We start from the raw sequence: 57671 nt of genomic DNA on the forward strand, positions 1-57671 counted from the left end.
CGCGGATTGGTGCTGTGTGGTTGCCGCACCAGCCGCATCGCTGCCCTCGGACTTCGCAATCTACCTGCTCGCCACGGACTGGCGCAATGCCCATGAAGAATTTTCCGCTCAGGAACAGCACTGGCGCAACCGTCTTCGCTCCGAAGCGCGCGACTACGTCGTGCTGCATGGCAGCACGACCCGGCAATGGCAACAGCTGGCCGAGTCGCTCAGGCTCAAGGCTCCGCAAATGGACTGGTCCTGGCTACCCGCAAGCCCCGCGCAACGCGGCGCCCGCCTTCGCCCCTACGGCTGCGAGCAATGCAGCGACCCGGACTGCGAGCGGCGATTGTTCGACGCGCTGCGCAGCGGGCGGGACTGACTCCGAGCGTATTTACTGCACGTTCTTCGAGGTCGGCGGCTGCTTGCCGGCCTCGGTGAACAGCTGGGCTGCGTCGATGGGATCGAATTCGTACTGCTTGCCGCAGAAGTCGCAGCCCACCTCGATGCTGCCGCGCTCCTCCAGGATGCTCTCCACCTCTTCGGAGCCCAGCGACACCAGCATGGACGCCACACGGTCACGGCTGCAGGTGCACGCAAAGCGCGGATGCTCCTCGTCCTGCTGGGGCACGAAGCGCATCAGCTTCTCTTCCCAGAACAGGCGGCGCAGTATGGTCTCCACATCCAGCGTGAGCAGCTCGTCGCGCGTGAGGCTGGAGGCCAGCGTGGCGATACGGTTGTAGTCCTCGTTCAGCCCGATGGCATCCTGGCCCGACTGCTCGCTTTCGGTGGCAGCGGCCAGGTTGGCCTCACCCTTGACCGGCATGCGCTGGATCAGCAGGCCGGCGGCCACCTGGTCGTCGGCCGCCAGCACCAGCACGGTGTCCAGCTGTTCCGACTGCAGCATGTAGTGCTGCAGCGCATCGGACACCTTGGTGAAGCGCCGGCCCTGCGCATCCTGCAGCGGCACCACGCCCTGGTAGGGCTGCTGGCCCGGCTGGCGCCCCTTGGGGTCCAGCGTGATGGCGCAGCGGCCGCCGCCGTGCACATTGAGCAGTTGTTCCAGCGTGGCGCCTTCGGGAGGGTCGCCGATCAGGGTGGCGGTGGCGCGCAGGCCGAAATCGGACTGCACCTCGGCCACAGCCAGCTTGACCGGGCCATCGCCCATGACCTGGAAGACCAGGGCGCCGTTGAACTTGATATTGGACTGCATGAGCACGCCCGCAGCCGCCATTTCTCCCAGCAGTTCGCTCACGGCAACGGGGTAGGCGCCGGTCTCGCCGTTGCCCGCGCGGCGCTGCAGGATTTCCTGCCAGGCATCGGTGAGGCGAACGATGGAGCCGCGCACGGGCAGGCCTTCGAAGATGAATTTATGCAGTTCAGACACGCTGATGGATTCCGTAAAAAAGTGCCGGGCCTCGCTCAGCCCAGCTTGCGCAGCCCGGTCTTGAACCGTCGCGCATTGTCGACATAGTGTTGGGCGCTGCGGCGCAAGCCCTCGATCTGCTCGGGCGTCAATTGGCGCACGGCCTTGGCCGGGCTGCCGATGATCATCGAGCCATCGGGAAATTCCTTGCCTTCGGTGATGAGGGCGCCTGCGCCGACCAGGCAGTTGCGGCCGATCTTCGCGCCGTTGAGCACCACGGCACCGATGCCTATCAGCGACTCGTCGCCAATGGTGCAGCCATGCAGCATGACCTGGTGGCCCACGGTCACGTGGCGCCCCACGACCAGCGGCTTGCCCAGGTCGGCATGCAGCACGCTCGCGTCCTGGATGTTGCTGCCCTCACCGATGGTGATGCTCTCGCAGTCGCCGCGCAGCACGGCGCCGAACCAGATGCTGGCGTCTTCGGCCAGCTGCACATTGCCCATCACTTCGGCGCTGTCGGCCACCCAGGCCGACGCCGCCACTTCAGGGGCCACTCCATCCAGTTCATAGATCGCCATGGGTCTTTGTCTCCGTCAATTATTGGTGATGGCAGGAAACCTAGAATTGTAGGGATGGAGTTACGTCACCGCGCCCTTGAGGTCTTGTGCCTCACGGACCCCGAAGAAAAGGCCGCCGCCGCGTTGGACATGTATGCGCGGCAGGCGCTTTATTCAATAGCACCGCAGGCACCGGCCCTGCCGGATCCCGCGCCGGACCTGCCGGGCCGCCCGCTGCGGCCCGAGCTGCGCCACCACACCGCCGTTGCAAGGCGTTCGCCGGCGACGCCGGAAGGCCGGGCCGTGCTGATCCACGCCATAGCCCACATCGAGTTCAACGCCATCAATCTGGCGCTGGACGCCGTCTGGCGCTTTGACGGCATGCCGCAGCAGTACTACCTGGACTGGCTGCAGGTGGCCGCCGAGGAGGCCAGGCACTTTCGCCTGCTGCGCGAGCATCTGCGCGCGCACCTGGGCCACGACTACGGCGATTTCCCGGCCCACCAGGGCCTGTGGACCATGTGCGAGAAGACCGCCCATGACGTGGTGGCCCGCATGGCCCTGGTGCCGCGCACGCTGGAGGCGCGCGGCCTGGACGCCACGCCCCAGATCCAGAACAAGCTGCGCAACACGCGCGCGCCCGATGCGCTGGCGGCGGTGGACATCCTCGACATCATCCTGCGCGAGGAAGTGGGCCACGTGGCCATAGGCAATCATTGGTACCGCTGGCTGTGCGAGCGCGAAGGCCTGGAGCCCGAGGCCCACTACCAGGCGCTGACCCTGCGCTACGAGGCGCCGCGCCTGCGCCCGCCCTTCAACGAACGCGCACGCCGCGCCGCAGGCTTCACCGATACTGAACTGGCCTGGTTGCAGCAGGTCTGAAGAAAGCCTGCCTGCGCCGTGCGGACAGGCCCAGGCCGCTCGTGAAGCCACACAATGGTTTACAAACTAGGATGGGTCCGACTCCGCAATCGGACTTGTCCCAGCAGACACTGCCTGTCGGCATATTTATTCAGAACATTCCTACAATCAGATCTGCTGCTTCCCGTGTCCCTTCGACCGAACACTCCATGACCGAATTGCCTGTCCATCTCTTCAACGATGCCCCTGTGGCCAGCCCCGCGTCCACGGATCGGGGAATGATTGCGCGCCAGGCCATCGTCAACGGGGTGCAGCAGATCATCGGCTATGAGCTTTTCAACCGTTCGCGCGCCTACCCGGACCATACGGCGGCCTCGGATGTGTCCCTGGTGTTCACGGCCCTGTCGCATGCGGGCGAAGAAGATCTGGTTGGCACCAAGCTGATGTTCGTCAACTGCACGCATGAAAGCCTGGCCGGCGGGCATCTGGAGCTGCTCAACCCCGACAAGGTGGTGCTGGAGATACCTCCGCTGGGCCTGGCCGCCCAGCAGGAGGTACAGGCCCGCCTGCCCATCCTCAGCAATCTGCGCGCACGCGGTTTCAACCTGGCCTTCAATCACACGGTGCTGGAGTCCGCCTATGCAGCCTGGCTGCCCCTGGCCGACTACATCAAGTTCGACCTGTCCGTGCTGGCCCCTGACCAGTTGGCCGTGCTGGTCAATTTTGCCGGCCGCCACACGCGCGCCGAGCTGATCGCCGAGAAGGTGGAAAGCGCCCAGCAGCATGAGCAGGTGGGCCGCCTGGGCATACAGCTGTTCCAGGGCTTCTGGTTCGCGCGGCCCACGGTGGTGCGCACCAAGCTGCTGTCGCCCTCGCAGCAAAGCATTGTCCAGCTGCTGAATCTGGTGCGCCAGCAGGCCAGCACCGATGCCATCGAGGATGTGCTCAAGAAGGATGCGGGCCTGGCCTTCAACCTGATGCGCCTGATCAATTCCGTGGGCTTCGGCGTGCAGCGCGAGATCACCTCGTTCCGCCAGGCCGTGATGCTCATGGGCCTCAAGAAGCTGTTCCGCTGGGCGGCCATGCTGCTGACCGCATCGCGCAACGGCGGCCCGCCGCCGGCCATCGGCCAGACCGCCGTGATCCGCGGGCGGCTGATGGAGCTGCTGGCCCAGGAATCGCTGAGCGAGGAAGACTCCGACCAGGCCTTTGTCGTCGGCATCTTCTCGCTGCTGGGCAGCATGCTGGACCTGCCGCAGGACGTGGCCATGAGCCTGATCCCCGTGCCCGACGCCGTCTCCGCCGCCGTGCTGCGCCACGAAGGCGTGCTGGGCGAGCTGCTGATCCTGGCCCAGGCCTGCGAAGCCAGCGACGATGCAGCCTTCCACCGCAGCGCAGGCGCGCTGCGCCTGAGCAGCCAGCAGATCAACTGGGCCCATCTGCAGGCCCTGGCCTGGACCGACCAACTGGCAGACAGCTCGCTATAGCTATAAGCTATAGAACGCCATCGAAAGCCATCGCTCATCCATCTTTCTCAGCTTCCAAATGACTACCAACGACAACTCCTCCGCTCCGCCGCCCCCCCTGCCAGCCGGGGTGGAGGACGGGCAGGTGGCCGTCATTGCGCGCCAGGCCATCGTCAACGAGGCGCGCGATGTCTTCGGCTATGAGCTTTTCGACCGCTCCACGGCCCAGCATGCGCACACGGCTGCCTCCGATGCCGCCCTGCTCTTCAACGCGCTGTCGTATGCGGGCGCCGAAGCGCTGGTGGGCAAGAAGACAGTCTTCATCAACTGCACGCATGACAGCCTGGCCGGCGGCCACCTGGAACTGATCCACCCCGACAAGGTGGTGCTGGAGGTACCCACGCTGGGCGAGAACGCCACGGCTGCCGATATCGAGGAACGCCTGCCCACCTTCCAGGCCCTGCGCCAGCGCGGCTTCCGCCTGGCCTTCAACCAGCACCTGCTGCGCCGCGCCTATGCCAGCTGGCTGCCTGCGGCCGCCTTCATCAAGCTGGACATGCAGACCTTCGCACTGGCCGATGCCGAGACCCTGGTGAAGTTCGCGCGCGCCCATACCAATGCCCAGATCGTGGCCGAAAAGGTCGAGACCTCCGAGCAGTTCGAGCGCATGCGCGACCTGGGCGTGCGGCTGTTCCAGGGCTTCTGGTTCGCCCAGCCGCAACTCGTGCAGGCGCGCACCATCCGCCCCACGCAGGCCACCATCATCCAGCTGATCAATCTAGTGCGCCAGCAGGCCAGCACGGACGAGATCGAAGCCCTGCTCAAGAAGGATCCCACGCTGTCCTTCAACCTGCTGCGCTTCATCAACTCCTCGGGTTTCGGCCTGTCGTGCGAGATCACCTCGTTCCGCCACGCGGTGATGATCCTGGGCCTCAAGAAGCTGTTCCGCTGGGCGGCCCTGCTTTTGACCACTTCGCGCGCGGGCGGCACGCCGCCGGCCGTGGGCCAGACCGCCGTGGTGCGCGGGCGCCTGATGGAGTTGCTGACGGCCGAGCTGCTCTCGCCCGAGGAGTGCGACAACGCCTTCGTGGTCGGCGTGTTCTCGCTGCTGGACGTGATGCTGGGCCAGCCCATGGAAAAGGCGCTGGAGTCCATCGCCCTGCCCCAGCCCGTGATCGATGCGCTGGTGCACAACAAGGGCGTGTTCGCGCCCTTCCTGGAGTTGACGCGTGCCTGCGAAAGCGGCGATGACGAAGGCTTCGCGCGCGCAGCCAATGCACTGCAGCTGTCCAACCACCAGGTCAACTGGGCGCATCTGCAGGCCCTGGCCTGGGCCGACAATCTCACGGCGGACGAGCCCATGGCATAGGCGGGCCCTGCACATCCGGCACCAAAGACAAAGGGCTTGCGGCCATGACGGCTGCAAGCCCTTTTTGCATGGGCGCCGGTGGCGCCCTGCGCTCCATCAATTGAGCTTGATGCCGGCTGCGCGAATGATGCGCGCGTTGGACTGGGACTCGGCCTCGATCTGGCGTGCAAAGTCCTCGGCCTTGCCGCCCATGGCCACGTTGTCGGTGGCCTCCAGCTTGGCGCGCATGTCCGGCTGGGCCAGCACCTGGTTGATCTCGGCATTGAGCTTTTGCAGCACGGGCGCAGGCGTTCCAGCGGGCGCGAAGATGCCGAACACCGAGGTCATGTTGGCGCTCTTGTAGCCCAGTTCGGCCAGCGTGGGAACGCCGGGCAGCGACTCCAGGCGCTGGGGTGCGCCCACGGCCAGGGCCTTGAACTTGCCCGCCTTGATGTGCTGCAAAACGGCCGGGCCGGCATTGGTGGACAGCACTTCGAACTGCGCGCTCAGGCCGTCATTGAGCTGCTGCCCGCCGCCCTTGTAGGGAATGTGCGTGATCCGGACCTGCGAGGCATGCATGATCTGCTCGAGCATGATGTGGCCCAGCGAGGCCAGGCCGGCTGTGGCCCAGCGCACTTCGCCGGGCTGCGCCTTGGCCTGGGCCACCAGCGCATTGAAGTCGGCCGCCGTGGAGCGGGCCGTGCCCAGCAGCAGCACGGGCGAGTACATCACGCTGGTCACGGGCACCAGGTCGCGCTGCGGATCGAACAGGGGCTTGCCCAGGTGCGGGCTCAGCGTCAGCGGGCTGATGGAGGAAAAGCCCAGCGTGTAGCCATCGGGTGCGGCCTTGGCCACCAGGTCCAGGCCGATGGCGCCGCCGGCGCCGGCCTTGTTGTCCACCACCACGGGCTGGCCCAGGCGGGCGGCCAGCTTCTCGCCCAGGGCGCGGGCCACCACATCGCTGACGCCGCCGGCCGGGTAGGAAACCACCACGCGGATGGGCCGGCTGGGCCATGCCGCATCGGCAGCCGAGGCAGACATCGGCAGGGCCGCGGCAGCCACCGTCGCCGCCAGCATGGAAGTCACCAGCACATGCCGGCGCAGGAAATCAGTCATCGAGAACTCCGCAGAAACACATCGAACACGGCGGTGATTGTTGTGCAAAGCACATATCCCCGAGGCGGGCTTTGCCACTTCGACGGTTTCAACGCCAGAAATAGGCAATCCGGCGAACCGACCACATCCAATCAACCACGCGGATGGTGCAAAGCGTGCAGCGCCTTGAGCCGCTCGCGCGCCACATGGGTGTAGATGGTGGTGGTGGAGATATCGGCATGGCCCAGCAGCATCTGCACCACGCGCAGGTCTGCGCCATGGTTGAGCAGGTGGGTGGCGAAGGCATGGCGCAGCGTGTGCGGCGACAGCGGTGCCGTGACACCCGCAACCTGCGCGCAGCGCTTGACGATGACCCAGAACATCACGCGGCTCATCGCAGCCCCGCGCTGGGTCACGAAGACCGCATCGCTGCGCTGCCCGCCCAGGATGGCACCGCGCGCCGTGGCCAGGTAGCGCTCCAGCCACCAGTGCGCCTCCTGGCCGAAGGGCACCAGTCTTTCCTTTTGCCCCTTGCCGGTCACGCGCAGCACGCCCGAGCGCAGATCGATGCCATGCATCGGCAGATCCACCAGCTCGCTCACGCGCAGGCCGCTGGCGTACATCAGCTCCAGCATGGCGCGGTCACGCAGGCCCAGCGGCGTATCGACATCGGGCGCCTTGAGCAGCGCCTCCACCTGAGCCTGCGTCAGCGTATGCGGCACGCGCGGCGGCTGCCGTGCCGCCAGCATGCGCACCGTGGGATCGGCCGCAATGCGCTGCTCGCGCAGCGCCCAGTGGTAGTAGCGGCGCAGCACCGTCAACCGCCGGTTGGAAGAACTGGCCTTGGTCTGCTCCACCCGCACCGCGAAATAGCCCTGCAGTTCCAGCTCGCCCGCCGCATCCAGCGCCAGCGGCGGCCGCTGGTGCGCCAGCCACCGGCCCCAGGCCATCAGATCGCGGCGGTAGGCCGCCAGCGTATTGCGCGACAGCCCGTCCTCCAGCAGCAGCGCATCCATGAACAGGTCCAGCGCATCCAGGCTGGCCGGCAGCGGCGCGGGCCAGGATGCAGGATCGGCAGCAGGTTCGGCTTCGGCAGCCGAGGGGGACACGATGGAAGCGGCGGGCACTTGGGACATCCCATCAAGCCTACAACGAAAAAACCCGAGGTCCGCAAGGAACCTCGGGCTCTGATCCAACCGCTCAGGGCGGTGCTTACTCCAGCGTGAGTTTTTGCTGGGCAACCACCTTCTTGTAGGTCTCGTACTCTTCCTTGATCTGCTTGGCGAACTCTTCAGGCGAGTTGCCGATGACCAGGGAGCCCGTGTCCTCGATGCGCTTGCGCACGGCCGGGTCCTGCAGCACCTTGCGCACGGCGGCGTTGATCTTGTCCACCACGTCCTTGGGCATGTTCTTGGGGCCCAGGATGCCGTAGTAGGCCATGCGGTTCACCGGCTCCAGGCCCACTTCCTTGAAGGTGGGCACATTGGGCAGCACGGCCAGGCGCTGGGGCGCGGCCACCACGATGGGCACCAGGCGGTTGTCCTTGATGAAGGGCAGGGCCGAGGGCAGGTTGTCCAGCACCATGGGCACCTGGCCCGCCACCACGTCGTTGAGCGCGGGGCCCGCGCCGCGGTAGGGGATGTGGGTGACGAAGGTGTTGGTCAGGCTCTTGTACAGCTCCATCAGCATGTGCTGGATGCCGCCCGTGCCCGAGGATGCATAGGAGTACTTGCCCTGGGACTTCTTGAGTTCGGCCTCGAAGCTCTTGTAGTCCTTGGCGGGGAACTTGGGGTTCACCGCGATCACGTTGGGCGTGGCCGCCACGTTGATGATGGGCGTGAAGTCCGTCAGCGTGTTGTACGAGATCTTGGGGTTGATCGCGGGGTTGGTCGCCGTGGTCGAGACCGTGGCGATGCCCAGGCTGTAGCCATCGGGCTGCGAGCGCGCGGTTTCCATGGCGCCGATGACGCCACCGCCGCCGCCGCGGTTGTCCACCACCACGGGCTGGCCCAGTTCCTTGGTCAGGGGTTCGGCGATCACGCGGGCGATGATGTCGGTCGTGCCACCGGGGGCGAAGGGCACCACCAGCTTGATCGGCTTGGTGGGGTAGGCCTGGGCCAGGGCTCCGGTGCTTGCGAGGACCAGGGTCAGTCCCATCCAGTTGCGACGATTCATACAGGATCTCCTTTTGGGGGTCGTGTTGACGAAGAGGTTTTCATGGACATCCGCAAGGCCGTGCCTGCGGATGGATGGTCTGCGAAATGAAGGCTCGCAAACGCTGCCACGGAACAGCCATGTTGGGGCCTGGAGCCCGCTGCGCGCTTGACGGTCGTCAGGACCTGCGCTTTCGGATCGGCTGTGTGGACCCCAGCGATGCTAAGGCCCGGGGCCCGGTTGTCACAGTTTGTCGCAGCACTGATTTCCCGGTGTTTACCCCTAGCCTCGCGCCATGGTTTCTCGGGAGACGCGGCGACTGCGGGGTTGCGCTTATGCTCAGCCCCCGTGAACTACGCCGTGCTGCTCTTCCCCGATTTTTCGCTCATCGTGCTTGGCTACGTGCTGTGCCGCTTCACACAGCTCAATCGCACGGTCTGGCAGGCGGTGGAGGCGCTGGTGTACTACCTGCTGTTCCCGGTGCTGCTGTTCCACTCCATCGTCAAGAGCCCGGTGGACTGGGGTGCCACCTCCCACTTGCTGGCCGCTGGCGTATGTGCGGCCCTGGTCGGCATCGGCCTGGCCTACAGCCTGCCCTGGTGGCCGGGCCTGCGCGGCCGGATCGACACACGCGAGCATGCCGGCGCCGTGCAGGTGGCGTTTCGCTTCAACTCCTTCATCGGCCTGGCGCTGGCCAGCCGTCTGGCGGGGCCTGAGGGCCTGCTGTTCATCTCGGTGCTGATCGGCGTGAGCGTGCCGCTGTGCAATATCGCGGCCGTCTGGCCCATGGCGCGCGGCAGCAACCAGCACTTCCTGGGGCAACTGGTGCGCAATCCGCTGATCGTGGGCACGCTGTCGGGCCTGGTGTTCAGCGCGCTGGGGCTGAAGCTGCCCGCACTGCTCGAGCCGTCAGTCTCCCGCATAGGCGCAGCCTCCATCGCGCTGGGCCTGATGTCGGCCGGCGCCGGCATGCAGTTCGGCGCGCTGGCCGCCGGCAAGCTGCTGGCCGTGTGCCTGCTGGCCGTGCGGCATCTGGTGCAGCCGCTGATCGCCTATGCCATGGTGCGGGCATTTGGCCTCAGCGGTGCGCAGGCGCTGATCCTCATGGCCTTCTCGGCTCTGCCCACCGCATCGTCGTGCTATGTGCTGGCCGCGCGCATGGGCTACAACGGCTCATATGTGGCGGGGCTGGTCACGCTGTCCACGCTGCTGGGCGTGCTCAGCCTGCCGTTTGCGCTGAGCCTGCTGCAGTTCTGATGCCGCTGTGCCGCGGCGCCCCTACAGCACGGCACGCATGTCGTCCGTGAAGGCGGCCGTGATGTCGTCCTGGCGTGCGCGCTTCCTGGCCACCATGGTGATGTCCACGTCATAGCTGAAGAGGGATTCGTCCAGCGCATGCAGCAGGCCGGCAGCCACATAGGGCGCTGCGTAATGTTCTGGCAGGTAGCCCAGGTGGGCGCCTGACAGGATGAGGATGGCGGCCGCCTCCATGTTGTCCGCCTCCGAGGTGACATGGCGCGGGCGCCCCGTCAGCGGTGCCTGCGGCAGTGGATAGGTGCGCCAGGTCCAGTCGGCTTCGCCCGCCTCCTGCGCGCCGATGCGGCCCGCGCGCGCGGCAAAGGGATGGCTGGCGCTGCAATAGGCCACCTGCCTTTCGCTGAACAGCCGCGTGTATTCCAGCGCCGGGGCGCGGTGCAGGAAATAGCCCACGGCGACCTGCAGCTCATCGCGCAGCAGCATTTCCTCCAGCTCGCGCGGCCCGCGCACCAGCACAGACAGGCGCACGGCCTCGTCGCGCTGGCGAAAGCGCTGTATGGCCCGCCCCATCAACGCGTTGTATTCCGTGGGTGCATTGCCGATCAGGCCGATGGCCAGGCTGCCGACCAGCTGCCGGTGCATGTTGCGCGCCTGCGCGCTGAATCCTTCCAGGCCCTGCAGCGCAGCGCGGGCCAGGTCGACGAAGCGCCGGCCCTTGGCCGTCAGGCGAAAGCCGCCGCGCCCGCGCTCGCACAGGCTGAACCCCAGGCGTGTCTCCAGCGTGGACAGCTGGCTGCTGAGCGTGGACTGCCCCACGCCAAGAATGGCCTGCGCAGCCGATACACCGCCCGCGTCGACGATGGCCAGAAAAACGCGCAGCAGCCGCAGGTCGAGATCTGAAACGGTATGGAGCATGGGGTTTTCACTCAGCAAAGATCGATGTTCATCGATGTTTGTAGATGGAACTTGAAATGGATGCAAGCCCGGCTGCTGTCTAGCATTCACGGCTGTTGCGGCGCGCTTCGGTTCACCGAAGCACGCTGCCAGCGCAGAACAAGAGGGGCGGTCCGTGACATTCACTTGCGTGAATACCGCTGTTTCAGAAGGACCCTGCACACGGGGTCGGAACAAAAGGGGAGAGAGACCATGGTGCTTGATATCTCGGTGGTAGTGATCTACGCGGCAGCCATGCTGCTGCTGGGCTGGTACGGCATGCGCCGCGCGAAGACGCAGGAGGACTTTCTCGTGGCGGGCCGCAACCTCGGGCCGGGCCTGTACATGGGCACCATGGCTGCCACGGTGATCGGCGGGGCCAGCACGGTGGGCACGGTACGCCTGGGCTACGTGTACGGCATCTCGGGCTTGTGGCTGTGCGCGGCTCTGGGTGCGGGCCTGCTGGTGCTGAACCTGTTCCTGGCCAAGCCCCTGCTCAGGCTGCGCATCTGCACCGTGACCCAGGTGCTGGAGCGGCGCTACAGCGCCCGCACCCAACAGGCCAGCGCACTGGTGATGCTGGCCTATGCTCTGATGCTGGCGGCCACGTCGGTGATCGCCATCGGCACCGTGATGCAGGTGCTGTTCGACCTGCCTCTGTGGATCTCCATCCTGGTGGGCGGTGGCGTCGTGGTCATCTACTCGGCCGTGGGCGGCATGTGGTCGCTGACGCTGACGGACATCGTTCAGTTCGTGATCAAGACCGCGGGCCTGATGCTGATCCTGCTGCCCATCTGCCTGTACCGCGTGGGCGGCTGGGACCAGCTGGTTGCACGGCTGCCTGCGTCCAGCTTCGATGTCACATACATCGGCTGGGACACCATCGCCACCTACTTCGTGATCTATTTCTTCGGAATCATGATCGGCCAGGACGTGTGGCAGCGCGTGTTCACGGCCCGCAGCGAACGCGTGGCCGCCGTGGCGGGCAGCCTCGCCGGCCTGTACTGCGTGGTCTACGGGCTGGTCGGCGCCCTGGTGGGCATGGCGGCGCGGGTGCTGCTGCCGGAACTGGACAATCCCAACAACGCCTTTGCCGCCATCGTGCAGGCCAGCCTGCCGGACGGCGTCCGCGGCCTGGTGATCGCTGCCGCGCTGGCCGCCATGATGTCCACCGCCAGCGCGGCCATGCTGGCGGGCTCCACCGTGCTGGCCGAAGACCTCGTGCCCCTGCTGCGGCAAGGCAAGCCTCTGGCCGATGTGCGCTGGCACCGGCTGCTGACGCTGCTGGTGGGCCTTGCCGTGCTCGGCATCGCCCTGGTGGTGGACGACGTGCTCAACGCCCTGACCACCGCCTACAACCTGCTCGTGGGCGGCATGCTGGTGCCGCTGATCGGCGCCATCTACTGGCGCCGGGCCACCACGGCGGGCGCCATCGCCAGCATGCTGCTGGGCTGCGCCACGGCAGTGGTCTTCATGGTCCGCGACGGATTGGCCGCCAACACGCCGATCTACGCCAGCCTGGCCATGAGCACGGCCAGTTTCATCCTCATCAGCCTGGCGCAGCGCTCGCAGCAGCGCTCCCTGTCGGGCATCCAATCCTGAACCAAGGGACACCCATGACCCTCTTTACTGCAGACAGGCTGGCCGCGCTGCGTGCGCGCTTCGGCGGAGACAACGAGTCCGTCATCCACGATCCGCATTTCCGCACCGTGGCCGCCCACATCATCGACGCCAGCGGCACGCGCAGCGCACCCTACGCAGGCATTCCCACGCTGCTGGATGCCCCCATGCACCCCATGGACTGGAGCCGCCCGGACTTCGGCGAACTGCAGGCCGCGCTGATCGGCGTGCCCATGGACCTGGGCATCAGCAACCGCAGCGGCTGCCGCTTCGGGCCCAGGGCGCTGCGCGCGATAGAGCGCGTGGGCCCCTACAACCATGTGCTCAGATCCGCGCCCACGCGCGAGCTGCGCGTGGCGGACATCGGCGACGTGCCGCTGTCCAGCCGCTACAGCCTGGAGCAGTCGCACCGCGACATAGAGTCAGCCTTCGCGAAGATCCATGCGGCCGGCGTGATTCCGCTGTCTGCAGGCGGAGACCACTCCATCACCCTGCCCATACTGCGCGCGCTGGGCCGCGACCGGCCACTGGCCCTGGTCCACTTCGATGCCCACTGCGATACTGGCGGCCCCTTCGACGGCAGCCGCTTCCACCACGGCGGCCCCTTTCGCCAGGCCGTGCTGGATGGCGTGCTCGACCCCACGCGGACCATCCAGATCGGCATACGCGGCGCGGCCGAATATCTCTGGGAGTTCTCCTACGAGTCGGGCATGACGGTGATCCACGCAGAGGACCTTCCCGCGCTGGGCGTGGACGGCGTCATTGCCCGCGCACGCGAGGTGGTGGGTGATGCGCCCGTCTACGTCTCCTTCGACGTCGACTGCCTGGACCCGGCCTTTGCGCCCGGCACGGGCACGCCCGAGGTGGGAGGCCTGACGGTGCGCGAAGCCCAGGCCATGGTGCGCGGCCTGGCCGGCATCCACATCGTGGGCGGTGACGTGGTCGAGGTCTCGCCCGCCTACGACGCCACCACCAACACCGCCCACGCGGGCGCGCAGATGCTGTTCGAAATCCTCAGCCTGATCTGCGCACGCCACGCCGACCGAGGCGCCGCAAGCCCTGTCTAGGTGCCCGCCCCGTCCCCGTGCCAGGTGGACGGCCCCATGCCCTCCGCCCCCGGCTCACGCAGCAGCTCCAGCGGCGTGCTGCCGTAGCGTGCCCTGAAGCGCCGGGAAAAATGCGCGAGCGAGTTGAAGCCGCAGCGCTGCGAGATTTCCGTGACGCCCAGCGTTCCCGGCTTCGCTGCGCGCAGCAGCGCATGGGCGCGCTCCAGTCGATAGTCCATGAGTTCGGCGCTGAGGCTGGTGCCTTCGCGCGACAGCCGCGATTGCAGCGAGCGCACGGAAAGTCCCAGCCTCGATGCCACGCGCTCCGGCCCCAGCGCCGGGTCCGGATATTGGCGGGCGATCAATTGGCGCACCCGGCACAACAGCACGTGCATGGGCGCGTCAGGCCGGGCTGCAGCCCTTTCGGCCCCGGCCTGCAGCACGGTCTTCAAGGTGTTGATGACCAGATCGGACAGCTGCGCGGACTCGCCCTCGGGCAGGGGCGCCTGCCATGCATGGATCAGTTGCATCTGCTGGACGAGCAGCTGCAACGACGCGCAGTCAGGCAGGCTGCGTGCCAGCAGTTGCGAAGCCATGCCTGCGCACGAATCGATCAGCGCCAGCGGCACGGCCAGCACGAGCAGGTCCACGGCTTCGTCCTGCCAGATGCGGTAGCCGCACCGCTCGTCCAGCAGGAACAGTTGGCCGGGCTGCGCATGCGACTCGCCGCCCGCAACCACCGCGCCCGGCCCATCGAGCGCAGACACCCGGGCGCGACCCTTGAGGTAGAGCAGGCACAGCAGGCTGGCCGGGCTCGCGCGCTGGCAACCCGCCTGCAGGCGCTGCATGCCGTGGCCCGCCGCCATCTGGATGCGGTTGAACACCACCGCGCCCACGCCACGCGATGTGAGCACGGCCTCGAAGCGCTCGGGCCGCGCCACCAGGGGCGTGTGCGGCATCTGCGCCTCACGGCTGGCATCGCTCCAGAATTGCGCTCGCCCCAGGGGGGCGACATGCATCGTGGACCACCGGTTGTATGTCATACATTCCTCGCCCGGCGCGCAGCGCGCGGCCTGTTTTTGTGAGGGGCTGTGCGGGGAAGTCGATCGCGCCCCGGGGACTCGGGCAGACGGACCGACGACAGGGCCACGCGGCAGCATGAACCCTGGATTTTCGGGATTCCGGCGCCATCAGGCCATTGGACCATTCTGAAAATCGGCAGTCGACCGGGATGAATTCCTAGGCCGTTGCGCCGAAGCGGCCCGGATCACCGCGCGATGGCTGGCAGCCGCTCGCTCCACAGCGTGGACTGGTTGCGGCCATTGCGCTTGGAGTAGTACAGCGCCGCATCGGCCCGCTCCAGGCAGCCCTGGGCCGATGCATCGCTGCGCTGCAGCTCGTACACGCCCAGGCTGATGGTGATGTGCAGGTCTCCGGCCTTGCCCGCATCGATGGCCTGCCCGGCAATGGCTTCGCGCAGGCTTTCGGCGCGCCGCAGGCCCACCTCCGCATTGGTGTCGGACAGCAGCACAGCGAATTCCTCGCCGCCCAGCCGGCCCACCATGTCTTCCCTGCGCATCTCCTGCGCCACCGAGGCCAGCAGTTCCTTGAGCACGATGTCGCCCACCGCGTGGCCGTAGCCGTCGTTCACCTGCTTGAAGTGGTCTATGTCCAGCATGATCAGCGTGGAATGCGCGACCAGGCCGCTGCGCAGATGGTCCAGCTCCATCGCCAGCCGCTCCAGGAAGGCGCGGCGGTTGGGAATGCCGGTCAGCGCGTCGGTCAGCGCCAGCGTTTCCAGCTGGGATTCGCGCTGCTGCCGCTCCGTCGCATCGTGGAAGACCCAGCAATGGCCGATGGAGCGGTCGCCGTCGCGCAGCTGCATGCCCTCGATCTCCACATAGTGGCCATCGGGCAGCGCATGCAGGGAGCGGCCGGCCACGGGCCCTGCGCTGAGTACGTCCGCCACCGACGCCGGCAGCAGCTGGATCAGCGCCGGCATGCCCAGCCCCACAAGGGCGGCAGGCGCCATGTCCAGTTGCAGGGCAGCGGCCAGCATGCGGTTGGCCGCCAGCACATGGCGGCCCTGCGCGTCGGTGACCAGGATGCCTGCGGGAAAGCGGTCGATGATGGCCTCCAGCCGGTGCTGGGTCTCGGCCAGCGCGGTCTCGGCGCGCCGGCGCGCATCGGTGTCGATCATGGTCCAGATGACGCGGCCATCGTCCTCGTCGGGGTCCAGCAGCGAGCCCTGCATGTCGAACCAGTGGTCCGAGCCCGACGGCATGCGCAGGATCCATTCCGTGCGCACCGTGCCGCGTGCGTTGAGCTGCCCGTACAGCTGGCCGAAGCGTTCGAAACTCTCGTCGCTGACATGCAGCGAGCGCAGGTTCACGCCACCGGGCAGCCGCTCCGTCTCGATCTGGAAGGTCTGCGCCGCGCGCTCGTTGGCATAGAGGATTTCGCGCTGGGGACCGGCCATCACGATGAGGGCGCTGCCCCGGTCCAGCAAGGCCTTGATCAGGCGGGACTGCTCCACGCGCTGCTGTATGTCGGTGTGCGTGCCCAGCATGCGCACGGGCTTGCCGTCGGCATCGCGCTGGGTGATCTCGCCGCGCGACTCCACCCACAGCCAGCTGTCGGCCGAGCCGCGCAGCCGCATCTCCACACGGAAGTCGGCCCCGGCCTCGGCATGGCGCTGCAGCCGCGCCAGCACGCGCGCCCTGTCCGAGGGATGGACCATCGCGCAGAAGGCGTCGTAGTTCATGGGGAACTGGCCTGGCTCGAAGCCCAGCATCTGGTAGCAGCGCGCATCCCACTCCACATGGCCGCTGCGGCAGTCCCACTCCCACAGGCCGTCACGCACGGCACCCACCGTCAGGCGCAGGCGCTCCTCGCTGTGGCGTATGGATTCCTGTATGGCCTGGTCCTGCGTGACGTCGTGCACATAGCCATGCCACAGCAGCGAGCCGTCTTCCTCCTGCTGCGGCCGGGCGTGGCCGTGCAGCCAGCGCAGCTCGCCTCCAGGCCCGTAGACGCGGTATTTGTGCTCCCAGACATCCTTGCGCCCCACGCTGTCCTGCACCGAGGTCGCCAGGGCGGGCAGATCCTCGGGGTGCACGCGCTTGAGCAGTTCATGGTCGGCGAACCGGACGACGTCGGCCCTTGCGCCATGCAGCTCGAAGAACCCCGGGCTGGTGAAGGGAAACTGGAACTGGCCATCCGCGCCGATGCGGAACTGGAACAGCCCCCCGGGCACCTCCTGCGCCAGCCGCGCGAAGCGCCGCTCGCCCTGCAGCCGCATGCGCTCGCTGAGCTGGCGCTGGCGCGCCAGCCACAGCGTCAGCAGTACGGCCAGCAGCAGCACCGCCGTGCCTATGCCATTGCGCAGCAGGCCGCGCTCCAGCGATTCCTCCAGCGATTCGAAGATGGCCTTCTTGTCCAGCCCTGCGCTGACGATCAGCGGATAGCCCTCCACCCTGCTCCAGGCATACATGCGCAGCACGCCATCGACCGAGGACTCGGCCTCGTAGGTGCCGCGCTCCATGGCCGGCGCGAACTGTGACACGCGCACATCGGAGACCGAACGCCCCATCACCTCGTCCTGTCCCTGCGAGCGCGCCAGATAGACACCGTCGGTGCGCAGCAGCAAGATCACGTCCTTGGCGCCATCGAAGATGGACTGGAAATACCCCGAGATGTAGTCGGGCGACAGCGACAGCACCAGCACGCCCGAGAAGCGCCCCTGGCGGTACAGCGCGCGGCTCAGCTGTATTGTCCATTTATGGGAGACGCGCCCCTGCACGGGCCGGCCGATGAACATCCCCATGGTCTCGCGGTTGGCATGGACCTGGAAATGCTCCCGGTCGCGGATCGAGACCTTGGCGGCCCGGGTCTGCGCATCCTGCTGCAGATTGGAGTAGACGATGTCCCCGCTCTCGTCGGCCACGGCGATCTGCAGGAAGGTGCCGGCCGGATAGGCATCGAAGGTGGTCTGCACGGCATGCTGAAAGACGTCGGCCTCGCCATCGGCAAAGTCGGACTCCAGGCCGCGCATGGTGTAGTCCAGGCCGGACAGCAAGGTCTGCACCTGCACCGAAACCGCATGCGACATCTGCCCCACGCGCAGCCAGGACTGGGCTTCGGTGAAGTTTCGCTGCGTGCGATGGCTGTCCACCAGCACCGTCCAGTACGCCACCGTGGCCAGCAGCACGCAGCACAGGCCTACCCAGACGGCCACGGCGGTCTGGGTGAGAGGTTCGGCGTTCAGCAGACGGAAAGGCTTTGCGCGCATATCGAACACCATGTTGAGTCACACAGACCCCGCGCCCTCAGGGGCGGTGGCCCGCAACAGGCCGCCGGGGAGCCCTCAGACTGAGCGCAACAATTGTTTCACACACCAGCGCCCCGGCTTATCAGCTCAATCCGATCTTTGCGACAGTGCCCAGGCCACATGCTCGCGCACCATGGCGTCGGGATGTTCGGCGCGGCTGGCCAGCGCCTGGCGCAGTGCCGTATCGCCGGTTTCACGCCAGGCGTTTCCCAGCGCCACGGCCACGTTGCGCAGCCAGCGCGCATGGCCTATGCGCCGGATGGGACTGCCTTCGGTCAGGCGCAGGAAGGTCGCCTCGTCCCAGGCGAAGAAGTGCACCAGCTGCCCGCCAGCCAGGATCTCGCGCGCATCGAAATCAGGCAGGCGGCTGGGCTGGGCAAACTTGTTCCAGGGGCAGGCCAGCTGGCAGTCGTCGCAGCCATAGATGCGATTGGCCATCAGCGGCCGCAACTCCTCGGGAATGGCGCCCGCATGCTCGATGGTCAGGTAGGAGATGCAGCGCCGCGCATCCACCCGGTGCGGCGCCACGATGGCGCCCGTGGGGCAGGCCGTGATGCAGGCTGCGCAGCTGCCGCAGTGCGCGGTCACCGGCGCCGTGGGCTCCAGCGCCAGATCCACATAGATCTCGCCCAGGAAGAACATGGAGCCTGCCTCGCGGTTGAGCACCAGCGTGTGCTTGCCACGCCAGCCCTGGCCGCTGCGCCGGGCCAGCTCGGCCTCCAGCACGGGAGCGGAATCGGTGAAGGCGCGGTGGCCGAAGGGGCCGACCTCCTGGGCGATGCGCTCTGCCAGCTTCTGCAGCCGGTTGCGCAGCACCTTGTGGTAGTCGCGGCCCCGGGCATAGACGGAGACGATGCCCTCGGCAGGCCGCTGCAGCCTCTCCCACTCCATGGCCTGCCAGGCGCCGGGCGCGTCGGCGGGCGTGTCGCGCGGCAGGTAGTCCATGCGGGCCGTGATCACGCTCACGGTGCCTGGCACCAGCTCGGCAGGCCGCGCGCGGCGCAGTCCGTGGGCCTGCATATAGTCCATCTCGCCATGGAACCCCTGGGCCAGCCACTGCATCAAACCCGGCTCCGCAGACGACAAATCCACGCCAGCCACGCCAATTTGGGAAAATCCCAGTTCGCGGGCCCAGCCTTGCATCAAAGGAACCAATTGACTGCTGCACAACATACTCCCTCGATTGTAGAAAGCGCCCGGCCGCAGGATACGGAAACTGCGGGCCATCGCTGGATATGGGGCAGCGAGGAAGACACGCAGCGGTTTGCGCAGCAGCTCGCGGACCATCCGGCGCTGCGCAATGCCTACGTCACGCTGCACGGCGACCTGGGCGCCGGCAAGACCACGCTGGTGCGGCACTGGCTGCGCGCACTGGGCGTGCAGGGCCGCATCAAAAGCCCCACCTATGCCGTGGTGGAGCCGCACGAGGCGCCGGGCCTGTCCATCTGGCATTTCGACTTCTACCGCTTCGATGATCCGCGCGAGTGGGAGGATGCAGGATTTCGCGATATTTTCGCCAGCCCCGGTCTCAAGCTGGCAGAATGGCCCGAAAAGGCCGCAGCGCTTACGCCTGCGGCAGATATAGCTATTCATATCGAAGCAATCGACGAGACGCAGCGCCAGGTGAGCTTGCTCGCCGGCACGCCCGTCGGACGCGCCGTGATCGAAGCACTCAAGGCATGAGCGACGCCCAATCCTTCTCCTATCCGTCCGGCCTGTCGCGCCGCAACCTGCTGCAGGCGGGCTCCATCGTGCTGCTGCTGGGCCGCCAGCACATTGCGCACGGCGCCACCATCGTGGCCGTGCGCGTCTGGCCTGCGCCAGAGTACACGCGCGTGACCATCGAGTCCGACCGGCCGCTGGCTGCCAAGCAGTTCTTCGTGGACCAGCCGCCTCGGCTGGCCGTGGACATCGAAGGCATCGACCTCAATCCCGCGCTGCGTGAGCTGGTCGCCAAGGTGCGCTCCGACGACCCCAACATCGCATCCATCCGCGTGGGCCAGAACTCGCCCAGCGTGGTGCGCCTGGTGATCGATCTCAAGCAGCCCGCCAAGCCCCAGGTCTTCACCCTGCAGCCGGTGGCGGCCTACAAGCACCGGCTGGTGTTCGACCTGTACCCGGCCAAGGCCGTGGACCCGCTGGAGGCGCTGATCAGCGAGCGTCTGCGTGATGCCTCCGGCGACGACACCGCCGTGGCGGCGGCACCTCCACCACCTCCTGCACCCGCAATGCCCCGTCCCCCAGGCGCCGCGGCGCCGGCCCCCGACCCCCTGGGCGACCTGATCGCCCAGCACAGCGGCGGCACGGGCGGCAAGACGCCTGCGCCGCCGCCTGCCGTGATCGCGCAAGCGCCGGCTCCCGCGGCTGCGCCGCGTCCTCCTGCCCCAGCGCCTGCACCCGTTCCGGCGCCTGCCCCCATTGCCGCGCCCAACATCGCCACCTCGCGCCAGACCGACCGCATCATCATCGTGGCGCTGGACCCGGGCCACGGCGGCGAGGACCCCGGCGCCACCGGCCCCAGCGGCACGCGCGAGAAGGATGTGGTGCTCAAGATCGCCCACCTGCTGCGCGACCGCATCAACAACACCCGCATCGGCGGCAGCCCCATGCGCGCCTTCATGACGCGCGACGCCGACTTCTTCGTGCCGCTGGCCACCCGCGTCGAGAAAGCCAGGCGCGTTCAGGCCGACCTTTTCATCAGCATCCATGCCGATGCCTTCACCACGCCAGCTGCGCGTGGCGCCAGCGTCTTTGCGCTCAGCGACAAGGGCGCCTCCAGCACGGCCGCGCGCTGGCTGGCCAACAAGGAAAACCAGTCCGACCTCGTGGGCGGGCTGAACATGGGCTCGCAGGACCAGCACGTGCAGCGCATGCTGCTGGACATGAGCACCACGGCCCAGATCAAGGACAGCCTCAAGCTCGGCGGCGCCCTGCTGGGCGAGATCGGCAACATGGCCAAGCTGCACAAGCCGCGCGTGGAGCAGGCCGGCTTTGCCGTGCTCAAGGCGCCCGACATCCCCAGCGTGCTGGTGGAGACCGCCTTCATCAGCAACCCCGAGGAAGAAGCCCGGCTGCGCAGCAGCGCCTACCAGGTGCAGCTGGCCGACGCGCTGATGCGCGGCATCCGCAACTACTTCGCGCACAACCCGCCGCTGGCCCGCAGCCGCTCCGTCTGAGCCGCGAGGGTTGCCACAGGCACGGCGGCATGCCGTCCGCCGCCGCTGTCGGACAGGCAGGACCGGACGCTTCCAAACCGCCCGGCCCCAGCTCGGGCAACTCTCCTACCACGGCCGCAGGCCGTGAATGAGAGCATGCCAACATGTTCCACACAATGCTTGCGCCACCATCCATCCGCCGAAGCAACGCAGGCCACGACAGGAGATGAACATGAAGACACGCCTTTATTCCATTGCCGCCGCTGCCGCCATTGCCTTGTTCTCTGCCGGCTGTTCCACCAACCCCAGCAACGCCCAGATCGGTACCGGCGTCGGCGCCGTGGCCGGTGGTGTGGTGGGTGACGCACTGTTCGGCAGCACGCTGGGCACCGTGGGCGGCGCAGCCGCCGGCGCACTCATCGGCAACGAGGTGGGCAAGCGCAACGACCGCCGCTGACCCCTGCCGCCGCCGTTCGGCCACTGAACGAAAAAGCCCCTTGCGCCATCACGGCGCAAGGGGCTTTTTGCTGTGCGCTGAAGGCTCAGGAAGCCGTCTTGGGCGCGCGGCCCGCGCGCCATGCGCCGAAGATGGCGATCAGGCCCGGCACCAGGATCAGGCCCCAGATGATCTTCTCCAGGTTCTCGCGCACCCAGGGCAGGTTGCCGAAGAAATAGCCGGCGGCGCTGATGCCGAACACCCAGACAATGGCTCCGCCCACGTTGAAGGCCGTGAACTTGCCTCGGTCCATGGCAGCCACACCGGCCACGAAGGGGGCAAAGGTGCGGATGAACGGCATGAAGCGCGCCAGCACGATGGTGATGCCGCCGTAGCGCTCGTAGAACGCATGGGCCTGGTCGAAGGCACGCCGGTTGAACCAGCGCGAATCCTCCCACTGGAACACCTTGGGCCCTATGTAGCGGCCTATGGTGTAGTTGCACTGGTCGCCCAGCACGGCCGCCACCAGCAGCACGGTGCAGGCGATCGAATAGTCCATCAGCCCCACGCCGCACAGCGCGCCGACGATGAACAGCAGCGAGTCGCCGGGCAGAAAGGGCATGACCACCACGCCCGTCTCCACGAAGACGATGAGAAACAGCAGCGCATACACCCAGGGTCCATAGGCCACGACGAAGGCCTCCAGGTGCTTGTCTATGTGCAGGATGAAGTCGATCAGGAACTGAATGATTTCCAAAAGAAGGTCCTCCGCGGCGGGCGCCGCACCGGCCCGTACTGTACTTCGCCGGCATGCCCCCACAGCCGAGCCAGAGCCGATCGCACCGCCGCGCACACCGGCGCTTGCATGGAACTACAAATGCTTGGAATCGCGCCTGTTTTGTTACACAACTTGATAAAACTCTACGAAAAACTCACGAGTGCGTCAGCTTTTTGCAGGCAAAGTCCTTGCATGCCGTCGGCACCGCCGGCCCGGCCTCACCACCATCATCAGGACAAAAGGAAGCAAGCCATGAACAAGACCCTTCGCACCTTCGAGCGCATGACTGAACGCAAGTCGGGCACCACCATGGGCCGCAGCCTGGCCGTCGCCGCCCTTGTGGCCGGCGCACTGGCCCTGGGCGGCTGCGCCCACCGTCCCAACAACGCGCAGCTGGGCACGGGCGTGGGTGCCGTGGCCGGTGGCGTGCTGGGCAGTGCCCTGTTCGGCACCACGCTGGGAACCGTGGGCGGCGCGGCCGCCGGTGCGCTGGTCGGCAACCAGATGGGCAGCAACAGCGACCGCGCCGGCCGCCGCCGCTGAGGCCGCGCGGCCCCGTCCGCTCTCATCAAAGAGTGCCCCCGGCTCTGGCCTTTGTGGCCGGGGACGCCTCTTGGAGCCGCCTGTGCGGCTCCTTTTTTTGCGCGTGCCCAAGGCACTCCGACCCCATTCCCACAGGCACCAAGCGGTGGATGCGAGCCCCTAGAATTGCCCTGTGAACGCATCCACCCCCTCCCCCGACACCCTTCCCCGCCGCCCCATCCGCGACCTGCCCGACGAGCTGATCAGCCAGATCGCGGCCGGCGAAGTCGTCGAGCGTCCTGCATCGGTGGTGCGCGAACTCGTGGACAACGCCCTGGATGCCGGTGCCCGCCAGATCAACGTGCGGCTGCTGGCCGGCGGCGTGCGGCTGATCTCGGTGGAGGACGACGGCGGCGGCATCCCGCGCGATGAGCTGCCCGTGGCATTGCGCCGCCATGCCACCAGCAAGATCACCGATCTGCACGATCTGGAGACCGTGGCCACCATGGGCTTTCGCGGCGAGGCGCTGGCGGCCATCTGCTCGGTGTCGGAGGCGTCCATTCTCTCGCGCCCTGCGGGCCAGGACTCGGCCTATCTGCTCGACGCGCGCAGCGGCGAGCTGCGCCCCGCCGCGCGCAACCAGGGCACGACGGTCGAGGTCAAGGAGCTGTTCTTCTCCACGCCGGCCCGCCGCAAATTCCTCAAGAGCGATGCCACAGAGCTGGCCCACTGCATAGAGTCCGTGCGCCGCCATGCCCTGGCCCGGCCCGACGTGGGCTTTGCCATCTGGCACGAAGGCAAGCTGGTCGAGCAGTGGCGTGCCGCCGGCAGCATGTCGGACGAAGCCCTTGCGCGCCGCCTGGGCGATGTGCTGGGCGACGCCTTCGTGCAGAACTCCGTGACCGTGGAGCACTGGTCGGGCGCCGTCCATGTCACGGGCCGCGCGGGCATTCCCGATGCGGCGCGCTCCCGGCCCGACCACCAGTTCTGCTACGTCAATGGCCGCTTCGTGCGCGACAAGGTGCTGACCCACGCCTCGCGCAGCGCCTACGAGGATGTGCTGCACGGCCACAAGCAGCCCGTGTATGCGCTGTATGTGGAGATCGACCCCGCGCGCGTGGACGTGAACGTGCACCCCACCAAGATCGAAGTACGCTTTCGCGACAGCCGCGAGGTGCACCAGGCCGTGCGCCACGCCATAGAGAACGCGCTGGCCGCACCGCGTGCCGCCGCAGCAGCCGCTGCGGCTGCCGAAGAGGCCGCGCGCACGCCCGAGCTTGCGCCCGCCGCTGCGGCAGCGCCGGCCACGGCGCCCAAGGCATCCATGCCCGCCTGGCCCCAGGCCCGCATGAGCTTTGGCGATGAGCAAGGCGGCCACAAGGTCAGCAATATGGCGGGGCTGTGGGCCCCCATGCGCGAGGCCGCAGCCGCAACGGTTGCAAGTCCGGCCCAGGCCTTGGCCGCCGAGCAGCCAGCCGTGCTCGCCGTACCCGCTGTGCCCACTGCTGCCCTGGCCCCCGTCAGCTACGCGCCCCCGGCTTACGCGCCGGCCGTCCAGTCCCCGACTGTTGCCGTTGCCGAGCCTGCTCCTGCGGATTTCTCTGCGCCCCGCACATCATCCGCAGCGGCCCCGGCAGCGTCCGACGAGCCCGTCTGGCCCCTGGGCCGCGCCGTCGCCCAGATCCACGGCGTCTACATCCTGGCCGAGAATGCCCAGGGCATGGTCGTGGTGGACATGCATGCGGCGCACGAGCGCATCGTCTACGAGCAGCTCAAGAATGCCGTCAATGCGGCAGAACAGATCCCCAGCCAGCCGCTGCTGATTCCCGCCACCTTCGCCGCCACGCCCGAGGAAGTGGCCACGGCCGAGGCCCATGGCGACACGCTGCAGGCGCTGGGCATGGAAGTCTCGCCCTTCTCTCCCAAGACGCTGGCCGTGCGTGCCGTGCCCGCCACCCTGGCCCAGGGCGATGCCGTGGAGCTGGCGCGCAGCGTGCTGGCCGAGCTGGCCCAGCACGACGCCAGCACCGTGGTGCAGCGCGCGCGCAATGAGATCCTGGCCACCATGGCCTGCCACGGCGCCGTGCGCGCCAACCGCCGCCTGACGCTGGACGAGATGAACGCCCTGCTGCGCCAGATGGAAGTCACCGAACGCTCCGACCAATGCAACCACGGCCGCCCCACCTGGCGGCAGATGAGCATGAAGGAGCTGGACGCGCTGTTCCTGCGCGGCCGGTAAACCGCCCCGGCGACACTCAGTCGCGCATTTTTGCGAAGGCCGCGAGCTGCTCGTACTTGCGGTCTTCCTCGGCGATCAGGCGCGCCAGGTCCTCGCGGCCCGTGGCCGGCACCATGCCGGCATCTTCCAGGCGCTTGCGCACGGCGGGCTCGGCCAGCGCCTCCTGCAGCGCAGCGGTGATGCGCTGGGCCGTGTCCGCAGGCAGGGCGCGCGGCGCCATCAGCGCAAACCAGCCCACCAATTCATAGCCGCGCAGCGGCGCCAGCTCGGCCATGGCCGGAACCTGGGGCAAGGCGGACAGGCGCTGCGCGCTGGTGACCGCCAGCGGCACGATGCGCCCGCTCTGCAGGAACGGTTGCGCCGCCGTGGGCGAGAGCACGGCCAGGTCCAGGCTGCCGCCCGCCAGGTCGCTGGTCAGCGGCGCCACGCCCCGGTAGGGCACATGGGCGATGGAGATGCCCGCGCGCTGGTTGAGCAGCTCGCCCGCGAAATGCAGGGTCGATCCCACGCCCGAGCTGCCGTAGCTGAGCTTGCCGGGCTGGCGCTTCGCCAGCTCCAGCAAGTCGGCCATGCTCTTCACGCCCAGGCCGGGGCGTGCGGCCAGGATCAGCGGGCTGGTGGCCACCAGGCCCAGCGGCGTGAAATCGCGGCGCCCGTCATAGCGCTGAGCGGGGTTGACGATGCGCGTGGCCACCAGTTCGTTGCTGGCCCCCACCAGCAGCGTGTAGCCATCGGCCGGTGCCGAGGCCACGCGCTGGGCCGCAATGGCGCCGGCCGCCCCGCCCACGTTGTCCACCACCACCGTGCCGCGCAGCCGCGCAGCCAGCCCATCCCCCACCACGCGCGCCGCCAGGTCCACCGATCCACCGGCCGGGTATCCGACGACCAGCTTCAAGGGCTTGGAGGGGAAGCTGCCCTGAGCAACGGCCGGCAGGACCAGCCCCAGCGCGGCCGCGCCCAGGAGGCTGCGGCGGCTCAGGACCTGGCGGGCCTCGGAGAAGAGAGGAAATGCAGTGCGCATGGTGGCAATCGCAGGTGAAGTCGTGAAAGGAATCCGGTGCGGGCGCGGCGCCTCAGGCGGCGGACAGAAAGCGCCGGGCCAGCTTCACCCAGTAGGTGGCGGCCAACGGCAGGATGCGGTCGTTGAAGTCGTAGCCGGGGTTGTGGACCATGCAGCCGCCCGTGCCATGGGTGTCGCCCACGCCGTTGCCCACGATCAGGTAGCTGCCCGGGCATTGTTCGAGCATGAAGGAGAAGTCCTCGCTGCCCGTCAGCGGCTGCAGGTCGGGGATCAGCGCCTGCTCGCCCAGCCAGTCGCGCGCCACCTCGCGGGCGAAGGCCGTGCTGGCCGCATCGTTGACCAGGGCCGGATAGCGCCAGCGGTAGTCCACCACGGCCTCGGCCCCCAGCGTGGCGGCCTGGGCATGGGCCAGCGCGGTGATGCGTTCGCGCAGCAGGGTACGCACCTCGGGCCGGTAGGCGCGCACGGACAGGCGCAGCTCCACCTCGCCGGGGATGACATTCGGTGCATCGCCGCCATGGATGGCGCCCACGCTGACCACGGCCATGTCGCGCGGATCGACATTGCGCGAGACCACGGTCTGCAGCGCCAGCACCAGGTGGGCCGCCGCCACCACCGGGTCGGCCGACAGATGGGGCGCCGAGCCATGGCCGCCCTTGCCGCGCACGGTGATGATCACCGTGTCCGACGAGGCCATGAACGAGCCCTCGCGAAAGCCGAACTGCCCCTCGGCAAAGCCCGGCATGTTGTGCAGCGCAAAGATGGCATCGCAGGGGAAGCGCTCGAACAGGCCGTCCTCCACCATCTTGCGGCCGCCGCCCAGGCCCTCCTCGGCCGGCTGGAAGATCAGGTGCAGCGTGCCGTCGAAGCCGCGTGCCTGGGCCAGCTCGCGCGCGGCGGCCAGCAGGATGGCGGTATGGCCGTCGTGCCCGCAGGCATGCATGCGGCCCGCATGGCGGCTGGCGTAGGGCAGGCCGGTCTGCTCGTGGATGGGCAGCGCATCCATGTCGGCGCGCAGGCCCAGCCGGCGCGTGCCCGAACCGCAGCGCAGCGTGCCGACCACGCCCGTGCCTCCCAGCCCTCGATGCACTTCATAGCCCCAGGAGGCCAGGCGCTCGGCCACCAAGTCGCTGGTGGCGAACTCCTCGAAGGCCAGTTCGGGATGGGCATGCAGGTGATGGCGCAGGGCCACCATCTCGGCCTGCGTGGCGCGTATGCCGGGCAGCACCGGATCGGCGGCTTCGGCCGTGGTGGAAACGGGCGGGTCAATGTTCATGCCCGCAGTCTAGGAAGCGTGGGCAGCGGGCGGAAGACCGCCAGCGCCTGCCCTGCCAGGCATTGCCTGTCATCCCCCGGCATGCGCCGATCACAGCAATGGCAGGGATGGCGGCCATGGCACGAAACCTGCAAGATCGGCCCATGCATTCCCAGCCCCACCTCGATGCCGGTCCCGCCATGAAGCTGCACCAGATGCGCTACCTCGTCGCCGTGGCCGGCTGCGGCAGCGTGCGCGCCGCGTCACGCGCGCTGGGCATCACCCAGTCGGCCATCACCCAGGCCCTGCGCGAGCTGGAGGAAGGCCACCGCCTTGCGCTGTTCGAGCGCCAGAGCAGCGGCATCGTCCTCACGCCGGCCGGGCGCACGCTGCTGCGCCATGCCCAGCTGATCACCGGGCAGATGGCCCAGGCCGAGGATGAAATGGCCCGCCTGCGCGACACCTGCGCCGTGGCGCGCCTGTGCGTGGGCGTGACGCCCTGGGTGGGCCAGAGCCTGCTGCCCCATGTGCTGCGCGCCTTCCGCGCCGAACTGCCCCAGGTGCGGCTGGAGCTGTTCGAGGGCCTGTCGGCCGTGGCCCATCCGCGCCTGCGCGAAGGCACGCTGGACCTGCTGATCGGCCGCGTGCCCTCGGGACCCTCGGGCGGCGACCTGCATGGCACGCCGCTGTTCCGCTACGACGCCACCGTCGTGGCCCGCACGGGCCATCCGCTGGCAGGCGCCCGCTCACTGGCCGAGCTGATGGACTGCGACTGGCTGCTCAACTACACGCCGCCTGAAGAAGACGACCTGGTGCGGCGCCTGTTCCTGCGCCACGGCCTGCCCGTGCCAGTGGGCCACATCCACCTGGTGCATTCGGCATCGCTGCTGCTGCACCTGATCGCGCACAGCGACATGCTCTCGTTCTGCCCCTGGCCGCTGATCGAATCGGGCGTGCCCCAGGGCACCCTGGTGCCGCTGTCCCTGCGCGAGCAGTTCGAGCCCCACACGGTGGGCGTGGTCCAGCGCGGCCACGGCCCCCTGCCCTGGGTGGCCGAGCGCTTCGTGCACCACCTCATGGAGCAGGTCCACGCCTGCCGCCACAGCCCGGACCCGGTGCTGCAGCGCGTGTTCCGCTCCATTGACGTGCTGGCCTGAGGGTGCCTCAGCGCAACGTGGCCTGGGCCACCGGCACGTCAGCCGGCACATCCCAGCCCCCGCCCAGCGCGCGAATCAGGCCCACGGCGGCCTGGTACTGCGCGGACTTCACCTGCAGCGCCTGGCGGCGGTTGCGCAGTTCGCTGCGGCGCGCATCCAGCAGGTCCAGCTGGCTGACGTAGCCGTTGCGGTAGCGCGTGTCCGACAGGCTGGTGGCGCGCTGGGCGGCCACCACGGCCTGGCCCTGCACGGTGGACTGCTCCTGCAGGATGCGGATGGAAGACAGCTGGTCCTCCACCTCCTGGAAGGCCACCAGCGCCTGCTGGCGGTAGGCGGCCAGCGCGGCATCGAGCTGCGCGCCTGCGGCCTGCACGCCGGCCTCGCGCCGGCCGCCGTCGAACAGCGGCAGCGACAGCAGGGCGCCCACGCCCCAGGAGCGCATGGACCACTTGAACAGGTCACCGACCTCGGGCGAGGCGTGGCCGGCCGCGCCGGTCAGCGAGATGCTGGGGAACCATGCCGTCTTCGCCACGCCCACGCGCGACTGCGCGGCGAACACGGCGCGCTGGGCGGCCGAGATGTCGGGCCGGCGCATGAGCACCGTGGCCGGCACTCCGGCGGGAATAGAAGGCAGTGCCGTGGTCCAGGCGCCTTCGCCCAGGCCGAAGCGCGAGGCCGAGTCGCCCACCAGCACGGCCAGCGCATGCTCGACCTGGGCGCGCTGGCGGTCCAGCGCCAGCGCGTCCGATTCGGTGGCCGACAGCTCGGCCTGGATGCGCGCCACGTCCAGCTCGGCAATGTCGCCGGCCTGCAGCCGCCGCTCCGACAGGCGCAGCGTGTCGCGGTAGGCCTCCACGGTCTCGCGCATCAGGGCGCGCTCGGCGTCCAGCGCGCGCAGCTGCAGATAGGTCTGCGCGACCTCGGCCTGCACGGCCAGCCGCGTGCTTTGCAGCAGGGCCTCGCGGCCCTCGGCGTCCAGCCGCGATGCGTCGGCCGCCTGGGAAATGCGGCCGAACAGATCGACCTCATAGGACAGGTTCAGCCCCGCATTGACCAGGGTGGCAGGCCGTGTGCCCGAGGCCTTGTCCAGCCCCGCGCCGCGCGTGGCCCCTGCGCCCAGGCCCAGTTGCGGCATGCGCTCGGCATTGGCGCTGCGCGCCAGGGCGCGGGCCTCGGCCAGGCGTGCGGCCGCGGCCTGGATGCTCTGGTTGTCCAGCGTGGCCTTGTCCACCAGCGCGTCCAGCGCCGGGTCGGCAAAGGCCAGCCACCATTGGCCGCGTGCCTGGGCTTCGGCGGGCAGGGCCTGGGTCCAGCCCGCCTGCGGCGCGGCGCCTTGCTCCTTGAAGGCGGGGGCGGCCGGCAGCTCGGGCAGGCTCTGGGACACGCTGGCGCAGCCGGCCAGGGCCAGCGCCGCCACCAGGGGCAGCAGACGCCTGGACAGTTTCGAAAGCGATGGGATCTTCATGATCGGTTCCTGTTCTTGTGGTGTGGGCTCATTCATGCTCGCCACGCGCAGCAGAGGGCATGGGCAGCGCGCCGCCACCCGAGGCATGGCCGTGGGCGGGTGCCTGTGCAGGGGCCTCTTGCTCCATCTCGGGCCCATGCTGCTTGAGCGGCCGGTTGCCTGCCAGGCGGCGCATCAGCACGTAGAACACGGGCGTCAGGAACAGGCCGAAGGCCGTCACCCCGATCATTCCCGAGAACACGGCCACGCCCATGGCACGGCGCATTTCCGAGCCAGCGCCCGTGGACAGCACCAGGGGCAGCACGCCCATGACGAAGGCCAGCGAGGTCATCAGGATGGGGCGCAGGCGCAGCCGGCTGGCCTCGATGGCGGCCTGTATGGGCGTGCGGCCCTCGAACTCCAGCTCCCGCGCGAACTCCACGATCAGGATGGCGTTCTTCGCACTCAGCCCCACCAGCACGATGAGCCCGATCTGCGTGAAGACATTGCTGTCGCCGCCCGACAGCCAGACGCCGGTCATGGCCGCCAACAGGCCCATGGGCACGATCAGGATGATGGCAATCGGCAGGGTCAGGCTCTCGTACTGCGCGGCCAGCACCAGGAACACCAGCAGGATGGCCAGCGGGAACACCAGCACCGCCGAATTGCCGGCCAGGATCTCCTGGTAGGTCAGGTCGGTCCATTCGAAGTCGATGCCCTTGGGCAGGGTCTCGGCCGCGATGCGCTTGATGGCATCCTGCGCCTGGCCCGAAGAGAAGCCCGGTGCGGCACCGCCGTTGATGTCGGCCGTGAGGTAGCCGTTGTAGCGCATGGCGCGCTCGGGGCCGAAGCTGGAGTCCACCTTCATCAGCGCCGACAGCGGAATCATCTCGCCCGAGCTGGAGCGCACTTTGAGCATGCCCACGTCCTCGGCACGCGCGCGGTAGGGCGCGTCGGCCTGCACGCGGACGCTGTAGGTGCGGCCGAACTTGTTGAAGTCGTTCGCATACAGGCTGCCCAGGTAGATCTGCATGGTGTCGAAGATGTCCGTCACCGGCACGCCGAGCTGGCGCGCCTTGGTGCGGTCGATGTCGGCATACAGCTGGGGCACGTTGACCTGCCAGCTGGTGAACATGCCGGTCAGCTCGGGCGTCTGGTAGGCCTTGGCCATGAAGGCCTTCACGGCCGCGTCCATCTGGTCATAGCCCAGGGAGGCGCGGTCTTCCAGCTGCAGCTTGAAGCCGCCCGTCGTGCCCAGGCCCGCCACGGGTGGCGGCGGGAACATGACGATGAAGGCGTCCTGGATGCCTGCGAAGGCCTGATTGAGCTGGCCGGCCACGGCGCCGCCGCTCTGGTCGGCGCGCTTGCGCTCGTCGAAGGGCTTGAGCGTGGCGAAGACGATGCCCGAGTTGGAGCTGTTGGTGAAGCCGTTGATGGACAGGCCCGGGAAGGCGATGGTGTCCTCCACGTTGGGGTTGTCCTTCATGATCTCGCCCATGCGGCGGATCACCTCGTCCGTGCGGTCCAGCGTGGCGCCGTCGGGCAGTTGGGCAAAGCCGATCAGGTACTGCTTGTCCTGCGCGGGCACGAAGCCCGAAGGCACGGCCTTGAACAGGCCGAAGGTCACGGCGATCAGCGCCAGGTAGATGGCCAGCATCAGCGCCTTGCGCGAGATCACGCGGCCCACGCCGCCGCTGTAGGCCTCGGAGCCCCGGTGGAACATGCGGTTGAAGCCGCGGAACAGCCAGCCGAAGGCCCGGTCCATGCCGCGTGTCAGCGCGTCCTTGGGCGCATCGTGGCCGCGCAGCAGCAGGGCCGCCAGCGCGGGCGACAGCGTCAGCGAGTTGATGGCCGAGATCACCGTGGAGATGGCGATGGTCACCGCGAACTGCTTGTAGAACTGGCCCGTGAGGCCGCTGATGAAGGCCAGCGGCACGAACACCGCCACCAGCACCAGGGCGATGGCGATGATGGGCCCGGACACTTCGCGCATGGCGCGATAGGTGGCGTTGCGCGGCGTCAGCCCCGCCTCGATGTTGCGCTCCACGTTCTCGACCACGACGATGGCGTCATCCACCACGATGCCGATGGCCAGCACCAGGCCGAACAGGCTCAGCGCGTTGATGGAAAAGCCCAGCAGATGTAGCACGGCGAAGGTGCCGATCACCGACACCGGCACGGCCAGCAGCGGGATGATGGAGGCGCGCCAGGTCTGCAGGAACAGGATCACCACCAGCACCACGAGCACGATGGCCTCCAGCAGCGTGTGCACCACCGATTCGATGGAGGCGCGCACGAACTGCGTGGGGTCGTAGGCGATGCGGTACTCCAGGCCCTCGGGCATGTTCTTGTTCAGGGCCTCCATGGTCTTGCGCACGTTGGCCGAGATTTCCAGCGCATTGGAGCCCGGCGCCTGGAACACGCCCATGCCCACGGCCGGGTCGTTGTTCAGCAGCGAGCGCAGCGAATAGTCGGCCGCGCCCATCTCCAGGCGGCCGATATCGCGCAGGCGGGTCACGGCGCCGTCGGCGCCGCTCTTGACGATGATGTCGCCGAAGTCCTCCTCGCTTTGCAGGCGGCCCTGGGCGTTGATGGACAACTGCATGTCCACGCCCGGCAGCCCCGGCGATGCGCCGACCACGCCGGCCGCAGCCTGCACGTTCTGGCCACGGATGGCGGCCACCACATCGCTGGCCGACAGGCCGCGCTGCGCCACCTTCTGCGGGTCCAGCCACACGCGCATGGCGTAGTCGCCGCCGCCGAAGATCTGGATCTGGCCCACGCCCTCGATGCGCGCCAGCGGATCCTTCACGTTCAGCACCGCGTAGTTGCGCAGGTAGTTGATGTCATAGCGCTGGTTGGGCGAGACCAGGTGCACCACCATGGTCAGGTCGGGGGCGCTCTTGACCGTGGTGATGCCCAGGCGGCGCACTTCCTCGGGCAGGCGCGGCTCGGCCTGCGAGACGCGGTTTTGCACCATCTGCTGCGCCTTGTCGGGGTCGGTGCCCAGGCGGAAGGTGACGGTCAGCGTCATCACGCCGTCGCTGGTGGCCTGGCTGCCCATGTAGAGCATGCCTTCGACGCCGTTGATCTGCTCTTCCAGCGGCGTGGCCACGGTCTCGGCGATCACCTTGGGATTGGCGCCCGGGTACTGGGCGCGCACCACCACGGATGGCGGCGCGACCTCGGGGTATTCCGAGATCGGCAGCCCGCCCATGGCGATCAGGCCGGCGATCAGCATCAGCAGCGAAAGCACGCCCGCGAAGATCGGCCGGTCAATGAAGAATTTGGATAGGTTCATGGTGTTTGGCTCCGCCACGGCAAAGCGCGGCCCATGCCGCCTGCGGTCAGGCGGCATTTCAGAGGCAGGAAAGGTGTGCGGCTAGATCAGGACTTGGTTGCGTCAGCCACTTGTTCGGCTGCCTGCCGGGTGCCCGGCTGGCGGGCATCGGCCCGCGCATCCATGGACACCTCCTTGGGCGCGACCAGGGCGCCGGGGCGGATGTGCTGCAGGCCGTTGACCACCACGCGCTCGCCGGGCTGCAGGCCCTGGGTCACGTTGCGCAGGCCGTTCACCGAGGCGCCCAGCACCACCTCGCGGTAGACGGCCTTGTTGTCGCCGCCCACCACCATCACGTACTTCTTGCTCTGGTCCGTGCCGATGGCGCGCTCGCTGACCAGCAGCATGCTGCTGTCGCGCGCCTGGCCCATGCGGATGCGGGCGAACTGGCCGGGCATGAGGGCGCCGTCCTTGTTGTCGAAGGCGGCGCGCACGCGCACGGTGCCGCTTCGGGCATCGACCTGGTTGTCGATCAGCTGCAGCCGGCCCTCGAAGGGCGTGCTGCCGGCCGTGGCCGTGCCCATCTGCACGGGAATGCTGTCGATCCTGGCGCGGTTGCCCGCGCCGCCGCCGAGCTCCTTGAGCGCGCGCGTGATGACCTGCTCATCGGCATCGAAGCTCGCATAGATGGGGCTGACCGAGACCAGCGTGGTCAGCACCGGCGCGCCCGGGCCTGCGGCCACCAGGTTGCCCACGGTGATCTCGCGCTTGCCGATGCGGCCCGACACGGGGGCGCGCACCTGGGTGTAGCCCAGGTTCAGCCGCGCCGATTGCAGGGACGCCTGGGCCGCGCGCAGATTGGCCTCGGCCTCGCTGCCTGCGTTGATGCGCTCGTCCAGCTCGCGCTGGGCAATCGCCCGCTCGTCCCACAGGCGGCGTGCACGCTCCTGCTCGCTGCGCGCATAGGACTGGCGTGCCTGGGCCGAGGCCACCTGGGCTTCGGCCCGCTCGACCTCGGCCGCATACGGTGCGGGGTCGATGGTGATCAGCAGATCGCCCTGCTTGACCAGCGCGCCCTCGCGAAAGTGCACGGCCTGCACGGCGCCGGCGACGCGGGAGCGGATGTCCACGCGCTCCACGGCTTCAAGGCGGCCCGAGAACTCGTCCCAGGCGGTGACCTCGCTTTCGGCGACCGTGGCCACCGACACAGGCGTGGCGGCGGGCTGGGCGCTGGCGGGCGCGTCATCGGCCTTGGCATCGAAGCCGTGCAGGCCGAACAGGCCGGCGCTGACGGCGAGGATGGCCGCAGCGGCGGCCGGCAGCTTCCAGCCCTTGCGCTGGGCCGAGGCGGAAGAAGAGGGTGAGGAGGATGAGGTGGATTGGGTGGACATGGTGTTTTTTTGCGTAATTCAGGGAACACGATGCCCGCCCGGCGCCTGAACGCGCCGGGAAGGCGGAATCGAAATGGAAAAACGGGGGCAGCAAGGTTCGCCGGCTGCGGCGGCGCGGGGCCTAGCCCGGTGCTGCGGGCTTGTTCATGGTGGCCTCGAAGAAGTCATGCACATGCTGGAACACGGCGGCGCTGCAGGCCGTACAGGCCTCGGCCTCGGACAGGGCCTGCGGCCAGTTCGACGCGCTGGGCAGCACATGGCTGCTGGCCGTCACGCCGGCCGCGCGCAGGCGGGCCGCATAGGCCTGGGCCTCGTCGCGCAGCGGGTCGTCACCGCCCACCAGCACCAGAGCCGGCGGCAGCTGGGCCAGGCGCAGCGAGCTGCCGGGCACGGCATAGGGATGCATGGCGTCCTTGGGGCAGCTCAGGTACTCGCGCCAGCCCGTGGCCCAGCGGCATTCGCCGGCCTCGGGCGTGGCCTCGCGCTGCGAGGCGGTGCCGGTGCAGGGATCGAGCATGGGCGACACCAGGATCTGGCCTGCCAGCGGAGGGTGGCCCCGGTCTCGCGAGATCACGGCCACGGCGGCGGCCAGGTTGCCGCCGGCTTCTTCACCCGCGAGGAACAGCGGCGCGCCCTTGCCCGCCATCTTCACGCGGTGCTTGTACAGCCACTGCAGCACGGCGTAGCCCACCTCGATGGGCTGGGGAAACGGATGCTCGGGCGCCAGCGGGTAGGCCAGCGACACCACGACGGCGCCCGCCTCGGCCAGCAGCCGGCCGATGTAGCGCCCGTTGTCCAGCGTGCCGCAGACAAAGGTGCCGCCATGGAAATGCAGCACCAGAGGCGAAATCGTGCCGGGCCTGCGCTGGCCATAGGCGCGCGCAGCCACGGTGCCGTGCTCGGGCAGCTCGATGGAGAATTCTGTTTCGGCAATCTGCGCCCCGACGGCGGGGCCGTTCGGAGGCGACGAGGAAGTGGACATGGCGCGAACCTGCGGCAATGGTCGATGGTTGGAATATAGGCGGCGCCGGCCATGTCTGAAATAGCAACGCAGCCATCGCTCTGTTTCCGTTTCACGAACAATCGCCCGACACGGCGCGTGTGAGAATTCCGCCGAGCCGGCATTCCCTTGCCGGGCGCTGCAGGAGCAACTTTCCATGGACCAGATCCAGGCCATGCGTGTCTTCGTTCGCGTGGTGGAAGCCGGCAACTTCACCCGCGCCGCCGATTCGCTGGACCTGCCCAAGGGCACGGTCACCAAACAGATCCAGGCGCTGGAGGCGCGCGTGCGCGTCAAGCTGCTCAACCGCACGACGCGGCGCGTCACCGTCACGCCCGATGGCGCCGCCTACTACGAACGCGCGGCACGCCTGCTCAACGACTTCGACGATCTCGAAGCCAGCATGGTCAACACCCAGACCGCGCCCAGCGGGCGGCTGCGGCTGGACGTGGGCAGCTCCATGGCCCGGCTGATCATCATTCCGGCGCTGACCGAATTCTGCGAACGCTATCCCGACATACAGATCGACCTGGGCGTGGGCGACCGCCTGGTGGACCTGATCAGCGACAACGTGGACTGCGTGATCCGCGGGGGCGAGCTCAGCGACCAGTCCCTGGTGGCGCGCCGCATCGGCTCGATGAACTGGGTCACCGTGGCCTCGCCCGCCTACCTGGCACGCCATGGCGTGCCCCAGCATCCGTCCGAACTGGATACGAAGCACCAGATCGTCGCCTTCTTCTCGGGCCATACGCGGCGCATGTACCCGCTGGAATTCCAGCGGGGCGATGAATCCATCGAGGTGGCGGGCAACTACCGCATCGCGGCCAACGACAGCAATGCCTACACGGCCGCCGTGCTGGCGGGCTTTGGCATCGCGCAGCTGGTCACGGCCTTTGCCCAGCCGCTGATCGACAGCGGCGAACTGGTCGAGGTCCTGCCCGATTGGACCCAGCCGCCGCTGCCCATACACGTGGTCTACCCGCCCAACCGCCACCTCAGCGCCAAGGTGCGGGCCTTCGTGGACTGGGCGGCCGACCTGTTCGCGCGCCATCCCCAGCTGCAGCGCAGCTGAAAGGCCGGCGATGGGATGGCCGGGCGGGCCCAAGCCCCGTCCGGCTGCAAGGCCTTCCTAGCCATTCTTCATGTCAGCGGGCATGACGCCAGCCATTCCCATTCGCCATGACCATGCACGCCACCGGATACGGCCGATCCAGGGGCCTGCCTGCCCGCCTACTGCTGCACGCAGCTTTCTGCCATGCACCAAATACCGTCAACCTCCTCTGAAGATGCACCGAAACACGGCACGAAGGCACCAAGCTCGGGCGCCGTTCACCAAAACGATGCATGACGGCATAACTTTTAGGCATAATCTTGGTTTGCACTCACCCCTTCCCGCAGCCGTTTTTAGTCAGAGGTTTTTTCCATGAAGTACGAGTCCGTCGGCCAGTTCCTTGATGAAGTCGCGCAACGCAATCCCGGCCAGCCCGAATTCCTGCAAGCCGTCACCGAAGTGATGGAAAGCCTGTGGCCCTTCATCGAGAAGAACCCCAAGTACGCCGAGCACGGACTGCTGGAGCGCCTGGTCGAGCCCGAGCGCGTGGTCATGTTCCGCGTGAGCTGGACCGACGACAAGGGCCAGGTGCAGGTCAACCGCGGCTTCCGCATCCAGCACAGCATGGCCATCGGCCCCTACAAGGGCGGCCTGCGTTTCCACCCCTCGGTCACGCTGTCCGTGCTCAAGTTCCTGGCGTTCGAGCAGACCTTCAAGAACGCGCTGACCACGCTGCCCATGGGCGGCGGCAAGGGCGGCTCGGACTTCGATCCCAAGGGCAAGAGCCCCGCTGAAGTCATGCGCTTTTGCCAGGCCTTCGTCACCGAGCTGTTCCGCCACGTGGGCCCGGACACCGACGTGCCGGCAGGCGACATCGGCGTGGGCGGCCGCGAAGTGGGCTTCATGGCCGGCATGTACAAGAAGCTGTCCAACAGCGCCGCCAGCGTGTTCACGGGCAAGGGCCTGTCCTTCGGCGGCTCGCTGATCCGCCCCGAAGCCACCGGCTACGGCACCGTCTACTTCGCCCAGGAAATGCTGGCCACGCGCGGCCAGTCCTTCGCAGGCAAGACCGTCTCCGTCTCCGGCTCGGGCAACGTGGCCCAGTACGCCGTGGAAAAGGCCCTGCAACTGGGCGCCAAGGTGGTGTCGGTCTCCGACTCCTCGGGCACCGTGTATGACCAGGACGGCTTCACCACCGAGAAGCTGGCCATCCTGATGGACGTGAAGAACCACCGCTACGGCCGCGTGGACGAGTACGCCAAGCTGGTGGGCGCAGAGTTCCTGCGCGGCAAGACGCCGTGGCACCTGAAGGTGGACGTGGCCCTGCCCTGCGCCACGCAGAACGAACTGACCGAGGAAGATGCCAAGGTGCTGATCGCCAACGGCGTGGTCTGCGTGGCCGAAGGCGCCAACATGCCCTCGACCATCGAAGCCGCCAAGGCCTTCGAGAAGGCCGGCGTGCTGTACGCACCGGGCAAGGCCAGCAATGCCGGTGGCGTGGCCACCTCGGGCCTGGAGATGAGCCAGAACGCGGCCCGCCTGTCCTGGCCCGCCGAGGAAGTCGATGCCCGCCTGCTGCAGATCATGCAAGGCATCCACGCCGCCTGCCTGAAGTACGGCAAGCGCGAGGACGGCACGGTCAGCTACATCGACGGCGCCAACATCGCCGGCTTCGTCAAGGTGGCCGATGCCATGCTGGCCCAGGGCGTGATCTGAGCGTCAGCGCTCCCCACCCCTGACGAAAGCCCATGCAGCCTGCTGCATGGGCTTTTTTCATGGAAAGAGATGGATTCGCGCGCCTTACCTGTCGCGCACCGCATCGGCCAGCGCCGCCCAGGCCTTGAGCGTCAGCGCATGCGTGAAGGCCGCGCCCGCCACCGGGTGCGATGACAGCTTGACCACCACCATCTGCGCGGCCGGGTTCAAGTGGATAAACTGGCCGTGAATGCCGGCGGCCTCGTAGGCGCCATCGGCGTTGTGCAGTACCCACCATTGGTTGCGGTAGCTGTAGCCGGGCCGCGCGGCCTGGATGCCGCGGAACTTGAACTGCTCGCGGTCGCCGCCGCGCGCAATGTCGTCCAGCACCGCCTTGTCGAAGATCTTGTGGCCGTTGAAGCTGCCGCCCAGGCGCAGCATCTCGCCCACGCGCGCCAGGTCACGCGCCGTGGCGTTCAGGCCCGCGCCCTGCAGCGGCGTGCCGGTGCTGTCCACCATCACATAGGCGTCTTCCTGCATGCCCAGCTTCTGCCAGATGTTCTCGCTCATGAGATCGCTCCAGCGCCGCTGGGTGACGCGCGAGACGATCCAGCCCAGCACCTCGGAATGCACGGTGCGGTAGACAAAGCCCTCGCCATGCGTGCCTTCCTTGGGCAGCGTCTTGAGGAAGTCGTACACATTGGTCGGCCCCGCGTAGCCGGGCGGGCGCGGCAGCATGCCCGAGGCCCATGAGTAGCCGAAGATCTCGGTCTTGGGGTCGGTGTAGTCCTCGCGAAAGCGCACGGCCCCGGTCATGTCCATGACCTGGCGCACCGTCATGTCGCCCCAGGCCGAGCCTTCCAGCTCGGGCACGTATTTCGTGACCAGGGCCTGGGGGTCGATGCGCCCCTCGTGGGCCAGTTGCGCGGCCATCAGGCCGGTGAACGATTTGGTGACCGAGAACAGCAGGTGCGGCGAGCTGGCCTGCATCTGGTTCTGGTAGCGCTCGAAGACCACCCGCCCCTTGTGCAGCACCACGATGGCATCGGTATAGGTGCGGTCCAGCCACTGGTCCACGGTGATGGGCTGGCCCTTGTCGTCGTCAAAGCGCAGGCCGCCCAGGGCCATGGGCGCTTCGGGCAGTGCCGAGGGCGCCGCCGCGCCGCGCCGGATGTTCTGCGTGGGCTGGATTTCGCGCAGGTGCTGCACCACCCAGCGCAGCTGTGGATAGCGGTAGCCGTTGGACACGTCCACGCGCTTGTCGGCGGCCGGCGGAAAGCCCTGCATCAGCCCCAGTTGCTCCAGGCGCACGCTGTCGGGCGGCGGCAGCGCGGGCGCTGCGGGGGCCTGTGCCTGGGCCGCCACCCAGCCGGGCAGTAGCACCAGCAGGGCCAGCAAGGCCATGGCATGCCGGGAACGCCGAAAGAGCGGACTGACCATCGTTGTCTCCTTGGTTTTGGAAACGGCCAGTCTTGCAGAAAGCCCTCGGCCGGTCACGGGTGTTCGCCCGCCCGCAGGCCGCAAGGCTGTCGTCTGCGCGACGAAGGTTTTAGTGGGGCATTCAGCGGCGCATCAAGGCCGCATCGCACCAGCGCTGCGCCACGGCCGGAGAAGTGGTGCAGACCGTGTCGTGCGTCACCGTGGTCACGGCGCGCTCCAGCAGCTGGATGTCGGCCTCGTGCTGGCGCGCCACATGCGGGTCCTCGAAGAAGATCACGCGCTGGCAGCGGCGGTCCAGCACCAGGTCGGCGATCTGCGCATCGCCGCCCAGCGGGCCGCTGTTGTAGCGGTCCACCCAGGGCCGGTCCTCGGGCCAGCCACGGCTCCAGGCCATTTCGTTGAGGCGCTGGCCCGTAGTGCCCGTGCCCACGCGCCGGCCAAAGCGCGACAGCAGCTCGAAGTTGCGTGCCGCGAAATCCAGCATAGTGGGCTTGAGCGCATCGTGGGCGATCAGCGCCAGCGTCTGCTGTGCGTAGTCGTGAAAGCGCTGCGCACCGGCATCCTTGGGCAGACCTGCCTGGATGCGCTCCATCTCGACCCAGTCCCGCGCCGAGGCCACGGTGGACAGGAAGGGCTTGCCATGGATCACGCACTGGCGCTTGAGCGCCACGGCCTCGGGAAAGATGGAGGACGGATCCACCGGGTCGGTGAAATAGATGGCCCCGTCGATGGTGCGCTCGTCACCTTCCACGCCCACCACCTCGGCCACCAGTTTCATCAGCCCGCCTTCGCGGCCATAGGGATAGCGGCGCAGGCCCCGGTAGGACGCCAGCATGCCAGCCGCCTGGATGGCATCGAAGGTGCGGCCCACGGCATGCAGGCCCAGCTGCAGCTCGCGGATGCCGGACTCGCAGGCGCGCAGCCAGCCGAACAGTGCGGCATCCTCGGTTTGGTGGTGGATTCGGTTGGCGGCCAGGCCCAGGCGTATCGGCATACAGGTTCACTCATCAACAGTGGGGAGAGGCCCGTGCAGCCAGGACAGCCTGCGGACCAGCGGCAAGAATAGCGCCAATCCATGACAGCGCCTGCCGGCACGGCGGCGGCGCTGAACTTTTGGCCGGCCCGTGCATCCATTGTTGCGTCATGCCCTCACTGCTTTCCCACCTATGGCCCCGACGGCGCCTGCACCGGCTCACGGCAGCGCTGGGCGTGGCCGCGCTGCTGGCGGCCAGCGGCTGCTCCGTTCTGGATACCAAGCAGCGCGAATGGATCTTCCAGCCCAGCGACCGCAGCTGGCCCGGCGCCAACACGGCCGGCATGGAAGATGTCTGGATCGACATGCCAACGCAGGACGGCGCCCGCCTGCATGCGCTGTGGCTGCCCCAGCCGGCCACGGCCGGCAACGCCCCCGTGCTGCTGTACCTGCATGGCGCGCGCTGGAACGTTGCCGGCTCCTCGCCGCGCATCCGGCGGCTGCACGAGCTGGGCTTTTCGGTGCTGGCCATCGACTACCGGGGCTTTGGCAAGAGCAGCGCCGGCCTGCCGTCCGAGGAATCGTCCGCCGAGGACGCACGCGCCGGCTGGGACTGGCTGGGCCGGCACGCTCCGGACCGGCCGCGCTTCATCTTCGGCCATTCACTGGGCGGCGCCATCGCCATCGACCTGGCGCGCAGCGTTCAGGACGAGGCCGGCGTCATGGTCGAGGCCACCTTCACCAGCATTCCCGACGTGGTCCGCAGCTTCCGCTGGGGCTGGCTGCCCGTGGGGCCGCTGATCACCCAGCGCTTTGCCTCCATCGACAAGGTGGCCGGCATAGGCTCGCCGCTGCTGGTCGTGCACGGCAGCGCCGACCCGCTGATCCCCGCCACGCTGGGCCGCCAGCTGTTCGACGCGGCCAGCGAGCCCAAGCGCTTCGTGCTCATCGAAGGCGGCAACCACCACAACACCCAGTCGCGCGCCATGGAGCAGTACCGGCAGGCTCTGGACGAGCTGTTCGGGCTGCGCCTGCTCGCACAGGCGTCCACAGTGCCTGCAAGCCCGCGCTGAGCGGCGCAGCCTGCGCCGCCTTCCACGCTACGGGCAGCTTGCCGCGTTCTGCGAGATCACGGCACGCAACTGCCGCGTGGTGGTGCTGTCATCCGGGCCCAGGGTGTTGCGCGTGTAGCGGCAGCCATAGGTCGGCGCGGCCACCGTGGCGGCCGTCTGCACATCGTCACCGCCCGGCCTGGCGCCGCCCTGCTCCCACTGCACCATGGCATCGAAGGCCTCCACCTGCTCGGCCACGGTGAAGTCGCAGTGCGATGCGCCGCGGATGGCGCGCTGCACCAGCCAACGGTCCTTGCCCTTGTCAGCCACGCGTCGCTGGTAGATCTGCTGCATGCTGAACGGCACATACAGGTCGCCCAGCGTGTGCAGCGTCACCACGGGAATGCCGATGTCGCCTGGGCTCACGGGAATCCAGCGCAGGCCGTCGCGGCGCAGCCGGTTGGCATCGGTCGCGGCCGTGCGCTTTTGCGCGGCGGCATTGAGCGCGGCCGAGGCCGCTGCATCCCCATCGATGCGGTAGGTGAAGCGGTTGGTATCGGTCACGTTGCGGTTCAGGATGCCGTTGACCGAGCCGTCGCTACCGAACACGCCCCAGACCGGAGCGAACGAGCCGCCCACGGCCACACCCAGGTCGAACAGCGGGCGCGGACCGCCCGTGAGATTCTGGATCACCGACAGATAGGCGCGGCCCGTCGCGGTAGGTGCAGACGGGAAGGTCGTGAACAGGGCCGATGTCACCTTGCCCTGGATGGCCGCCCAGTCGGTGACGGCATGCTGGGCCTCGCCCGCCAGGGCCTGGGCAGTGACCTGGGCTGCCGCGAAGTAGTCGAACAGCTGGGTATCGCCCATCACGCCGCACATGGGCACGGCGCCCTGGTAGCGCACCTTGTTGCGGGCCGTTGACTGGGCTTCGGCCTCGATGGCCGCCGCCGTGACATGGCCGCCCATGGAATGGCCGGTGATGTACAGGCGCTGCGGCTGCGCCAACGGGCGGCCGTGGGATGCGGCCAGGCGGTTGAAGGCCAGCGCCAGCGCATTCGTGTCCTCCACGCCGGCGCGCACGTCGTAGTAGTTCTTGCTGTAGCTGGACGCCGCCCAGGCATAGCCGTTCTGGATCAGGTACCGGCGTATGGACGGGTTGGTGACGTTGAGCGCACTGCCCTCGCCCGCATAGCCGTGGGCATACATCACCAGGCGGCCATTCCAGTTGGCCGGCACCTCGATGCGGTAGGCCGCGCCTTCCAGCACACCGGCCCAGCGGCTGGTGCTGGCGTTGTCGACCACATCGCCCGAAGCGGCGGCCAGCGCGTCGAAGCTGGTGGCCGAAGGATTGGCCGGCGCAAAGCTGCGGCTGTCCTGTGCCCGCGTCTCCTCGGGCGCATCACCGTCCCCCCCGCCGCAGGCCGCAAGGCCCGTGGCCGCCAGCAGACCGAGATACTTCCAACGATTCCAACGCAGGGCTCGCATAAGACTGTCTCCTTGGGATGAAGGTTTGAAGGGGAACGCGCGCAAAAAATCCGTTTCAAGGGGGAGTGCCGACGCAGCCTATGCCAGACAACTGGCCCGCCATGCGGGTAGGAACCCGCAAGCAGGGGCTGCCGGCTGTCACCCAGATGACTGTCGCCTTGCGCTAACATCCGCGCTTGCGGTGCAGGCCGCACCCGGACCTGCGGGGAGGGTTGAACCCACCTGTATGCGCCTCTCGGCGTTTTTCTCTTGCCACATGCCTTTGTGCGCCAAGCTGCAGGTCATTGGCCTTCGTGCACGGAGGTATCCCTGTGAAACGCATCCCCGCCCGGCCCGACATGGGCCATCTCAAGAAACAGGCCAAGCAACTGCTGGCCGCCTATCGCGCAGGCTCGGCCCAGGCCATGGAGCAATTGCGCGCCCACCTGCCCGCTGCCCGGGGCCGCACGGATGAGGCGCTGGCCGCCATGGACCTGCGGCTGCACGACGCCCAGTCCGCCGTGGCGCGCGAGCACGGTTTCGCCTCATGGAGCGAGCTGTCAGGCTACGTCGAGGCATGCCAGCGCCTGGCGGCGGACCCAGAGACATCCCGGCTGCACTGGCTGGCCCTGGTCTATGCCGGCGATGTGGCGGGCGGCACGCACCGCGCGCAGCCCGCGTTGGCCCGGCGCCTGCTGGACGAGCGGCCGGAGCTGCCGGGCAATGATCCCTGGATGGCCTGCGCCATCGGCAACCTGGCCGCGCTGCGCGAAGCCACGCACAGAGATCCCGGCTGGCTGCAGCGCGCAGGCGGGCCGCTGGGACTGCCGCCGCTGGTCGCCGTCACGCACTCGTGCCTGCTGCGCCTGCCCGAGTTCGCCGAGCCGCTGCGCGCCTGCGCGCGCTGGCTGCTGGACGCGGGCGCCGACCCGCTGCAGACCGTGGGCAATCGCTGGCCGCCGGCCTCGCTGCAGGCGCCCTCCGAGACCGAGCGGCTGTCAGCACTCTATGGCGCAGCAGGCCAGAACCATGATGCGCAACTGACGCAGATGCTGCTGCAGGCCGGGGCCGACCCCAACGACGGCGAATCGCTCTACCACTCTCTGGAAGGCACGCCGGCCAGCCGCGAATGCACGCGGCTGCTGCTGCAGGCGGGCGCGCGTGTGGAGGGCAGCAATGCCCTGTTCCGCGTGCTGGACCTGGACGATGTGCAGGCCCTGCGCCTGCTGCTGGACCACGGCGCCGATCCGAACGAGGACAACGGCCAGGGCGAATGGGGCCGCCCGCTGCTGTGGGCCATACGCCGGCTGCGCTCGCCCGCCCACGTGCAGGCCTTGCTGGATGCAGGAGCCGACCCGGCCACCCGCACACCGCAAGGCCTGGGCGCCGCCCGCCTGGCACGGCGCTTTGGCCTGGCAGACGTGGCCGTCCTGCTGGAACAGTCCACGGGCGCTGAAACCGCCACGCCCGAAGAACAGTTCGTTGCCGCCTGCGCCATGGGCGACCGGGCCCAGGCCGGAGGGCTTCTCGCGTCCCACCCGGGTCTGCTGCAAGGACTGTCTCACGAGCAGCTGCGCATGCTGCCCGAACTGGCAGCCCTGGGCCGCTTGGAGGCCGTGCGCTGCATGGTGGAACTGGGCTGGCCCATCGCTGCGCGCGGCGGCGACTGGGATGCATCCGCACTGAACCAGGCCGTGTTCCGTGGCGATGCCGCCATGGCGCGCTTCCTGCTGGAGCACGGCGCACAGTGGACCGAACGCCACGCCTATGGCGACAACTGCGCAGGAACCCTGTGCTGGGCATCGCTGAACCGGCCCGAATCCACGGAACCCGGCGGCGGCGACTGGCTGGGCTGCGCCCAGGCCCTGCTGGACCACGGTATGCCCATGGCCCGGCCCGACCCCGAAGTACCCGGCTGGGTGCTCATCGACGGCAACCGGCAGCGGTATCCGGACGAGATCACGGATTTGCTGCTAGGGGTTGACGCGGACTAGGTCCGCCCGACCCGAAAACCCGTCCTGCCGGCTGGCCCGGCAGGATTCAGCTGCAGTGCCTGCATGGGTCAGAACAGATCAAACCGGCTCATGTAGGCATCGCATGCCAGCAGCCACGCATGTTCATCATTGGACCCCGAAGGCGGCGGGCCGATGAAGTTGTTGAGCCGGGATCTGGCGCGCAAAGGCTTGAGCAGGCGTGCCGCCTCGCCAAAGGCGGGCAGCGTCAGCCCCTGGTCCATATCCCCCAGTCCTGGGAAATCTCCTGCCCGTATCCCCAGACAGTTGCCTACATCCCCAGCCGAAAGATACTGGCTGGCCTGAACCTGCTTGCGCACCGCATCCCGACCACCCAGCTTTTCCAGCAAGGCATCACTCACAAAACTCAGCCAGTTGATGCTGTACATGGCGTTGTTGAAGTCATGGCTCATCAGCGCAAGACTGCCCAGGGCATTCAAGCCTGGAAAACGCTGCAGATAGGGGTACAGCATCTGCTGGCCCTTGCCATCGGGATCGATATTGCGCTCCTCCACTGCAGGCATGACACCCCATCCGGCAATGGCCCAGAAAGGCTGCATCAACTCCACCACCTGGGTGGTAATGCGGCCCACATTGTTTTCGGGCAGCTGATCCAGGACCCACCATGCAGGAAATGCCATGCGAATGAAAGACATGGAAGGGCCTATGCCAGGCGTCGTATATCTGTCATGCCCCCAAATACCTTCGTCATTCTCAATGCGACAGTAAAGGCGAAAGTCTTGCGCATTGTTCTCCCACACCTCAGGGGGATTTGGCTTGCCCGAAGCCATATGAAATATCAGTGCATAACCTTTTGGGTTATCAAAGCTTTTCTGCTTTTTTGCAGCCAACTTTCTTTGTGCTATCGCGCTGGTCAGCATGGCAGGCATTCCGTCGTACCAATAAACCAGTTTCTCCTTCCCTACAGCCTCACAAAAAATATCGACCACTTCCCATGCACGCTCACGCACAGCCAAGGAATCCCCTTCATGGAACACCATTTCAATGGTCCAGCCGGCTCTTGCGCAGACATCACCGAACTGATTGCACAGTACCAGCGCCTTGAGAATATCGATCGTCGCCACGGTGGCTTTTTGCAGCTCTCTGGTGCTCAAAGGTTTTTTGAAATCTTTTGCCATATCAACCCTCCATATTTCGCTATACCGAAGCCATCACCTCAAAAGGACAACCCGAGGACTCTTGCCAGTGCAGTCCCCACTATGCCTATACCTCGGAGCGCCCGCCCCAGCGCAGACGCACCGGCTGCAGCCCCGACCGCCGCCGCCGTATCCTTATTCACCCGCTCGGACAAAGAGATGGCCTTTTCCCTGTTGGCCTGCCATCGCGCTGCCTGGTTCAACACACCTTGGTTCGACTTTTCTCCATCGCCGTCGCACGCACAACTTCTTGCATCCAAGGCTTTCTTGAGAAACTTGTCTCCAAAAAGGTGCGTATAGGCCTGAAGCTGTGTCTTGCCGTCTGGCCCTTCCGCATTGGAAAAGCCATCCCCCGGAAACTTCATCTCATAGACCCGCTGCACGTTGTCCAGCGCAGGCGGCAGGCGCGGGTTCTTCACCACGACCACATCCGGAATGCGCGAGCCCGCAGGCCGGCTGCGCGTGGGGCGCACGAGCTCGTTGCGCGACATGACAGGTGCTCTGTTCAGGTAAGGCACTTCCTGCTTGTAGTAGCCCCGGTAGCCTTCAAACCCATCGGCCTGCATGACCACGCCGGCCACGCAGCGCTGGCCCAGGCCGCCGGTCATGCAGCAGCAAAACAGCTCGCACAGCGCCCTGCGGTCCAGTTCGTTGTCGAAGTCCCGGGTGCCGCATACCTTGTTGAAGCCCACAAGCACGACAGCCTTGCACAGGTCCCTGGACCGCTTCAGGCGATTGAGGGCAATGAAGGCGGGAACCAGTTGCCCGCAGCTCATGTATCCGAGCGGATGGCCGGTGGCCGCTCCACTGCCCCATTCAACTCGTGGAAACGCCCTGCGCGGCTCAATGGCGCATGGATGTCTATCCTGAATGTCATTGGCTCCTTCGCCTGTGAAAGGCGCTCCCTTCCTTCTGAAAGGAAAATAATAGGAGCAATGAATTGGGCACGTAAATCCTATTTACCGGAGATTTCCAGGACTGAGCTGCCCGCAATTGGCAGCGGTCTCCTCTGAAAACTGGCAGAAAAAAGCCTAGGACAAGCAATGGCCAGAAAGCCTGTTTCAGGCGCCGCTCTCGCCTGTCACTCGGCAATCACCTCCTGCTGCAGGTCAAAGCCCCTGCGCTCCCGCACGCTCGTGCTGCCAGCGCCGCAACACAAACCCCAGCCACAGCGCCGTGAACACGGCCGCGCCAAAGACCCAGCCCGACAGCGCGCCCGCCATGCTGCCCGACAGCAGCGTGCCGATGGTGCAGCCCAGCCCCGTCATGGCGCCCCAGCCCAGCAAGGCGCCACCGGCTAGGCCGCGAGCCGCATCGCGCCAGGTGGGGCGGCGTGGCGTCCACTGGCGGCTGGCCACGGCGGCGCCCCAGGCGCCGGCCACCAGGCCCAGCAGCAGCACGGCATGGGGCGTGAGCAGGCTGTTGAGCACGGCCGTGGCGCATCCGCCCAGGGTGTCCAGGCCGTGCAGGCGCTCGGGCACCCAGCCGCCTGCCTGGGCCCAGCCACGCACGGTGCTGCCCAGCGTGGTGGTCACGCCCAGCGGCCGCATGCGCACGATGGCGGCGGCCGCGATCAGGCCCACGGCCAGGCCGCCCAGCGCGGCGTTCCAGCGGCCTTGCCACAGTGACAGCCACAGCTGGCGCAGGCCCGGTGGCTGCGCCGGTTCTGCCGCAGGCCGGGGCCGTGCGCGGCCCGAGCGCCCATGAATGCGCCAGACCCAGGCTGCCAGCAGGCCCAGCACGGCCAGTTGCAGCGCCAGCGCGCCGCCATAGCCCAGATGGGCCGGCAGCCAGATGACGGGCGCATCGGCAATGGCCAGGCTGTACAGCGGGTTCCAGCTGCGGAAACCGAGCACGAAGCCCAGGCCGGTGCCGACCAGGGCAAACGGCGCCACGGGCGAGCCCTCGCCCAGCCGGTACCAGTGGGCGCTGATGCACGAGCCCGAGACCGACATGCCCGCTCCAAAGGCCAGGCCCGCAAGGACCAGCACCCAGCTCACGGGGCCTATGTGCATGTCGGGCGGCAACTGGCCCGGCTGGGGCACGGCCACCCAGCTGCCCAGCACCACGGTCATGCCCGCCGAGCCCACGGCCAGCGCCAGCAGGATGGAGAGCACGCCGCGCGGGTCGCCGAACTCGAACCAGTCGCGCGCATGGCAGTAAAAGCAAAAGCGCGAGCGCTGCAGCACCAGCCCCAGCAGCAGGCCCAGCGCCAGCGCAAAGACCAGGGTGCGCCCGCCGCCTTGCAGCTGCAGCTGCGCCGCCACAGGCCAGGCTGCGGCCAGCACGGCGGCCAGGGGCAGCCATCTGGTCCAGTCCCTTGCCCTGTGCCTGCCATTCACGTTCTGCGTGTGCTCACCGGTCACGCTTGTCATTGCTGCCCCCTTTTGTTGCCATCCACCCATAAAAAAGGGGCCCGCAGCCTGCGGGCCCCAAAGGAGCCGAGCTTTTGCCAAAGCCACACGTCACGCACCTGATCCGTCGAACCAAGAGCACCGACACCCCTCGCCCGGCCCCCGCCTTCAAGACAGGTTGATCGACGGCGGAATCATTTCGCGGCCCAGACCGTACCGGCCGGGTTGTTGATGGGCACACCCACGGAGTTGCCGTATTCGGTCCACGAACCGTCGTAGTTGCGCACCTGGTAGCCCAGGATCTTGGACAGCGCAAACCAGGTGTGGCTGGAGCGCTCGCCGATGCGGCAGTAAGTGATGACGGGCTTGCTGCCGTCGATGCCCACGCCCGCATAGAGCTTCTTGAGTTCTTCGGCGGACTTGAAGCTGCCGTCCTCGCGCACTGCCTGGCCCCAGGGCACGTTGACGGCACCGGGGATGTGGCCGGCGCGGATGGCCAGCTCCGGCACGCCGGCCGGGGCGAAGACCTTGCCCTGGTATTCGTCGGCCGAGCGGATGTCGACGAGCCTGGCGTCGCTGCGACCTTCGGCCGAGGCCAGCGCATCGGTCAGGCGCGCGCGCAGCGCGGTGTTGACCTTGCCCACGCGGTAGGTGGTGGCCGCATATTCCGGGGCGCGGTTGTTGAGGGGGCGGTTTTCGGCCTCCCACTTCTTGCGGCCGCCGTCCAGCAGCTTGACGTTCTGCACGCCATAGATGTCGAAGACCCAGGCCCCCCAGGCCGCGAACCAGTTGTTGGTATCGCCGTACAGCACGACCGTGTTGCCTTCCTTCACGCCGGCCTGGGACAGCAGCTTCTCGAACTGCTCCTTGCCCACGATGTCGCGGCGCACCTTGTCGTTGAGATCGTTGTGCCACGAGAAATTGACCGCGCCCGGCACATGGGAGCGCTCGTACAGGCCGGGGTTGACGCTGACTTCGACGATGCGCACGTCGGCGCGGTTGAGGTTGGCCGCCAGCCATTCGGTGCTGACCAGCGGACCTTCGGGAACGGGCGCATTGGCATGGGCCGTGCCGCCGATCAGGGCCGCGACGTACAGCACGGTGCAGGCACCCTGGCGCAGGGTGGCGGGGATGGTGGAGAAAGCGGTCGGCGTTGACATCACGGTCCTTTGTTCGCAGTTGCGTTGATTGCTCGGTTGCGGTCGGGTTGCTCTGCAATGCAATGTAGGCAGGGGCGGGCCGGTTCCCAACTGCGCAATCCGCAGATGGATATGCGCCGCCAAGGCATGGACAGCGGCACCCCGGGTTCTCTGCTACCCTCGGGCGCCTATGTCAGCGCCCCTGTCTCCCGCCGTCGCGCAAGCGCAGCCGGCCATGTCCCCCGTCCTGGTCGTCATCCTGCTCGGCCTGCTGCTGGGGCTTCAGCCGCTGGCCACAGATCTGTACCTGCCCGCCCTGCCCTCGATACAGACGGCCTTCTCCACCCAGGTGTCCCAGGTGCAGCTCACGCTGACGGCCTTCCTGCTGGCCTTCGGCTGCTCGCAGCTGGCCTGGGGGCCGCTGTCCGACCGCTTCGGGCGCCGGCCCATCCTGCTGGCAGGCATGTCCATCTATGTGCTGGCCGCGCTGGGCAGCGCCAGCGCCGAGACCATGGAATCGCTGATTGCCTGGCGCGCGCTGCAGGGGGCATCGCTGGGCGCCGGCGTGATGTGTGCGCGCGCCATGGTGCGCGACCTGTTCGCGCCGCACCTGGGTGCCCAGGTCATGTCCAAGGCGCTGACCGGGCTGGGCGTGATCGCCTTCCTGAGCCCCGTCAGCGGCAGCCTGCTGGTGGATTCGCTGGGCTGGCGCTCGACCATGCTGGCCCAGGCCGTGATGGGTGCGCTGGCCCTGCTGCTGGTGGCCCTGCGCTTCACGGAGACACTGGCCCGCACCAATCCCACGGCGCTGCAGCCGCTGGCCCTGGCGCGCAACTGGATCACCATCGTGCGCCACCCGGGATTCCAGTCCTACCAGTTGCTGACCTGCTGCACCTATGCGGCCCTGTTCACCAACCTGGCCGCATCTTCCTTCACCTATATCCATGTGCTGGGCGTAAGCCGCACGGGCTACGGCCTGCTGATGGGCAGCAATGCGCTGTGCTACATCGCGGGCACCTTCCTGTGCCGCTGGCTGCTGCAGCGCATGGATGTGCGGCGCGCCGTGCAGATTGCCGGGCTGGCCAGCCTGCTGTCGGCCACGGCCATCGGCATTGCGGCGCTGGCCGATGCGCGCAGCCTCTGGGCCTATGCCCTGCCCTTCTATATCTTCCAGATCGCCCATGGCGTGCACATGCCCTGCGGCCAGAGCAATGCCATCGCGCCCTTCCCGCAGTCGGCGGGCACGGCCTCGGCGCTCAACGGCTTCACCATGATGCTCATCGCCTTTGCCATAGGACACTGGCTGGGCCTGCACCTGGACGGCCAGTCCACCCGGCCCATGGCCTTCGGCATCTGGTTCTGGGGCGTGTGCACGGCCCTGGTCGCCTGGGGGCTGGTGCGCCGCCACGGCGGGGTCGATGGCCACCGCTGATTTTCATTTCCTGCGTTTGCGTTTTTTGAATGTCCACCGCTTCCCCGCTCCCCTGCCTGGCCATCGCCGGCCCCACCGCTTCCGGCAAGACCGCTGCCGCCCTGGCCCTGGCCAGGCTGCTGGCCGAACGCGGCCAGGCCGCAGAAATCATCAGCGTGGACTCGGCCCTGGTCTATCGCGGCATGGACATCGGCACGGCCAAGCCCACGCCCGAAGAACTGGCTGCCTGCCCCCATCACCTGATCGATATCCGCGACCCGCTGCAGGCCTACAGCGCGGCCGAGTTCGTGCAGGACACGCAGCGCCTGGTGGCCGAGATCCGCGCGCGCGGCGCCCTGCCGCTGCTGGTGGGCGGCACCATGCTGTATTTCAAGGCCCTGCAGGATGGCATCGACGACATGCCGGCCGCCGACCCCGCCGTGCGCGAGCGGCTGGACGCCCAGGCCGCGCAGATCGGCTGGCCCGCCATGCATGCGCTGCTGGCCCAGGTCGATCCCGCAACGGCCGCGCGCCTGGCGCCGGCCGACAGCCAGCGCATACAGCGCGCGCTGGAGGTCTGGCATGTGTCGGGCAAGCCGCTGTCCAGCTTTCATACGCGCAGTGGCAAGAATGCCGAACAGGGCCTGATCAGCCCCGGCGGCTTCTTCTCGCTGGAGCCGCAGGACCGCGCCTGGCTGCATGCGCGCATCGCCCAGCGCTTCGACGCCATGCTGAGCGCCGGCTTCATCGACGAGGTGCAGCAACTGCGCGCGCGCGGCGACCTGCACCTGGACCTGCCCTCCATCCGCTGCGTGGGCTACCGCCAGGCCTGGGAATCGCTGGACGGCCTGTACTCCATGGACTCGCTGCGCGAACGCGGCATTGCCGCCACGCGCCAGCTGGCCAAGCGCCAAATCACCTGGCTGCGCAGCATGCCCGCCCGCCATGCCATTGCCTGCGATATGCCCGATGCCCAGCAGCAACTGCTGCAGGCAGCGATGGCCGTGGTGGCCGCAGCAACCCAGGCCCGCAACGGCTGAACAGGAAACCGCCTTCATGACTGCCGTACCCCAGGACAACACGCCGCTGACTCAGCCGCCGCTGCTTCAGGTCCAGGGCCTGGCGCGGCGCTACCGCAACGACGGCGGCACGGAAACTGCCGTCTTCGAGAACGTGGACTGCAGCGTGGCGCGCGGCGAGTTCGTGGCCATCGTGGGTGACTCGGGCGTGGGCAAGTCCACCTTTCTCAACTGCCTGGCCGGGCTCGATGAGTGGCAGCAGGGCCGCGTGCTGCACGAAGGCCAGGACCTGTCGGCCCTGGATGAAACCGGCCGTGCGCTGTGGCGGCGCAGCCATGTGGGCTTCGTGTTCCAGGCCTTCCATGTGCTGCCGCACCTGGATGTCTGGCACAACGTGGCCCTGCCGCTGATGCTGCTGCAGCGGCTGGATGCAGCGGGCCGCCAGCGCGTGCAGCAACTGCTGCAGGCCGTCGGGCTGCAGGGGCTGGAGCAGCGCCTGCCCTGGCAGCTCAGCGGCGGCCAGCTGCAGCGCGTGGCCATTGCACGCGCCCTGGTCCACGGCCCGGCCCTGCTGCTGGCCGACGAGCCCACCGGCAACCTGGACCCCGGCACGGCCGCCCAGGTCATGGAACTGCTGCTGCAGCAGACCCGGGAACACCAGGCCGCCCTGGTGCTGGTCACGCACTCCATCGAGGCCGCGCGCCGTGCCGACCGCGTGCTGCGCCTGACCGCGCAGGGCATGCAGCCCGCCTAACGCCAGAGACCATCCGCCCATGCTCGCCCTGCTTCGCACCTTTTCCTGGCAGGAACTGCGCCAGCATCCCTGGCGCACGGCCACCGCCCTGGTGGCCATCATGCTGGGCGTGGCCCTGGGCTTTGCCGTGCACGTGATCAACCAGTCCGCGCTCGATGAGTTCTCGCGCGCCGTGCGCACGGTCAGCGGCCAGCCGGACCTGGAGCTGCGTGCCATGCAGGGTGGCTTGCCCGAATCGCTGTATGGCCGTGTTGCGCAGCAGCCCCAGGTCAGCCTGGCCGCACCCTGGATCGAAGCCACGGCCCTGGCCGGCACCGCCACGCCGGTGCAGTTGCGCGTGCTGGGCGGCGATGCGCTGCGGCTGGCGCCCGTGGCGCCTGCGCTCATGCCCCGGCTGTTCGATGGCGGCGGGCGGCTGGACCTGTTCGCGCCCGATGCGGTCTTCCTCAATGCAACGGCACTCGAAGCCCTGGGCCTGACGCCGGAGCAGGCGCGGCACACACCCCTGCCATGGCAACTGGGCGGGCGCGCGCAGACCCTGCGCATCGCGGGCACGGTGGCCGCATCCGGCCCGCCGCTGGCCGTGATGGACATCGGTGCGCTGCAGGACAACCTGCAGCGCTGGGGCCAGGTGGACCGCATCGATGTGCTGCTGGCCGAAGGCGCCACGCGCGAGTCCCTGCTGGCCGAACTGCGCCGCCTGCCCGACTGGCCCGCCCAGGCCCTGGCCGGCCGCCCCGGCGACGACCAGCAGCGCATTGCCGAGATGTCGCGCGCCTACCGCGTCAACCTCACGGTGCTGGCCCTGGTGGCGCTGTTCACGGGGGCGTTCCTGGTGTTCTCGGTGCTGGCGCTCAGCGTGGCCCAGCGCGCGCCGCAGTTCGCCCTGCTGGCCGTGCTGGGACTGACACCGCGCCAGCGCCTGGGCCTGGTGCTGCTGGAATCGCTGCTGCTGGGCATGGTGGGCAGCGCGGCCGGCATTGCGCTGGGCGCGGGACTGGCCTGGCTGGCCCTGCACCTGCTGGGCGGTGACCTGGGCGGCGGCTACTTTGCCGGCGTGCAGCCCGCGCTGCAGTGGAGCGCCAGCGCCGCGCTGACCTTTGGCCTGCTGGGCGTGGCCGCCACCGTGGCTGGCGGCTGGTGGCCGGCGCGCCAGGCCATGGAGTTGCCGCCCGCCGCCACGCTCAAGGGCCAGGGCGCGGGCTCCGAACGCGCGGCGCGCGGCCTGCCAGCCCTGCTGCTGATGGCAGCCAGCGTGGCCCTGGCCTTTGTGCCGCCCGTGGCCGGCATTCCCCTGGCCGCCTATGCCGCCGTGGCCCTGCTGCTGCTGGGCGGCATGGCCGCCCTGCCCTGGTTGCTGGGCCAGCTGTTGCGCCTGGTGCCGCAATCGCTGCTGCGCCAGCCGCTGGCCCTGCTGCCCGTGGAACGCGCACGGCGCATGCGCCGCAGCACCACGGTGGCCGTGGGCGGCGTGGTGGCCAGCCTGAGCCTGGCCGTGGCGCTGACCGTGATGGTGGCCAGCTTCAGGGACAGCATGATCGCCTGGCTGGACGCCGTGCTGCCCGCCCCGCTGTACCTGCGCACGGCCGGCAGCGCAGGCCGTGCCGATGCCGCGCCCCTGCCCGCCGATCTGGCCCCGCGCATTGCCGCCCTGCCTGGCGTGCAGCGCGCCCAGCCCATGCGCAGCACCAGCCTGTGGCTCAGCCCGGATCGCCCCGCCGTCAGCCTGCTGCTGCGTCCGCTGCATGGCCCCCAGGGCCAGCAGTTGCCGTGGATACAAGGCCCCGTGCAAGCGCCCGCTGGCAGCACGCCCGTCTATGTCAGTGAAGCCGTGGCCCAACTCTATGGCGTGCGGCCGGGCCAGGAGTGGCCGCTGCTGGCCCAGGCCCTGCCGTCCGAAGATTCCCGCGTGTTTGTGGCCGGCATCTGGCGCGACTATGTGCGCCAGTTCGGCGCCATCGCCATGGACTGGGACGACTACCAACAGCTCGCCAAGGGCAGCGCCACCACGGCAGGCCCCACCGAAATCGCCATCTGGCCGGACGGCGACGACACAGCCACGGCGCAGCAGCTTCAGGCGCGCATCCAGTCGCTGATGACCGGGCCGGGCGCCGCGCAGGCCCTGGAGTTCGCCAGCAGCGGCGCGCTGCGCGAGCGCTCCATGCGCATCTTCGACCGCAGCTTTGCCGTGACCTACTGGCTGCAGGCCGTGGCCATCGGCATCGGCCTGTTCGGCATCGCGGCCAGCTTCAGCGCCCAGGTGCTGGCACGGCGCAAGGAATTCGGCCTGCTCGCCCACCTGGGCCTGACGCGGCGCGACATCCTGGCCGTGGTGGCCGGCGAAGGCATGGCCTGGACCACGGCGGGCGCCATCGCGGGCAGCCTGCTGGGCCTGGGTGTGGCCGTGATCCTGGTGCATGTGGTGAATCCGCAAAGCTTTCACTGGACCATGGAGCTGTCCCTGCCCTGGCCCCGCCTTTTGGCGCTGGCTGCCAGCGTGATCGCGGCAGGCACGCTGACGGCCTGGCTGGCCGGGCGTGCGGCTGCAGGGCGCGAGGCAGTGCTGGCGGTCAAGGAGGATTGGTAAACCCCATCCCCAGCCACATACCGATAGCCAAATGAAAATGAAACCACCCAATCAATTGTTAATTTTTCTTACAGAAGAATTAATTTCTATCTGATCATCTGCCCGAATTCGGCGGGACACGACCTACATAGAAGGCCCCCTGCCTCGACAAATCAGACCAGGCACATCACCGCCTGGATTCGGGAGATCGGACTCATGGCAGGTTTCGGAAAACGTTGGGCTGCGTCGCTGGCCCTGGGCACGGCACTGTGCGGCTCGGCGTGGGGGCAGATCGTTTTCCCTCCTGGCTCCAGCATCGATCTGGCCGGCGGTTCGTTCCAGTTGCCTTGCACCGCGGTCATCATGCAGGGCGACTTGACACTGGGAACAGGGACCTTCGACACGGGATCCTTCAGCTTCGACACCGGCGCGACGGTCACCGGAACAGGGGGCCAGCTCAACGTCAGCGGCGATCTCACCAGCACCGTGCCGTTGAACCTGGGCACCAGCAGCGTGGTGCTGTCGGACTCGTGCGCCCCCGGCTCCACCCTGCAACTGGGCGGCAACATCGTCGTCAAGGACCTCACGCTGATCAGCACCAGCGCAACGCCTCCCACCATCGTTTTGCCGGCAGGCACCAACCTCACGGTGCTGGGCACCCTTACCCTGGGCTCTCCTGGCAGGCCGGTGGTACTGACCTCTTCCGGCCCTGGCACCGCCGTGGTGACCATGGGGCCGTCGGCGACCCTGGTCAACAGCAGCGGCAGCGTGGTGCCTGGCAACGTGCAGATCGGAGCGCCTGTGGTGACGGCTCCGGCCAGCATCCCCACGCTCAGCACCTATGGGCTGATGCTGATGAGCCTGCTGCTCGGCGGCATGGCCCTGCATCGCCAGCGCCGCGCAACACGCCTCTGAGCAGGCCGGGCGCCCCGGCATCCGGCCCCTGGGCCGGCCCATTCTTCTTCCATCCTGGCTCCCGCCACGCGGGTGCCGGCTTTCCGCGCGTATTCATCCAAGCAGCATCTGAACCATGGACCGTCGCAACTTCCCCATCCCTCCCCGCCTTCTCTGGTCGCTGTGCATCAGCGCGGGAATCTTCAGCCCGGCAGCCCATGCCGCCGACGTGAGCATCACTATGCCGGCCGGTGGCAATTTCGTGATCAAGAATTCTGCGGGGGCCGAACGCTTGCGGGTACAGAACACAGGGGAGGTGCTGGTACCAGCCCTGCCTGCCGATGCAGCCACTGGCAACCAGCTGCTGTGCGTTGACGGCGCCACGGGGCAATTGGTGCATTGCGCGCCGGGTGTGGGCGGCGGGGCAACTGGCGCTACGGGAGCCACAGGTGCGACCGGCGCCACAGGGGCAACAGGCCCAGCAGGCGTGACCGGCGCCACGGGGGTGGCTGGACCGACAGGCGCAACGGGAGTCACTGGTCCGACTGGGGCCACCGGTGCGGGCACCCCAGGCACCACGGGTTCGACGGGGGCCACTGGCGCGACTGGACCCACCGGACCTACAGGGGCCACGGGTGCAACCGGCCCGACGGGCCCGACCGGCATGACAGGGGCTACGGGCGTGACAGGGGCCCAGGGTGACACAGGTCCCACAGGGCCCCAGGGCGCGCAAGGCATTCAGGGAATCCAGGGCATCCAGGGCGTGACGGGTGCCACAGGAGCTGGACTTCAAGGCCCCACAGGCCCTGCAGGAGTCCAGGGGCCTGCAGGCTCGGGTGGGTTTTTCCAGACGTATACAACTCCTGCCCGCGGCAACAGCGCTGGCAACGGCACAATTTATTTGTTTGCCAACGGCGGCGGTAACACATTCGAGACCGATGCGCAGCGCATGGTACACACCTCATGCACCAATGCTTCATTGCGCGCCATGCTG

46 protein-coding genes (1 of these 46 cut by a window edge) are annotated in these 57671 nt (G+C 68.1%); 23 read left to right on the forward strand and 23 right to left on the reverse strand.

Annotation, left to right across the window (positions count from 1 at the left end; all coding sequences use genetic code 11):
- Positions 1-16 precede the first annotated feature (16 nt).
- On the forward strand, positions 17-361 hold the full coding sequence (locus ACN20X_RS24015) for a hypothetical protein (RefSeq protein ID WP_223275207.1): 345 nt from the start codon (positions 17-19) through the stop codon (positions 359-361).
- Positions 362-373: 12 nt separating this feature from the next.
- On the opposite strand, the gene hslO is transcribed toward ACN20X_RS24015, so the two are convergent.
- Together hslO and ACN20X_RS24025 are read right to left on the reverse strand one after the other, a co-directional pair.
- A complete protein-coding gene (gene hslO / locus ACN20X_RS24020; protein ID WP_016451249.1) occupies positions 374-1366 on the reverse strand; it encodes an Hsp33 family molecular chaperone HslO in 993 nt (330 codons plus the stop codon).
- Positions 1367-1401: 35 nt separating this feature from the next.
- Positions 1402-1926, reverse strand: coding sequence for a gamma carbonic anhydrase family protein (locus ACN20X_RS24025; RefSeq protein ID WP_016451248.1), 525 nt, complete (start codon positions 1924-1926; stop codon positions 1402-1404).
- A 54-nt stretch (positions 1927-1980) separates the two neighbouring features.
- On the opposite strand from ACN20X_RS24025, the gene ACN20X_RS24030 reads away from it, so the two are divergent.
- The 3 genes from ACN20X_RS24030 to ACN20X_RS24040 all read left to right on the forward strand — a co-directional run bounded on the left by ACN20X_RS24030 (position 1981) and on the right by ACN20X_RS24040 (position 5601).
- Positions 1981-2787: a ferritin-like domain-containing protein gene (locus tag ACN20X_RS24030; RefSeq protein WP_016451247.1), complete on the forward strand. Its 807-nt coding sequence runs from the start codon at positions 1981-1983 to the stop codon at positions 2785-2787.
- 188 nt (positions 2788-2975) lie between these two features.
- The gene (locus tag ACN20X_RS24035) at positions 2976-4253 is read left to right on the forward strand and encodes an EAL and HDOD domain-containing protein (RefSeq protein WP_016451246.1); all 1278 of its coding nucleotides are present in this window, start codon (positions 2976-2978) and stop codon (positions 4251-4253) included.
- Positions 4254-4311: 58 nt separating this feature from the next.
- Positions 4312-5601 carry an EAL and HDOD domain-containing protein gene (locus tag ACN20X_RS24040; protein WP_016447651.1) on the forward strand — a complete coding sequence of 430 codons (1290 nt, stop codon included), beginning with the start codon at positions 4312-4314 and terminating at the stop codon, positions 5599-5601.
- A 96-nt stretch (positions 5602-5697) separates the two neighbouring features.
- Here the strand turns inward: ACN20X_RS24040 and ACN20X_RS24045 are convergent, their stop codons facing one another.
- The 3 genes from ACN20X_RS24045 to ACN20X_RS24055 all read right to left on the reverse strand — a co-directional run bounded on the left by ACN20X_RS24045 (position 5698) and on the right by ACN20X_RS24055 (position 8850).
- The gene (locus ACN20X_RS24045; protein ID WP_016447652.1) at positions 5698-6696 is read right to left on the reverse strand and encodes a Bug family tripartite tricarboxylate transporter substrate binding protein; all 999 of its coding nucleotides are present in this window, start codon (positions 6694-6696) and stop codon (positions 5698-5700) included.
- Positions 6697-6827: 131 nt separating this feature from the next.
- Complete coding sequence (xerD, locus tag ACN20X_RS24050) at positions 6828-7811, reverse strand: site-specific tyrosine recombinase XerD (RefSeq protein WP_016451245.1); 984 nt, start codon at positions 7809-7811, stop codon at positions 6828-6830.
- Between the two features lie 76 nt (positions 7812-7887).
- Positions 7888-8850: a tripartite tricarboxylate transporter substrate binding protein BugE gene (locus ACN20X_RS24055; RefSeq protein ID WP_016451244.1), complete on the reverse strand. Its 963-nt coding sequence runs from the start codon at positions 8848-8850 to the stop codon at positions 7888-7890.
- 327 nt (positions 8851-9177) lie between these two features.
- On the opposite strand from ACN20X_RS24055, the gene ACN20X_RS24060 reads away from it, so the two are divergent.
- Positions 9178-10086, forward strand: coding sequence for an AEC family transporter (locus ACN20X_RS24060; RefSeq protein WP_017404366.1), 909 nt, complete (start codon positions 9178-9180; stop codon positions 10084-10086).
- A 21-nt stretch (positions 10087-10107) separates the two neighbouring features.
- Here the strand turns inward: ACN20X_RS24060 and ACN20X_RS24065 are convergent, their stop codons facing one another.
- Positions 10108-11001 (reverse strand): LysR family transcriptional regulator, encoded by an 894-nt coding sequence (locus ACN20X_RS24065; RefSeq protein ID WP_016447656.1) that lies wholly within the window; start codon positions 10999-11001, stop codon positions 10108-10110.
- Positions 11002-11232: 231 nt separating this feature from the next.
- Here ACN20X_RS24065 and ACN20X_RS24070 point away from each other — a divergent pair, with 231 nt between their 5' ends.
- Positions 11233-12621: a sodium:solute symporter family protein gene (locus ACN20X_RS24070; RefSeq protein ID WP_016447657.1), complete on the forward strand. Its 1389-nt coding sequence runs from the start codon at positions 11233-11235 to the stop codon at positions 12619-12621.
- Positions 12622-12635: 14 nt separating this feature from the next.
- The gene (speB, locus tag ACN20X_RS24075; protein ID WP_016451242.1) at positions 12636-13706 is read left to right on the forward strand and encodes an agmatinase; all 1071 of its coding nucleotides are present in this window, start codon (positions 12636-12638) and stop codon (positions 13704-13706) included.
- Here the strand turns inward: speB and ACN20X_RS24080 are convergent.
- The 3 genes from ACN20X_RS24080 to queG all read right to left on the reverse strand — a co-directional run bounded on the left by ACN20X_RS24080 (position 13703) and on the right by queG (position 19158).
- Positions 13703-14704: a helix-turn-helix transcriptional regulator gene (locus tag ACN20X_RS24080; protein WP_473209985.1), complete on the reverse strand. Its 1002-nt coding sequence runs from the start codon at positions 14702-14704 to the stop codon at positions 13703-13705. The genes speB and ACN20X_RS24080 overlap by 4 nt on opposite strands.
- Before the next feature lie 248 nt (positions 14705-14952).
- Positions 14953-17988 carry a diguanylate cyclase gene (locus ACN20X_RS24085; protein WP_473209986.1) on the reverse strand — a complete coding sequence of 1012 codons (3036 nt, stop codon included), beginning with the start codon at positions 17986-17988 and terminating at the stop codon, positions 14953-14955.
- A 114-nt stretch (positions 17989-18102) separates the two neighbouring features.
- The gene (gene queG, locus ACN20X_RS24090; RefSeq protein ID WP_034399415.1) at positions 18103-19158 is read right to left on the reverse strand and encodes a tRNA epoxyqueuosine(34) reductase QueG; all 1056 of its coding nucleotides are present in this window, start codon (positions 19156-19158) and stop codon (positions 18103-18105) included.
- Between the two features lie 12 nt (positions 19159-19170).
- Here queG and tsaE point away from each other — a divergent pair, with 12 nt between their 5' ends.
- The 3 genes from tsaE (at position 19171) to ACN20X_RS24105 (ending at position 21627) form a co-directional block, all read left to right on the forward strand.
- Entirely contained in the window at positions 19171-19698 is a 528-nt protein-coding gene (tsaE, locus tag ACN20X_RS24095; RefSeq protein ID WP_046988825.1) for a tRNA (adenosine(37)-N6)-threonylcarbamoyltransferase complex ATPase subunit type 1 TsaE, read from the forward strand.
- Positions 19695-21191 (forward strand): N-acetylmuramoyl-L-alanine amidase, encoded by a 1497-nt coding sequence (locus ACN20X_RS24100; protein WP_017404361.1) that lies wholly within the window; start codon positions 19695-19697, stop codon positions 21189-21191. Before tsaE ends, ACN20X_RS24100 begins: the two co-directional genes overlap by 4 nt.
- A gap of 211 nt (positions 21192-21402) precedes the next feature.
- Positions 21403-21627: a glycine zipper domain-containing protein gene (locus ACN20X_RS24105; RefSeq protein ID WP_016447665.1), complete on the forward strand. Its 225-nt coding sequence runs from the start codon at positions 21403-21405 to the stop codon at positions 21625-21627.
- An 85-nt stretch (positions 21628-21712) separates the two neighbouring features.
- Here ACN20X_RS24105 and ACN20X_RS24110 read toward each other — a convergent pair whose 3' ends face one another.
- Entirely contained in the window at positions 21713-22363 is a 651-nt protein-coding gene (locus ACN20X_RS24110; protein ID WP_016447666.1) for a DedA family protein, read from the reverse strand.
- A gap of 273 nt (positions 22364-22636) precedes the next feature.
- Between ACN20X_RS24110 and ACN20X_RS24115 the strand changes: the two genes are divergently transcribed.
- A complete protein-coding gene (locus tag ACN20X_RS24115; RefSeq protein WP_016451238.1) occupies positions 22637-22927 on the forward strand; it encodes a glycine zipper 2TM domain-containing protein in 291 nt (96 codons plus the stop codon).
- 172 nt (positions 22928-23099) lie between these two features.
- Positions 23100-25145: a DNA mismatch repair endonuclease MutL gene (gene mutL, locus ACN20X_RS24120; RefSeq protein ID WP_016451237.1), complete on the forward strand. Its 2046-nt coding sequence runs from the start codon at positions 23100-23102 to the stop codon at positions 25143-25145.
- Positions 25146-25161: 16 nt separating this feature from the next.
- Here mutL and ACN20X_RS24125 read toward each other — a convergent pair whose 3' ends face one another.
- Complete coding sequence (locus ACN20X_RS24125) at positions 25162-26166, reverse strand: Bug family tripartite tricarboxylate transporter substrate binding protein (RefSeq protein WP_016451236.1); 1005 nt, start codon at positions 26164-26166, stop codon at positions 25162-25164.
- A gap of 52 nt (positions 26167-26218) precedes the next feature.
- Positions 26219-27442, reverse strand: coding sequence for a M20 aminoacylase family protein (locus ACN20X_RS24130; RefSeq protein WP_016451235.1), 1224 nt, complete (start codon positions 27440-27442; stop codon positions 26219-26221).
- A gap of 116 nt (positions 27443-27558) precedes the next feature.
- Here ACN20X_RS24130 and ACN20X_RS24135 point away from each other — a divergent pair, with 116 nt between their 5' ends.
- Entirely contained in the window at positions 27559-28578 is a 1020-nt protein-coding gene (locus ACN20X_RS24135) for a LysR family transcriptional regulator (protein ID WP_016451234.1), read from the forward strand.
- A gap of 7 nt (positions 28579-28585) precedes the next feature.
- On the opposite strand, the gene ACN20X_RS24140 is transcribed toward ACN20X_RS24135, so the two are convergent.
- From ACN20X_RS24140 to ACN20X_RS24155, 4 genes are all read right to left on the reverse strand, one after another.
- Complete coding sequence (locus tag ACN20X_RS24140; RefSeq protein WP_016451233.1) at positions 28586-30043, reverse strand: efflux transporter outer membrane subunit; 1458 nt, start codon at positions 30041-30043, stop codon at positions 28586-28588.
- Between the two features lie 28 nt (positions 30044-30071).
- Positions 30072-33323 (reverse strand): efflux RND transporter permease subunit, encoded by a 3252-nt coding sequence (locus ACN20X_RS24145; RefSeq protein WP_016451232.1) that lies wholly within the window; start codon positions 33321-33323, stop codon positions 30072-30074.
- An 86-nt stretch (positions 33324-33409) separates the two neighbouring features.
- Entirely contained in the window at positions 33410-34693 is a 1284-nt protein-coding gene (locus ACN20X_RS24150; protein ID WP_016447674.1) for an efflux RND transporter periplasmic adaptor subunit, read from the reverse strand.
- A gap of 121 nt (positions 34694-34814) precedes the next feature.
- Entirely contained in the window at positions 34815-35675 is an 861-nt protein-coding gene (locus ACN20X_RS24155) for an alpha/beta hydrolase (RefSeq protein WP_016451230.1), read from the reverse strand.
- A 175-nt stretch (positions 35676-35850) separates the two neighbouring features.
- Here ACN20X_RS24155 and ACN20X_RS24160 point away from each other — a divergent pair, with 175 nt between their 5' ends.
- Positions 35851-36765, forward strand: coding sequence for a LysR family transcriptional regulator (locus ACN20X_RS24160; RefSeq protein WP_016447676.1), 915 nt, complete (start codon positions 35851-35853; stop codon positions 36763-36765).
- Between the two features lie 351 nt (positions 36766-37116).
- Positions 37117-38460, forward strand: coding sequence for an NADP-specific glutamate dehydrogenase (gene gdhA / locus ACN20X_RS24165; protein ID WP_017406691.1), 1344 nt, complete (start codon positions 37117-37119; stop codon positions 38458-38460).
- 84 nt (positions 38461-38544) lie between these two features.
- On the opposite strand, the gene ACN20X_RS24170 is transcribed toward gdhA, so the two are convergent.
- Together ACN20X_RS24170 and ACN20X_RS24175 are read right to left on the reverse strand one after the other, a co-directional pair.
- Positions 38545-39879, reverse strand: a complete 1335-nt coding sequence (locus tag ACN20X_RS24170; protein WP_473209987.1) for a serine hydrolase domain-containing protein — start codon at positions 39877-39879, stop codon at positions 38545-38547.
- Positions 39880-40000: 121 nt separating this feature from the next.
- Positions 40001-40873, reverse strand: coding sequence for a methylglyoxal synthase (locus ACN20X_RS24175; protein WP_016447679.1), 873 nt, complete (start codon positions 40871-40873; stop codon positions 40001-40003).
- Between the two features lie 149 nt (positions 40874-41022).
- On the opposite strand from ACN20X_RS24175, the gene ACN20X_RS24180 reads away from it, so the two are divergent.
- Positions 41023-41925 (forward strand): alpha/beta hydrolase, encoded by a 903-nt coding sequence (locus tag ACN20X_RS24180; RefSeq protein ID WP_473209988.1) that lies wholly within the window; start codon positions 41023-41025, stop codon positions 41923-41925.
- 27 nt (positions 41926-41952) lie between these two features.
- Here the strand turns inward: ACN20X_RS24180 and ACN20X_RS24185 are convergent, their stop codons facing one another.
- Positions 41953-43392: an alpha/beta hydrolase family protein gene (locus ACN20X_RS24185; protein WP_473209989.1), complete on the reverse strand. Its 1440-nt coding sequence runs from the start codon at positions 43390-43392 to the stop codon at positions 41953-41955.
- A 311-nt stretch (positions 43393-43703) separates the two neighbouring features.
- On the opposite strand from ACN20X_RS24185, the gene ACN20X_RS24190 reads away from it, so the two are divergent.
- Complete coding sequence (locus ACN20X_RS24190; protein WP_473209990.1) at positions 43704-45365, forward strand: ankyrin repeat domain-containing protein; 1662 nt, start codon at positions 43704-43706, stop codon at positions 45363-45365.
- 68 nt (positions 45366-45433) lie between these two features.
- Here the strand turns inward: ACN20X_RS24190 and ACN20X_RS24195 are convergent, their stop codons facing one another.
- The 4 genes from ACN20X_RS24195 to ACN20X_RS24210 form a co-directional block, all read right to left on the reverse strand.
- Positions 45434-46522: a type VI immunity family protein gene (locus tag ACN20X_RS24195; RefSeq protein WP_209801631.1), complete on the reverse strand. Its 1089-nt coding sequence runs from the start codon at positions 46520-46522 to the stop codon at positions 45434-45436.
- Between the two features lie 38 nt (positions 46523-46560).
- Positions 46561-47316 carry a hypothetical protein gene (locus tag ACN20X_RS24200; RefSeq protein ID WP_473209991.1) on the reverse strand — a complete coding sequence of 252 codons (756 nt, stop codon included), beginning with the start codon at positions 47314-47316 and terminating at the stop codon, positions 46561-46563.
- A 333-nt stretch (positions 47317-47649) separates the two neighbouring features.
- The gene (locus tag ACN20X_RS24205) at positions 47650-48915 is read right to left on the reverse strand and encodes a YeeE/YedE family protein (RefSeq protein ID WP_016451221.1); all 1266 of its coding nucleotides are present in this window, start codon (positions 48913-48915) and stop codon (positions 47650-47652) included.
- 173 nt (positions 48916-49088) lie between these two features.
- Positions 49089-50054, reverse strand: a complete 966-nt coding sequence (locus ACN20X_RS24210) for a sulfurtransferase (protein WP_133072469.1) — start codon at positions 50052-50054, stop codon at positions 49089-49091.
- Between the two features lie 214 nt (positions 50055-50268).
- Between ACN20X_RS24210 and ACN20X_RS24215 the strand changes: the two genes are divergently transcribed.
- The 6 genes from ACN20X_RS24215 to ACN20X_RS24240 all read left to right on the forward strand — a co-directional run.
- Positions 50269-51465 carry a multidrug effflux MFS transporter gene (locus ACN20X_RS24215; protein WP_133072470.1) on the forward strand — a complete coding sequence of 399 codons (1197 nt, stop codon included), beginning with the start codon at positions 50269-50271 and terminating at the stop codon, positions 51463-51465.
- A 29-nt stretch (positions 51466-51494) separates the two neighbouring features.
- On the forward strand, positions 51495-52484 hold the full coding sequence (miaA, locus tag ACN20X_RS24220) for a tRNA (adenosine(37)-N6)-dimethylallyltransferase MiaA (RefSeq protein ID WP_133072471.1): 990 nt from the start codon (positions 51495-51497) through the stop codon (positions 52482-52484).
- A gap of 16 nt (positions 52485-52500) precedes the next feature.
- Entirely contained in the window at positions 52501-53217 is a 717-nt protein-coding gene (locus tag ACN20X_RS24225; RefSeq protein WP_017407482.1) for an ABC transporter ATP-binding protein, read from the forward strand.
- A gap of 19 nt (positions 53218-53236) precedes the next feature.
- Positions 53237-55804: an FtsX-like permease family protein gene (locus tag ACN20X_RS24230; RefSeq protein WP_133072473.1), complete on the forward strand. Its 2568-nt coding sequence runs from the start codon at positions 53237-53239 to the stop codon at positions 55802-55804.
- A gap of 195 nt (positions 55805-55999) precedes the next feature.
- The gene (locus tag ACN20X_RS24235; RefSeq protein ID WP_133072474.1) at positions 56000-56698 is read left to right on the forward strand and encodes an IPTL-CTERM sorting domain-containing protein; all 699 of its coding nucleotides are present in this window, start codon (positions 56000-56002) and stop codon (positions 56696-56698) included.
- A gap of 880 nt (positions 56699-57578) precedes the next feature.
- Positions 57579-57671, forward strand: the start of a protein-coding gene (locus ACN20X_RS24240; RefSeq protein WP_082254695.1) for a hypothetical protein. The gene runs 231 nt beyond the window's last position; 93 of the gene's 324 nt are visible here — the first part of the coding sequence; it begins with the start codon at positions 57579-57581; its stop codon lies off the right edge, out of view.

The sequence above is a fragment of the Delftia sp. PX-1 genome (genome assembly GCF_055797465.1).

Coding starts and splice junctions, on each gene's coding strand:
- ACN20X_RS24025 (WP_016451248.1), bottom strand. CDS start 1,926: ATGGCGATCTATGAACTGGATGGAGTGGCCCCTGAAGTGGCGGCGTCG.
- ACN20X_RS24030 (WP_016451247.1), top strand. CDS start 1,981: ATGGAGTTACGTCACCGCGCCCTTGAGGTCTTGTGCCTCACGGACCCC.
- ACN20X_RS24035 (WP_016451246.1), top strand. CDS start 2,976: ATGACCGAATTGCCTGTCCATCTCTTCAACGATGCCCCTGTGGCCAGC.
- ACN20X_RS24040 (WP_016447651.1), top strand. CDS start 4,312: ATGACTACCAACGACAACTCCTCCGCTCCGCCGCCCCCCCTGCCAGCC.
- ACN20X_RS24045 (WP_016447652.1), bottom strand. CDS start 6,696: ATGACTGATTTCCTGCGCCGGCATGTGCTGGTGACTTCCATGCTGGCG.
- xerD (WP_016451245.1), bottom strand. CDS start 7,811: ATGTCCCAAGTGCCCGCCGCTTCCATCGTGTCCCCCTCGGCTGCCGAA.
- ACN20X_RS24055 (WP_016451244.1), bottom strand. CDS start 8,850: ATGAATCGTCGCAACTGGATGGGACTGACCCTGGTCCTCGCAAGCACC.
- ACN20X_RS24065 (WP_016447656.1), bottom strand. CDS start 11,001: ATGCTCCATACCGTTTCAGATCTCGACCTGCGGCTGCTGCGCGTTTTT.
- ACN20X_RS24070 (WP_016447657.1), top strand. CDS start 11,233: ATGGTGCTTGATATCTCGGTGGTAGTGATCTACGCGGCAGCCATGCTG.
- speB (WP_016451242.1), top strand. CDS start 12,636: ATGACCCTCTTTACTGCAGACAGGCTGGCCGCGCTGCGTGCGCGCTTC.
- ACN20X_RS24080 (WP_473209985.1), bottom strand. CDS start 14,704: ATGCATGTCGCCCCCCTGGGGCGAGCGCAATTCTGGAGCGATGCCAGC.
- ACN20X_RS24085 (WP_473209986.1), bottom strand. CDS start 17,988: ATGGTGTTCGATATGCGCGCAAAGCCTTTCCGTCTGCTGAACGCCGAA.
- queG (WP_034399415.1), bottom strand. CDS start 19,158: ATGCAAGGCTGGGCCCGCGAACTGGGATTTTCCCAAATTGGCGTGGCT.
- ACN20X_RS24100 (WP_017404361.1), top strand. CDS start 19,695: ATGAGCGACGCCCAATCCTTCTCCTATCCGTCCGGCCTGTCGCGCCGC.
- ACN20X_RS24105 (WP_016447665.1), top strand. CDS start 21,403: ATGAAGACACGCCTTTATTCCATTGCCGCCGCTGCCGCCATTGCCTTG.
- ACN20X_RS24115 (WP_016451238.1), top strand. CDS start 22,637: ATGAACAAGACCCTTCGCACCTTCGAGCGCATGACTGAACGCAAGTCG.
- ACN20X_RS24125 (WP_016451236.1), bottom strand. CDS start 26,166: ATGCGCACTGCATTTCCTCTCTTCTCCGAGGCCCGCCAGGTCCTGAGC.
- ACN20X_RS24130 (WP_016451235.1), bottom strand. CDS start 27,442: ATGAACATTGACCCGCCCGTTTCCACCACGGCCGAAGCCGCCGATCCG.
- ACN20X_RS24135 (WP_016451234.1), top strand. CDS start 27,559: ATGGCACGAAACCTGCAAGATCGGCCCATGCATTCCCAGCCCCACCTC.
- ACN20X_RS24140 (WP_016451233.1), bottom strand. CDS start 30,043: ATGAAGATCCCATCGCTTTCGAAACTGTCCAGGCGTCTGCTGCCCCTG.
- ACN20X_RS24145 (WP_016451232.1), bottom strand. CDS start 33,323: ATGAACCTATCCAAATTCTTCATTGACCGGCCGATCTTCGCGGGCGTG.
- ACN20X_RS24150 (WP_016447674.1), bottom strand. CDS start 34,693: ATGTCCACCCAATCCACCTCATCCTCCTCACCCTCTTCTTCCGCCTCG.
- ACN20X_RS24155 (WP_016451230.1), bottom strand. CDS start 35,675: ATGTCCACTTCCTCGTCGCCTCCGAACGGCCCCGCCGTCGGGGCGCAG.
- ACN20X_RS24160 (WP_016447676.1), top strand. CDS start 35,851: ATGGACCAGATCCAGGCCATGCGTGTCTTCGTTCGCGTGGTGGAAGCC.
- gdhA (WP_017406691.1), top strand. CDS start 37,117: ATGAAGTACGAGTCCGTCGGCCAGTTCCTTGATGAAGTCGCGCAACGC.
- ACN20X_RS24170 (WP_473209987.1), bottom strand. CDS start 39,879: ATGGTCAGTCCGCTCTTTCGGCGTTCCCGGCATGCCATGGCCTTGCTG.
- ACN20X_RS24175 (WP_016447679.1), bottom strand. CDS start 40,873: ATGCCGATACGCCTGGGCCTGGCCGCCAACCGAATCCACCACCAAACC.
- ACN20X_RS24180 (WP_473209988.1), top strand. CDS start 41,023: ATGCCCTCACTGCTTTCCCACCTATGGCCCCGACGGCGCCTGCACCGG.
- ACN20X_RS24185 (WP_473209989.1), bottom strand. CDS start 43,392: ATGCGAGCCCTGCGTTGGAATCGTTGGAAGTATCTCGGTCTGCTGGCG.
- ACN20X_RS24195 (WP_209801631.1), bottom strand. CDS start 46,522: ATGGCAAAAGATTTCAAAAAACCTTTGAGCACCAGAGAGCTGCAAAAA.
- ACN20X_RS24200 (WP_473209991.1), bottom strand. CDS start 47,316: ATGAGCTGCGGGCAACTGGTTCCCGCCTTCATTGCCCTCAATCGCCTG.
- ACN20X_RS24205 (WP_016451221.1), bottom strand. CDS start 48,915: ATGACAAGCGTGACCGGTGAGCACACGCAGAACGTGAATGGCAGGCAC.
- ACN20X_RS24210 (WP_133072469.1), bottom strand. CDS start 50,054: ATGTCAACGCCGACCGCTTTCTCCACCATCCCCGCCACCCTGCGCCAG.
- ACN20X_RS24215 (WP_133072470.1), top strand. CDS start 50,269: ATGTCCCCCGTCCTGGTCGTCATCCTGCTCGGCCTGCTGCTGGGGCTT.
- miaA (WP_133072471.1), top strand. CDS start 51,495: ATGTCCACCGCTTCCCCGCTCCCCTGCCTGGCCATCGCCGGCCCCACC.
- ACN20X_RS24225 (WP_017407482.1), top strand. CDS start 52,501: ATGACTGCCGTACCCCAGGACAACACGCCGCTGACTCAGCCGCCGCTG.
- ACN20X_RS24230 (WP_133072473.1), top strand. CDS start 53,237: ATGCTCGCCCTGCTTCGCACCTTTTCCTGGCAGGAACTGCGCCAGCAT.
- ACN20X_RS24235 (WP_133072474.1), top strand. CDS start 56,000: ATGGCAGGTTTCGGAAAACGTTGGGCTGCGTCGCTGGCCCTGGGCACG.